Below are 56674 nucleotides of genomic sequence, written 5' to 3' on the forward strand. Positions count from 1 at the left end.
GAAGGCACAAAGCGCTCATGAATAATCTTTCCTGTCATCCTGAGGGGGGCAAGCGCCTTGTAGGGGCCTATGCTGAAATTGAAAAGGGCGTTGCGCGGGATGGCCCTCTCCGAGGATATCAGCATACCCCCGAGGCCCATATCAATCACGGCGCCGTTTCCCTCCTTGCCCTCTGCCTGGCTCTTCAGCACAAGGGGAAGGTTGGCGGGGATCCTCACCCTCTTCCTCTTCTGGGTGGAGACACCCACTGCCACACCGAATTTTCTGAGAAGATAGGCGACCCACGAATCCCTCATATTCTTCTTGGAGTCCTGGTACTGGAGGCCCGCCATATACTCCCGCGTGGTCTTCCTCTTCTTGCACCAGAGGACTTTCATGATCAGGGAACTGACCGTGTACTGCGCACCGGAGAGGCTTCCAATCCCCTTGATTGCAGATATCCTCACGATATCACCATTCTTCAGCTCTTTCCCGATATGAATCCTCAGGCCGAAAAGGCCAATCTCGGAGATTATGACAGAGAACTCCTCCCTCTCGTCTATGATACAGGTCCCCTGGACCTCTGATTTGAGCCGGGGTGAGAACCTCTTTTCCCTGAAGGCCTCCTCGAGGTCAAAGGGCTTCATGCCTGAGAGCAGATTTTTCAGGTTTATCAGAAAATCCACTGGCTGGCTCTATCTCCTTTCGATCATCCCCTCACGAGCGCGCGGTGATGAAGACTTTTCGCCCCTATGAAGGCAAAGCCCTTTTCTGTAAGGCGCCGGGCGGTGCAGTTCACCGCGTCGTGCTTGTCCATATAGTTGCGCAGCAGGCTGTCCATGAGGCCCTGCTCCAGGACCTGGGCCTTGGGCATGAAATAGTCCAGGATGTCCGAAGGATGGTCTCTCCCGCTCTCCACGGCGACTTCCCCGCCCTCATGCTTGGCGCTGATGTTTTTGACCTTGTCTGCCATGTCCAGAAGATCTTCCCTGCGGTCATAGGGCTGCACGACGATGCTCCTGCAGGTCTCCAGGATATGGTGCTCAAACCTCACCATGTCATCAAAACTGAAGGCATGCCTCACCTGGGCGCAGAGCTCTATAGTTCGGTTGTTGACAGAATTGGAGAAATTGAAGCCGATGAGAGGCGTCGTATTTCTGTCGGTGCTGAAAAGCTTGGCGGTGAGAAGGGTCCAGAACACGGAATAAGGGTTGTCATTCCCCATGAAGACCGATATTTTGAACTCGTTATCCAGGCCGAGCTTGTGGAGCAGGTAGCCCAGCAGCACCGTGCCCGGGTTGATGTTCAGCACCTGCTTCACGCCATAGGTGGTATAGTAATGGAGGTACTCGTCAAGCCATTTGAGGGCATGCTGGTTGGGCTGCCCCACGCCGCCGAAGTACCCCGTGATGGTATCGGGCCCGCCCAGGTGAATATTTGATCCGTCTGTCCCTTTGGTGTCAAGCGTCTCGACCCATGATGCCCCGATTATCTGCATCGCCGCCGCGACAGCAAGCAGATCGCCATCATCTTCCTGCTCCTTCATTTTTCTTACACGGATGTAACGGCCTGGCATTATCTCCTGTTTTGCAATGGCCTGCCGGGCCTCATCAATTAGCCAGGGAAAATACTGCAGGGAGCTTATCTCCAGGGTGACGGCGAAAGCGTCGTCACATTTCACCGACTCGTACCGCCCCCCCAGAACCTTCTTCCTGTAATCTTCCAGGGGGATGAAGGCCCCCTTGTCGCGCTGCTCCCTGAGCCACTCAAGATCTTTCAGATAAGAGGGCTCCTTGTGCTCAAGGCGCTTCACAAGGCTTTCAACCGTGCCGTTCTCCGCACCCTTTCTCTTTATCTCTTCAATGGTCCCGTATTTTTTCACCACCTCAAGGAACTCGTTAATGAGTGCATTGCGGGGATCGCAAAGAAAATCATTGATCTCCCTCAGTTTTTCAGCGGAAATTTCAAGGGCTTTTCTGTCCATGGCTCTACCTCCATTCATCAGGTCATCACCTGAGAGCTTTCCACAATGGACAGGATAATCCCTTTCGAGGGCGGACCTAGCGGTCAAAAGCCTCCACGACCCATATCCCGCGGCGTTTCCCCTCCTGTGAAACGGAAAAGACCACCTTTTTCCCGTCGGGGGCGAGGGTGACGTGCTCCCAGGGCACCGATCCCTCCACGGTAACCTCCTCTTTGGTATATATGCCGATTATCCCCATGCCTGTCTCGCGCCTGAAGAAGGCCCACTGGGCGTCGGGGCTGAAAAAAGGCTCAAAGCTGTGGGAGGAAAAGAAATCACCCCTTGAGACCACCACGGTGCGGGCAAAATTCCCCGTATCGACCAGCTCCACACCCTTATAGCTCTCAAAGAGGATCTTCTTCCCTCTCGGGGCCCACTGAAGGCTCTTCTGATAGGAGTTCTGGTCATGGGTCACCTGCTTGGTGGAAAAGGGATTGAGGCTCATCAGGTAGATATTGCAATACCCCGTCGTGCCCTGGGAAAATCCCCGCGAGGAGAGGAACGCAATCTGGCTGCCGTCAGGGCTCCAGATGGGCCGCTGATCGCCGAGCTCGCTGAGGATCCTCATGTCGCTCCCGTCGGGATTGATGAGGGCGATTCCGAAAAGGCCCTTCTTGCCCATGAAATAGTAAAGGATTCTCCCGTCATCCCTGGGGGACCACAGGGGGCCCCTTCCCTGGGCGATTCTTTTTGTCTCGAGGGTCACCAGGTTCGCCACGTAGAGGCCGCCATATTCGGCCCCCTCGGGCACCGAGTAGGCCATGGACATCCGGCTCTGGGAAATCGAGAAATCCTTGACCCTGCCCTTGACCTCTATCACCTTCTCGGGCCTTATGTTGCCGGGCAGCGTCTTGCCCTTGATAATCTTCCATACGTCCTTGATCCGGTAGAGATACGTCGTGTCATTCCCGATGATGGTGAAGTAGAGGTATTTCCCTTCAGGGGACCAGGCGATATGGCTCGCCGGGGTGGCCGTGAGCTGCGAGAAGCCCCAGCGTTTCCCCGAGTACTGGTTCTCTCCATGGCAGGCCGTCGCTGCCCCCCACAGCAGCAGTATACTTACCACGACGGGCAATAATCTCATTCTGGCCATAGTCCCGCTCCTCCCCTGCCTGCTCCGCAAAGGCCGTCGGCCCCGCGCCGGCAGGACTGATTTTGATTCGGGCTGTCACCCGTGCCTCTCTCTCTAAAGGTATTTCATCACGGGATGAAGAACTTCCTACTACGAAAAGCCGAAAGGTACGCTTCTCATATCAGATGCCCGAAGGGCAGGTCACTCCCTTCATGAAATCAGGCTCACGAAGCATACCTTGAAGGTGATGCCTTTATTCCGTGGGGAACAGCAGATTTCAAAGGAGACACTCCATGCTAGACCTGAAATTCATTCTGAAAAACCCCGATCTGGTGGCAGAAAACAGCGAAAAGAGAAACATGCCCGTCAGCATTGACAGGGTCATTGCACTGGCGGCTGAGCGGTCACAGAAGCTCCAGCTCCTCGAGGAGAAACGCCAGGCGCAGAACGAGATTGCGAGGAAAATGAAGGGACCTCTCGCCGATGAAGAGAGAAAATCCCTTGTTTCCGAGGGGGCGCAGCTGAAAAGCACCGTGGCGGAGCTTGAAAAAGAGCTCAAGGACATCGAGCCGGCTCTCAGGGACGAGCAGGCAAGGATTCCCAACCTGACCCACCCTGAAGCTCCCGTGGGGAAAGGCGAGCACGACAACAGGGAGCTCAGGAAATCGGGGCATGTGCCGGAATTCTCCTTCACCCCCCGGGATCATGGGGAGCTTGGGAAGATGCTGGACATCCTTGATTTCGATAACGGCACCAAGGTGAGCGGCCCCAAGTTCTACTTTCTCAAGGGCGCGGGGGCGCTGCTTGAGATCGCCCTGGTGAACTACGCGCTGCAGACCCTCATCAGGGAAGGCTTCACGCCCTACATCACGCCTGATCTGGCGAAATCCTCTGTCCTCTTCGGCACGGGCTTCAACCCCCGGGGCGAGGAAACGCAGATTTACTCGGTGGCAGGCTCGGACCTCTGCCTGATTGCCACATCGGAGATAACGCTCGCGGGGCTCCTCTCCGACACAATACTGGCGGAAAAAGACCTTCCCCTCAGGCTTGCGGGCTATTCACACTGCTTCAGAACAGAGGCCGGCACCTACGGCAGGGCTTCGAAGGGCCTTTACAGGGTCCATCAGTTCACCAAGGTGGAGATGTTTGCCTACACGGTGCCGGAAGAATCAGATGCGATGCTCGAGCAGCTCGTGGGCATCGAAGAAAAGATCTTCACGGGGCTCGGCATCCCTTACAGGGTCGTGGAATGCTGCACGGGCGATCTCGGCGCCGCAGCCTACAGGAAATATGATATAGAGGCCTGGATGCCCGGCAGGGAGGAGGGGGGGACCTGGGGGGAAGTCACGAGCGCCTCCAACTGCTCCGATTATCAGGCCAGGCGTCTCAACATAAGGTACCGTCCCAAGGGAGGCAAGGGCGCCGCCCACATCCACACTCTCAACGGGACGGCAATAGCCGTGAGCCGCGCCCTCATAGCGATAATGGAGAACTATCAGCGCTCCGACGGCTCCGTGGCGGTGCCAGAGGTGCTCAGGCCCATGGTGGGAAAAGATGAGCTCTGCCCACCTTGATTTTGTAGCAATTTTCTGTTAAATTATCACACAGACTCCACGGACAAGGGGTGTGCGGGTGAACTGTCATGGATACGCTTGATTATGTGGAAATGCTCCGGCGGTCTGTCGATGAGTGGAACGCCTGGAGAGCAAAGAATCCCCAGATAACGCCCGATCTCTCCCAGAAGGATCTCTCCAGGATGAACCTGAAGGGAGTGAACTTCAGAAAGGTCTACCTCGTGAAAACCAACTTCCAGGAGGCCTACCTGCGGGAGGCAGACCTGGAGGGAGCTTTTCTGGAGAGGGCTTTCCTGCGCATGGCCGATCTGGGAAGCGCCAATCTCACCAGAGCAAACCTCTACAAGGCAAACATGCGCCGCGCAGACCTCTGGAAGGCCAACCTTCAATCAGTCAGCCTGAAAGCCGCGGACCTGGGCAAGGCCATTCTCCAGGAGGTCAACCTGGAAGGCGCCAACCTTGAACATGCAATACTCGAAAAGGCGAACCTGAAGGGGGCGAACCTGAGAAACGCCATCTTCACGGGGGCTAACCTGCTGGGGGCCTCCCTGGAGGGCATTACTTTCGAGGGGGCAACCTTTGAGAATGCCCAGCTTGACGAAAAAGGGCGCCACATCCTTGCCCCTCTCCTGAATCAGGAAGGGCAGCCACTGCAAGAACAGCCTGCCGCCGAACCGCCGCCTCTTCCCGAAGAGGAGCCCTTCACAGGCGTCGAGGTGAAGATAGACAACGAGCTGGATTATGTCTCCAGGGATGCCGCGAAGGGCGATTATCCTCCCGGCACCAGGTTTGGCACCTACGAGATCAAAAACAAGATCGCCAAGGGCGGCATGGGGGTTATTTACCATGCCATTGACCGCAGCCTTTACCGGGAGGTGGCCATCAAGATCCTCTCCTCATCGCTGAAGGAGAACCAGGAATACCTCCAGAGGTTTCTGCAGGAGGCGCGGATCACCGCCCAGATGGACCATCCCAACATAATCAATATTTACGGGATCGGCGAGGAACAGGGCGAGATCTTCGTGGCAATGCAGTACATCAGGGGGAAGAATATCGCACAGATCCTGAGGGAAAAGGGGATTTTCGAGTTCGCCGACGCGCTTTTCATCACAAGGTGCGTTGCCTCTGCCCTCGCCTATGCCCATGAGCGGGGCTTGATCCACAGGGATATCAAGCCCGACAATATAATGATTGACGAGAACAAGAGGGTCCGCGTCATGGACTTCGGCATCGCCCGGGACCTCCTCACCAAGAAAAGGATCACCCAGGAAGGGCATTTCATGGGCACCATCCATTACAGCGCCCCTGAACAGTGGTCAAGCGACGTTGCGGACCCCCGGTCTGACATATATTCCCTCGGCGTGGTGCTCTATGAGATGCTCACCGGAAAGCTCCCCTTTGAGGCTGACTCGCCCATGCACCTGATGTTCAAGATTACCAGGGAGAGCCCCGAGCCCATAAGGGCCGTAAGGCCCGATATCTCCCCCGAGATAGAGAAAATCGTGGACCTGATGCTTGCGAAAGAGCTTGAAAAGCGCTACTTCAATGCTTCCGACATTGTCCGGGATATTGACAGGGTTTCGGAGCAGAAGGATTTCTCACTCCGGGAGAGGGACCTGAGCGGCTACATCAGCATCACCGAGCTCAACACCATCCTGAAGGAGGAGATAGGCTCCGATGAGTGGATAAATACGCCTACAAGCCTCTTCCATCTCCTCCAGGATCTCCAGTTCGCCACAAAAGGAAAGAAAAAATTCCTGGGCCGGAAAGAAGACGAGACCTTCGCAAAAAAGCTCGGCAGCGGCTGGCATTACATCCTTTTCAGGGAATCGGTGAACCAGAACCTCGAGGAGGGAAAAATCGGCTCCGTCTATCCCATCATTTCCCGCGCCAAGAAGGGAAAGACTATCACCGACAGGGAGGCCATGCTGCTCCTGAAAGAGATCCTGGAAGTGGAGAAATCCCTCGAGAGCCTTCCTCCCACAGAGATATGGACCCTTTCCATTGACAAGCATTCCAGAGAGATTATCTCAAGGAAAATCCAGTCCGGGGAGCTCCAGAAGCTCACCGCGGAGATATTCAGTGACACGTCTGTCTCTGAATTCAAAAACCTCAGGGCCTACTTCGCCCCCATCATTGAAGGGTACAGGGAGATATGCCAGAAGGCCGTCGAGAACAAGGCTGAAGCCTGGTGGGAATAGGGCTCCCCTTACTTGAAGGGAAAGTACCCCGGCTGCACCGGATCCTCGTGCATCTCGCTCAGAAGCCACTTGTTCGCGCTCCTTATGAAAGTCCAGTATATGGACTTGGAAATATCGGGGGGCACTTCGCCCTGGAGCTCCAGCTTCACCGTGAAGGAGTTCCTGTTTTCATCACGGGCTGTCATGATTCTTACAATCTCCGCCCCTTCAAGCGTTGCGTACTTGATGAAGGTAAGCTTGTCTATTTTGGGAATGACGTTGCTGAAGAGGTCGCGGTAGATATTGATGGTCATCACGTCAGTATCGACCTGGGAACGCCTGTTCTCAAAGTTCTTCTTCAGAATCTCGAAGGTGGTCTTCACCGCATCGAGCATAGTCTCCTTTTTCCATACCTGGTGCTTTTTTTCAAGGCTCTGGAAGACAGATTCCGGGATAGCCCTAGGGGAGCCGCCCCCTTTCCTGGACAAAAGAACGGCCACTACTATCACTATGACTACCACTGCGCCGATGATGATAAGAAGCTTCGGGTCGCTCATATTCAGCCCCCTTGTGTTATTTTTTCTTGGGCACCAGCTTGTAGAGAAAAAGCTGGCTGGGATCGGCCTGGGATTTCTTTGTGGTGATAAGAGCCCTTGTCTGATCCCTGCTGATCGTCACCGACTTGGTGGCTATCTTGTCCTGCTTTGTCGCGTCGATGACCTTGAGCCCGCCCTCCTTGGTGATCACCAGGAACTCCATGGCGCTCTTGTAAGGCTCTGATCTCATGTCAGTGGTCGTGAGAAGGTAGCCGTAAAAAGGCTTCCAGAGATAGTAAGCCTGGAAAGCGAGTATGCAGTTCTCCAGGTTGTGGTTGGCAAGGTATTTGCCTGTCGAGGCATTTATCAGGTACGCGCCGGCCTTCACAGTGGGAGGGAATACCGAGTATGCCACAAGCAGGTAGCCCCCCCCGCGCTCAAAGGAGACCCACAGGTTTGTGGTATCGCCGCTCGCCACCTTGTCCCTGGGAATATCATTCAGGACTATCATCGTGGACCCGCTGTCAAGGTTGATGATGCCCGCCACATCTTTGAAGGTCTTCGCCTGCTCCTTCTTGAGCAGCAGGCCATAGGCCATGAGCCTCACGAGCTGGCCTTTCGGCGTGGTGTAATATACGATGTCCACGCCGCTTACCGCCTTGTCCTTCACGTACACTTTCAGCTCAGCGCTCTTTTCGATGTCCCAGAGCTTGATGCCCGTGTTGGTGGCCAGGGCCAGCAGCCTCATGTCAGGGCTGAAGGAGAAATCCCAGACCTTGTTGGGATCGGCATTGATGGGCAGGGTTTTTACTATCTTGCCGTTCATGTAGTCGAGGAACTTGAGAGGCAGGTCCCGGTAGATGAGGAGGAGCATCTTCCCGTCCTTGCTGAAGGCCCAGCCGTCAAGGCCGGGCATGCCGTGGACAGACTGCTCTATCTCCTTGATGACCGTTCCCTTCTCAAGATCCCAGATCACTATCTTCGCCGGCGAGTGCATAAACCCGGCGGCAAGCTTCCCATCAGGGGAGAAAATGGGGCGGTATATCCAGTAGGGATCCTCACCGGGCAGCTGCTTGAGCAGCACGAAATCCGGGGGGGCGGAACCGACCATATCGGCTCCGTAGGAAACTCCCATGCCAAAGAGCCCCATAAGGGCCACACAGGAGAGCAGCAGACACATCTTCTTCATAACAGTCCTCCTTTTCAGGATCCATGTACATGCCCATGAGTAATTCGCCTCATTTCACCGATATTCCCTTTTTCTTCCCCGGATCATTATCCTCCAGGCAGGCACATTCTCCACCCAGGGCAGGTTTTTCATCCCGGGGAGGAGAAATATACACAGCAGGCCCAGAGAGCTCATGCCATAAAAAAAGGGCGCCAGACCTTCATCTTGAGCGGGGATCACTATTCATGCGGCTTGAATTCTATCAGAAGCTTGTTGACGCGATAAAAATGCAGGAGTTTTCCCGCCATTTTGACGAGGCGGACTACGAGAGCTTCAAAGATGCCTTCAAGGACCGGCTTTTCAGGACAGGCCAGAAAATCCTCTGGCGAGGCCAGAAAGGGCTTTTCTTCTTCATAATCGGGGCGGGGAAAGTATCGGTAAGGATTACCGGAGAGGACGGACAGGAAAAAACGATAGCCGTCCTCGAAGCCGGCAGCTTTGTCGGAGAGATATCGGTGCTTTATAGCCGCCCCCGCATCGCTGACTGCTACGCGGAAGAAGATGACACGCTCCTCTTCTTCCTTGACCTGCGGAACTTCAACGAGTTCTTCGCGGTGAAGCCCGAAGTGAGGCAGGCCCTGGAAGCCATCGCAAAGAGCAGGATGCAGCAGACCAGGACCCAGAAGAGCGAGATTGGCGCGGAAGTTGATGAAGACTCTTCGATGGAGAAGGAAAAACAGGCCCTTCTTGATGCCATAGACACGGCGGCCCTCATCGACGACCTCCCTGCCATAGATTTTGACATGTTTACCGGCAAAGCCATGGAACCGCTCCCTGCAGTCCCCGAAGCTGAGACCGCTGCGCCTGCGCCGGAGGTCCCGTCCCTGGAAATACCTGCCGGTGAGATCCCGTCTCTGGAGGCGCTTGCTGCAGAAGCGCCGGCCGCAGAGGCTCCACCTGCAGAGATTCATACCGCGGAAGCGCCGGCCTTCCCGGAACCGGAAGCGCCGGGACCGCAGGAGGAACAGTCAGACGCGGACCTTCTGGGAAAAGCATTGGAACAGTCGGGAATTCTTCACTTCGTCACCCCCGGGGATCATGACTCCCTGAAAGCACTCTTTTCCCGCCAGGAGCTGAAAAAGGGGGAAAGCCGCCGCTACAATGCCAACGGTGCACAGCACTTCATAGTGCTTGCCAGGGGAACCCTCGCGGTGGTGCCTCTGAAGGACTCCCCCCTGGAAATCACTCTGAAGCCCGGACAGTATTTTGGAGAAATCGGGCTGGCATGGAGCCTTCATCATGGCGGGGACCTTCACTCCCGCGAGGACTCAGTCTATTTTTCCGCAGAAAAAGAGCGTCTCTCCTCGTTCCTTTCAGCCCAGGATCCCTTAAGAGAGTTTATCGAAAAAAGGGCTCTCGTGACGATCTTCAAAGGGCCTTTCCGCCACCTCACCTGCCATCCGCACTTCGAGAGCCTGCTGAAAAAATACCTCAAGCGCTTCAAGATAGATTTTTTTCAGAACGCCCCCTCTTAAAAGTCTATCCCCCGGCGGGGCTTCATTTCCTGGCCGAGAGGCCTTTTCACCGGCATGAAATAGGTGACCACATGGGAGAGCTTCACTATTTCATCAGGCGCCCCAGGGCCGGTAAGGATGATTTCCAGGTTCCGGGGCTTGTCTTTGAGAAAGCCGGCGAGCTCGCCGCTTTCAAGCAGCCCGTATTCAATGGCTCTCAGCACCTCGTCGAGGACCAGGACCTGATATTCTCCTGATCTGGCCACGCCCTGGGCCATCTCGAAGGCGAGCTCGGCGAACTCCCTGTCCATCTGCCGGGTGTTCCTGGGGCTCACATAGCACTTCCTGCACTCTTTACAGTTGATGAGGCCGTTGTTGAGAAGGTCCCCAAAGGGGCAGTGCTGGCCGAAACTGTCAATTTTGAAAAGGGGGAGCTGCTTCTCAACCTGCGAGAGAGGCTCGCTGGAGGAGTTGGACTTCAGGAACTGGATTACATGGGACTTCATACCGTACGCCACGGCCCTGAAAGCGAGGCCCAGGGCGGCATGACTCTTCCCCTGCCCGCTTCCGATAAAAATCCTGATAAAGCCGCAGGGGGCATCTTGAGGTTCTATGCTCATGGCGGGGTCCTCACGCTTCTTCTCCGGAAAGGGGATTCCTGTCTCCTGCCAGGGAAATATTATCTCTCCCGGGCACCAATCCCTCCTTGAAAATGTTTTTCTAAGAGGCGCCGGGACAGAGAGGAGTTCTTCCCCGGAGGGAGAATTCCAAGGTTTACTCTGCGAGGATAAAGATATGAAAACCAGGCCTTCCGCCATTTTTATGGTAGTCATCTGCACCTTTCTCATTTCCTATGCGCAGGTGTGCTATAAGATCGCCTCCCAGACGTTTTCGCTTGACCTCGGGGCGCTCATCAGGAATATCCCCCTCTGGGAAGGCCTGAGCCTCTATGGCATCGGGGCAATCCTGCTGGTCTATGCCCTCAAGAAGGGCGAGCTCTCAATCCTCTACCCCTTTCTGGCCCTGAGTTATGTATGGGTCTCGATATTTGCCACCAGGCTTCTTCCCGTGCCAGAGCACATGAACCATTACAAATGGATCGGCGTGGTCATAATCATTCTGGGAGTCACCTTCATAGGCATCGGGAGCAAAGCAGAAAACAGCTGATCACGGAAGAGAGAAGTCATGAGCCTTTGTGCGGCAATCGGACTGGTAATTTTCGGCACCCTGATCGGGGCCTGCGGAGCACTGCTTTTCAAGCTTGCTGCAAAGGACTTTTCCTTGAATCCGCTTAAAATCCTCACAAACTGGAGGCTCCTCCTCGGAGGCTTTCTCTACCTTCTCTCGTCGGTGCCTTTTCTCTTCGCCATCAAGCATGCCGAGGTCTCAGTGCTCTATCCCTTTGTCGCCACAAGTTATATATGGGTCATCATGCTCTCCATAGCCTTTCTCAAGGAAAAGATGAATACCTGGAAATGGATGGGAATCTTTTTCATCATCCTGGGAGTCTGCTTTATCGGCTTCGGGCGCTCCCTCTGAAAAGAGGAAAAGAAAAGCGGGTGGAGAAAGGAGCCATAATCAATGACAGGAGGTGCCACGGTGAGGGTCAGGATAGTAATTATGCTGTTGTTGATGCTTTTTTCCCTTTCCCCCCTGCGTGCCAATGAATATACCAACAAGGACATAGAGGCTCTCAAAGCTGTCCAGAAGAGCGCACCTGCGCCTAGAAAGCCCGTGGCTCCCGCCCGCTCCTCCGGGACAGTCCCCCTTGACGGCACAGGCGGCCCGGTGTATAAAAACGAGAATATCAAAAACCTGAAAACCAATGACGCAAACTCGTCATACCAGAGAAGCGGCTCGCAGGACGCCACGGCCCGGCCGAAAACCACCCAGGAGACTATAAACTACCTGAGCCCCGACGGCTCTTTGAAAATTGAGGTGAAACCAAAGGCCACGGCCGGGAAAAAAGCCGTGCAGAAAGATAAGTACCCGCCTAAAGACAAAAAAGCGACCAAGCCTCCCAGGGCGAAACAGCAAGAAAACCCCGCGTATCTCTCGATCTCCTCGATCAGGCAGAAACTGCTCCCCTATGAACAATGGAAAGATGAATATGAAGAATATTCCGACATTCATTACAATGAGAGAACCATGGTACTCACGCCAAAAATGATAGTGCTGCGCTCCACCTATTCGCCCACCCTGGAGCCGGTGTGGGACATGTTCTACAGGGGCTCCCTTTATGACGAGGGTGATGAGGGCCTCCTTTACGGCCATCTTTCAGCCCATTTCATCATCGACAGGAACGGTATCATCACCCAGACCCTCCCCCTGAACGTGCGCTCGAAAGGGGCCTATGGCGTCAACCATCAGGCCCTCACCATCGAGCTCCTGGGTGCCACAAGCCAGGAGCTTCTGGAGAACTCTCTGCAGAAGAAAGCGCTCCTCGCCCTTCTCTCTGAGCTGATGAAGAAATTTTCCATACCGATCAGCAAGATTTACGGGCATTGCGAAGTGGCCCAGGGAAAATCGGCTGTCCCCGAGTATACGGAATTCGGTGACAGTGATTATCCGGACTTTTATTCACCGGACAAGAGATGCTATGATCCCGGCCCGCATTATGTTCAGAAGCTGAAGGAGCATTTTGCCAGGCAGGCTGCCAGGGGCCAGTAAATCCTCAGCCTTACCGGCTGGTGAAGCGTCTCCGGGAGGCCTCAGGTGAAACTGTATATCGAAACATCAGCGATCCTTTATCTGCTGGCCGACAGCGAGCCGTACAAGAAGGACAGGACCGTCGAGATGTACGAAAAGCTCTCGACTGTCGCTGCCGAGCTGATGATTTCCGCTATTTACGAGGCAGAGATAAAAAAAGCTCCTCCCATGCTCGCGAAATGCCTCCCGTCGATCATGGACAAGAAGAAGATCGTGAAAACCGACCTCAGGGACAGCCATATCACCATGGCGGCACTGCTGGCGGAGCAGGAAATCGTCCCTTCCCTCTCCGTCTTTGAAGCCATTCACCTTGCCTGTGCCCTCTGTGAAAAATGCGATATCTTCGTTACATGGGACTTTGAAGCGATCTATGAGAGCGAGACGCTGGTGCGGCTGAAAAAATTCACCGCCGCCCAGAGCTTGGCACCCCTTATAGTTGCAAGCCCTGAAATGCTTCTGCGCCAGGGGTACGGGGGGCCCAAATCTCTTCATGAGCTCCGGGAGATGAGAAATCTGGCCATTGAGGAAAGCAAGGAAAAATCGTCAAAAGAGATAATTCTCTCTCTTGGAAGCACTTTCGGGAGAAATTGACATGCTTTCCTGTGAGAAGGGTTGCGCTCCCTAGGGGAGAATTACTATAGAGGATCTTTATCACGACGACATGAGGTGCTTTGTGACGGAAGAATCAACAGGGCAGGAATTATGGAATTACGAGGAGCGCCGCACCGAGGCAAGAAAAAAGATAAGCCTCAAGAAGACATTTCCCGCTGAAATTCTCATAGACGACCCTCAGAAATGCTATCTCTACATAGTGGACATCAGCAGGGGAGGCATGAAGGTGATGACGGAGCTTGCCTTCCCCGACCACAGAGCCTTCATCCTGAGGCTTTACCTTGATGAGGAGGCCGTGGAATTCGCCGTGGAGAAAGTGTGGCACCGCCAGGTAGTAGGCTACATGAATGCCATGGGGCTCAAGTTCATCGCCCTTTCGCAGAAAGCGCTGAATATCATAGAGAATTTCGTGGCAAAATACTCCATTGATACCTCAAAAAGAATCATCAAGCCCAACAAGATGATAAATCTCCAGATAATGAGGCACGACGAGTGGGTCCCCTTCTATGCCTACCTGCTCACCCTTGGCCCTCAGGGCTTTGAGTTTACAAGTGATTACGAGTTCCCCGAGGGAGAAGAGTTCCCCCTGCGCTTCTTTATCGCCCAGGGACAGCCCCCCATAGAGGTATCGGCAAAAATTCTCTTTATCAAGGAGATCACCCTGGGAAGGAAAAAAGGGTGGATGGAGTTTGTGGAGATTACAGAGCAGAACCGCCTCAGGCTTCTGGAGCACCTTGACAAGACCCTGCAGGGTGAGCTTCCCTCAAACATCATGGCTCCCATCGAGGGATATGTCATTGATTTCATCGAAGAAGAAACCAAGAAAAAGAAGAAAAAAGATGACCATAAGAAATTCCAGAAAATCATGGATGAATCATCTGAGTCTGACGATCCTTCAAACAGCGACTGGAAGCCTTGAAATCTGAAGTAAAAGCGGGCAACACTATGGGAAAATTGGCAATAGAGACCCATGGGCTCTCAAAGATATACCGGTCAGGCAAAAAGAAGCTGAGCGCCCTGAAAGAGCTCGACCTTCATGTTGAAGAAGGGCATGTCTTCGGGTTTATCGGTCCTAACGGCGCCGGCAAGACCACCACCATCAAGGTGCTTATGGGCCTTATCAGCCCCACTTCAGGCGAGGCCTCCATATTCGAGGAGCCAATCGCTACAGTGGCTTCAAAAGAAAAGATCGGCTACCTTTCTGAGATTGCCTATTATTACAGCTTCATGGAGGCGGAAAACCTTCTTCACTTTTACGGTGCCCTCAGGGGGATCGGGAGAGAAAAAAGAAGGCAGAGAATAAAAGAGTATCTTGAGCTAGTAGGCCTGGCGCAAAGGGGGAGGACACGGCTCAGGGAGTATTCAAAGGGGATGCTGCAGCGCTTCGGCATCGCCCTCGCCCTCATAGGTGATCCGCCCCTTCTCATCCTGGACGAGCCCACGTCGGGACTCGATCCCATCGGGAGAAAAGAGGTCAAGGATGTCATCATGCGCCTCAAAGCGAGGGGCATCACCATTTTCCTGAGCTCCCACCATCTTTCCGAAGTGGAGAGAATCTGCGACATGATAGGTATCATCCACCGGGGGACCATGCTTCAATGCGCCCCCCTCTCGCACTTCCTGGAACAGGGGAGGAAAGTGTATACCATCAGATACACGGGTGGGGAGCCCGCCTTTGAAGAAGCCCTCGCTTCGCGGAAGATCACCGTGGAAAAAACGGAAAACCACACGAAAAAAATGGTCGTGGAAGAGAAGGACGTTCCTGAGCTGCTCAAGCTCCTCCTTGAGAGGGGAGGGCAGCTTGTGGAAGTGATACCGGGGCCGGGAAGCCTTGAGGAGATCTTCTTTGACATCATCACCAAGGGAGGAAAAGAGGAGTGAGCATCCTGAAAACTCTCTCGATTGCCTCAATGACCATTGAGGAGAGCCTCAGGAAAAAGATATTCTATATCCTTCTTTTTCTTTCGCTCATACTTGTGGCCTTTTCATCGTTCTTCACCTCTTTCGGCCTTGGCGCGCAGGTCACCATCATGAAGGATCTTTCCCTCTTCGGAATAAGCTTTTTCGGCCTTCTCTTCACCATAAGCCTCTTCATGAACGCCGTCCCCGGGGAGATAGAAAACAGGACCATCTATCCCATACTGGCCCAGCCTATCACCAGGGCCACCTATCTCTGGGGGAAGTTCCTGGGAATCTACTCCCTCATCGCGGTGAACCTTTTCGTGCTGGGGCTTGAGCTCATGGTGGTCCTCTTTCCCCATGAGAACTCATGGAACTTCGAGGTGCTGAAGGCAGTGGTGCTGATTATCCTGCAGTGCGGGCTCATTGGAGCCTTCATGATGCTCTTCTCTCTCATCTCATCATATCCGCTTGCCATCTCGGCAACCCTTTTCCTGTTCATGGTGGGAAACATCTCCTATGCCTACATGGGATACCTTCAGGCCAAGCTCCCTCCCCTCTTCTGGAGCTTCCTGAGATATTTCAAGATACTCCTTCCCAAATTTGACGTATTCAATATCAAAAACGCCGTCGTCCATGGCCATGCCCTCATTCCAGGGTACATGCTCACTGCCATCGCTTATGGCGTTGCCTACCTTGTGGCGGTCATGATGATTACTCTCATCATATTCGAGAAAAAGGACCTGTGAGGCGCGCCATGGGAAGACAGGCTCTGCACCCACTTTTCATACTGGCCGCCGTAGTTTTTTTCCTCGCCGCGGCGCCTGCGGGGGCACAGACCATCGACGAGCTGAAAGCCTATAAGGAGCGCACCTCCCACCATCACCATGAGACCGCCCCTTCTCCCGGCGATTCGGGAAAGGTCACCGACGACGACGCCACTCTTTCCCAGGTGTACAAGACCCACGGCCACGGTGAAGAGGAAGAGGAGTGCGACGTATGCGGGGAATACTTTGCCGAGCCATGGCGGTTCAATGAGGTGCTCCCCCTCCTCTGGAAAAAAACGCTCTGGCCTCTCCTCTTTGCCGGCCTGTGCTATCTTTACCTCTCTTTTCCCGCTCTTAAAAGAGCCTTTAAGAAAAAGAAAGAGCACCCGCAATGAATAAAAAGATAGCTGCCCTTATCGTCCTGCTGGTCTTCTGCGCCGTAATCGGGGCCCGCCTTGAATCCATGCAGCTTGTGCAGAACAGAATCCAGGCCGGGAGCAGCTCAACACAGATGCTCCTCTCCCTCCTTGGCGAGCTCCGTTACACCCTGGCGGCTTTTATCTGGCTCAAGACGGAGTTTTATCATCATGAGTACGAATTCACGCAGAAGGACTGGAGGCAGAACGAGCCCCTCATGCCTCTCATCAGGCTCGTGACGCTGCTGGACCCCCACTTCGTCCAGGCCTATGACTTCGGGGGCTATCACCTGGCGGTGAACCTGAAAAAGCCTGACGAAGCCCTCAATTTCCTCCATGAGGGCATCGAGCACAATCCCCAGAGCTTTGAGCTCCTCTGGGAGACAGGGTATATCCTCTACCAGGAGAAAAAATACCGTGAAGCCATCCCCTACCTGCTCCAGGCCCTTCCCCTCTGGAGGCAGAGCTCCTCGATGGACAACGTGGCCCTCAAGGAGATCTGGGTCGTGAGCAGGATTGCCCACAGCTACTGGGAGCTGGGAGAATATCAAAATGCCGAAAAATACCTCCGCGAGTGGCTCACCCTCGCTCCCATGGCCAACTGGCCCGTTGAAAAGCTAAAAGAGATTGAAGCCATGAAGAAATCCCCAAAAAAATGATCCATGTGTTAATAAATTGTTAATTGATTTTTTACGCTCTTCATGACATAATGAAGATGAGATTATTATGGGAGGAACTATATATGGACAACACCATCCCTGTCACAAGAACCTACACGCCGCCTCAATCTTCTCCAGCTCCCGCAAAGCCTTCAGGAGATGAAGCCAAGGAAAGTCCTCCAGGCGTAGACATGGCCAAGCTTGCCCAGCCCATCCTCGGCGTCGGCAACAACCTCAAGGCCGGTGAAAAAGTCACCATCAGCATGGATGGCGACAAGGTCATCATATCCAAGGAAGGTCCCGACGGCTGGGACAAGTTCAAGCAGGTCTCGGCCGATGCGACGCGCGCCGTGTTCAGGACGGGAAGAGCCCTCGTGGAGCAGGATCCCTCTTTCGCCTTCAGGGAATCGCTTGAGATATCAAAGAACTCCGTGGAGAGGATGCTCCCGGAGGAGATAAGACCTGTGCTCGGCGCAGGCCTCTACCCCGTGGTGAGAACGGTCCTCACTGCCATCGATGTCCATAAGGCCATCAAGACCAAAAGGGATGGGGCAGCCACGACAGCCGACAAGCTGGTGGACTACGGCCATATCGCCACCGATGTGGCAGGACTCCTCGCCATAGCAAGCCCGATTGTGGCAAGAACACCTCTCCCGGGCGCCTCCTATTTCGCGGTCGCCGCAGTCATAGGCGACATCATAGCGGGCGCGTGGCATGCCCTCCGCTTTGCAGGCCAGGGCCTCTCGAAGCTGAGCCTCGACAAGGAGGACAAGCCGGCTGGCCAGAACAACGGAGGAGATCAGAAGCCTCCCGCAGAAAAGCCCGATGCGCAGGCCCCTAAAGAAGTGAAAGCTGCAGGGGCTCCCGTGGCGCTCAAGATGGAGGAGCCTGGAAGGCGCGACTACTCGATATAGTAAGGATTTTGATCGGAACCAAGGAGGAGAAAGCTATTTCTCCTCCTTTTTATATCCCCTCCACACCCATGGGGCCATAGACATTCTCCTTGAGCCTCTTCACCCCGTGCATGTTCAGGGTGTGCATGAGCCGCTGGAAGTGGACCACGTATTCAATGAACTTCTTTCTCTCGATGGCTTCACTGTTCAGATAGAGGTAATTCCTGGGGTTGAACTGCATGAGCGGCATGGAGGCGAGCCTGCGCCAGTTCATCTCCTCTTTCACGAGCCCCCTCTGCATGGTCTCCCGGAAAAGGGCGCTCCCGGGGAAAGGCACGAGAAGAAAAAGATTGACAAGATCAAGCTTCCCTTCGTCGTAGTTGTCCCTGATGAAATTAAAGGTCTCCTTGAGCTCTGCCTCGCTTTCACAGGGAGAGCCGAGGATAAAGGATCCTTCGACCTGCATGTCCCTCGCCACGCAGAGATCGATGGCCCGCTGCACCTGCTTTACACTGATTCTGCCATTCTTGAGATAATCCAGCACCTTCCGGGATCCCGACTCGATTCCGATATAGACCAGCCTGACGTTCATGGCCTTGAGAAGGTCCGCCATCTCCTCGTCGATGAGATCGGCTCTCAGGTTGATGAAGGAGGAGAGCTCCCGGTGAAGGCCCGCCTCCGTGAAGGCTGAGACGAACTCCCGTACCCACCCCTTGTGCATGGTGAAGGAATCATCCTGGAACACAATGCCGCCCGTGTGGTAAAGGTGCTTGAGCTCAAAGATCTCCTTGATGGTGTAGGGAACCGGGAATTTCCTGTAGTGGCTGTCGGGGGTGGCACAGAAATGGCAGCGGCAGGGGCACCCGCGGCCGCTGAAGAGCTGCTTCATCTTGCCGGAGAGGTCAAAAAGCTCTCTCTGCGGGAAGGGGATGCGCTCAAGGGGCGAAATCAAGGGGGGGCGCGGGGTCATCTTTACGGTTCCCCCCTCATGGTAGGCAATACCGGCAATCCCGTCAAGTTTCCCCGCAGGAAGGCTTCCCGCTTCCCTGAAAAGCTTCACCAGCGCCAGGAACGGCTCCTCGCCCTCACCGACGACACCGGCATCAAAGCATGAGGGAAGGCGGTGAGGAAGGGCTGTCACATGGGGCCCCCCCACGATGACGGGAGCCTGGCTTTCCCGCTTCACCTTCTCTGCGAGCTGGCAGGCCCTCTGGAAATGAAAGGTATTCGAGGAAATCCCCACAATATCATAGTCAGAGGCATTGAAAGGCTCATCGCCCTTGACAATCCTGAACTCTGCAGGGCTTTCGAGATAAGCCCCCGTGTACGAGGCAAGGTAACAGAGCCCCATGGGCACGGCCATCTCGCTGAAGTAAGTCTCGGAATCTATATCATTGGCAACAAGGAGAATTTTCAATGGACACCTGCCGTTAAAAGGGAGATTCTCCACTCTCCCCGCTATTCCTTGGTGGGGTGAGCTCCCTTTTTTTCCTCCATCGGAAAAAGGTAAAAGAACCCCTGCTGTAAAAGTGATATCTACCATCCTGTTCAAGGCCGGGAGGAAGTCGGTGCCATGAAGAGACTCAAAGGGAAAAAAACCAGGAAGCTCATGGGTGCCAAAGAGGCACAGAAATCACCGCAGGGCACTGAAGCCTCCTCCCCGCTTAAAATCACCATAATAGACTACGATGAGCAGCACCTGGAAATCAGGGAGACCCATGCTATCGAGGATGCGTTCCCCTACAGCGACACCTCAACGGTGACATGGATCAACGTAGATGCCATCAACAACGCCGAGGTGCTGGAAAAACTGGGAAAGCACTTTGCCATCCACCCCCTTATCATTGAGGATATCTCGAATCCCACGGAGCGGGCCAAGGTCGAGGATTTTGATGAGTACCTCTACCTTGTGCTCAAGATGCTCTCACCGGGAAGCGAAGGGGAGATAGTGCAGGAGCAGGTGAGCATCGTGGTGGGCTCAAAGTTCGTCATCACTTTCCAGGAAGAGGAAAAATCGGGAGATGTCTTCCAGCCCATAAGGGAGAAGATAAAGGCCTGCAAAGGGCGCATCAGGAAGATGGGCCCCGATTACCTGGCCTACAGCCTTGTTGACGCTATCGTGGACAACTACTTCGTCATCCTTGAGAAAACAGGCGATCACATAGAGGACCTCGAGGAAAAACTGATGCTCAAGCCTTCACCGGCGACGCTCCAGGGGATCCACATACTGAAAAGGGAGATGATATTCCTCCACCGCTCCGTGTGGCCCCTCAGAGAAGTGATAAGCCGCCTCCAGAGAGGCGAATCGGCCCTCATCCAGGAAACTACCCGCACCTATCTGCGCGATGTGTATGATCACACCATCCAGGTCATTGAGACCGTGGAGACGTACAGGGACATGATCTCGGGGATGCTGGACACCTATCTCTCAAGCATCAGCTACAAGACCAATGAAATCATGAAAGTCCTCACCATCATGTCCACCATTTTCATCCCTCTCACCTTTTTTGCCGGTGTGTATGGCATGAACTTCAGGCATTTTCCCGAGCTCGAGTGGCACCATGGCCTGCTGCTGTTCTGGATTGTGAACTGCATCGTGGCAGGCTCCATGCTGATCTATTTCAGGAGAAAACGCTGGATTTAAGCATCCAGGGCAGACTCAAGTGCCACAAGCGCCATGGTGTGGGCCATGGGAGCCTCGCTGATACGCCGGGAGAAAGTTTTTGCCACGGACCATGCCTCGCCCTCAAGGGATGAATCGCCGGTGAGGCGGGCAAGCTTCACAAGCGCAAGCATCGCCATCGAATTTCCCGAAGGCACGGCACCGTCATAGATCTCTTTTTTCCTGGCAGGAAGCTCATCGCTCTCCCCGGCGGTGAAGAAAAAGCCGCCCTTTTCGTCGTCTTTGAAGAACTCCTTCATCAAGCGCGAGAGCCTCGTGGCCTCTTCAAGATAAGAGGGCTTTGAGGTTGCCTCATAAAGCTCCACGAGGGCCCAGGTCATGAATGCGTAATCATCGAGAAAGGCGGGGATTGCCGATTCACCGCCGCAGTGCCGGTGAAGAAGAAGGCCGCCGGGCTCTCTCAGGCGGCTCAGGCTAAAGGCCATGGCTTTCTCTGCGGCGGCGGCATAACGCTCGTCGGAGAAGCTCCTCCCCGCCCTGGCCAGGGCGCCCGTCATCAGGGCATTCCAGTCGGTGAGTATCTTTTCGTCCCTGTGAGGGGCAGTTCTCCCCCTGCGGTGAAGAAAAAGCTTCCGCCGCAGCTCCTCCATCCGCTCCGTGAGCTCCCTTTCTTCGATTCCAAGAGTTCGGGCATATTCGCCTATTGGCTTTGCGAGATAGAGGATGTTGGCTCCCCTCTCCCCGTCTTCGCCGTGAAAGTTGCCACCCTCATGAAGGGAAAAGACTTTTGTTGCCAGGTCTGCCTCGTCACTGTCAAGCGCTTTCTTTATTTCGCCGAGGCTCCAGAGGTAATATTTCCCTTCCCGGCCCTCGCTGTCGGCATCCTCGGCGGAGTAAAAGCCTCCCCCGGGGGCCGACAGGTCTCTTGAGACATACTGGAGCACCTCGTCACAGACCCTCCTGTATTCCTCTCTTCCCGTGACGGCAAAAGCCTCCGTGAAAGCCAGCAGCAGCATTGCCTGGTCATAGAGCATCTTCTCAAAATGGGGCACCAGCCAGCGCTCGTCGGTGGAATAGCGGTGGAAGCCGAAGCCCAGGTGGTCAAAGATGCCTCCGCGGCGCATTGCCTCCAGGGTTCCGCAGGCCATGGAGAGGGCTTCCGGCACCCCTTTTCTCTTGTGATAACGGAGGAGAAACAGTATATTATGGGGGGAAGGGAATTTTGGCGCCCGGCCGAAACCGCCGTGGACGGCGTCATAGGATCTTCTGAGCTGCTCATAAGCCTTATCGAGGGCTTCTTCCCCGATATCGCCGGGCTGATAATTTTCGGAATCCCTTTGAAGGGCCGAGGCCACCTCCCGTGCCGTCTGAAGGGTCCGGGGGCGCTCCAGGACCCAGAGCTGCCTGAGCCTCGGGATAAGGGAGAGGAGGCCCATCCTGCCGAAACGGTTCTCCCTGGGGATATAGGTGGCGGCAAAAAAGGGCAGCCTGTCGGGGGTCATCACGATGGTGAGAGGCCACCCGCCGCTTCCCGTCATCATCTGGCAGGCTTCCATGTAAACGCCGTCTATGTCGGGGCGCTCCTCCCTGTCCACCTTGATGCACACGAAGGCGTCGTTGAGGAGCTCTGCCACTTCCCTGTCCTCGAAGGACTCGTGGGCCATCACGTGGCACCAGTGGCACGTAGAGTAGCCGATTGAGAGAAAGACGGCCTTCCCTTCCCGCTCTGCCTTGGTGAAGGCCTCGGCGCCCCATGGATACCAGTCCACGGGGTTATGGGCATGCTGGAGAAGATAGGGGCTCTTCTCTCCGGCAAGCCTGTTGGTGTAGTGGACTTCTTCAATACCCGGCACTGCGGCAGCTCCTCTCTGGAAAGCTCATCGGCTGTCAGATATTGAGATGAAAAAGGCCTGACGGGGATTCACCGGGAACGCCGGGGCGCCGCCCATCACTCTTCCCCGATGGATATTCCTGCACTAGGCGTACTGGCGCTCCGCCACCTTGGTGATGCAGTTTATGGCTCCCTGCAGTGAGCTGATGGCTGTCATGTCCATAGGGACAGGATTATAGCCATATTTTTTGTACACCTTGTTGGCGGGATCATCAAGCTCAGGGATGGCGAAGTTGGGAACAAAGACATTATCGCCGTCAATGACGGCATTGTTATAAGTGATCCAGGGAGTGCTGCGAAGCGACGAGCTGCCGAGATAGGGCACCCTCTCAATCTTGTAGCCGTCTTTCTGAAGCCCCTTGGCTATGGCATCGAAGTTCTGCTGCAGATCGCGATCATCGCCGAGGGTCTCCACAAGGCTGTCGAGGGGAGTGCTGCCGCCGTAGCCCACTTTCTCTCCCATCATCTGCTGATAGGACTCGTATTTTGCCGGTGACTTGGCCTTGAGATCCTTGAGGGTCCTGAGGGCCATCGAAGGATCGCCCACGAGAATGACGGGCTTTCCCGTGGCGGGATCAGGCTTGCCAAGGGGGGTCATGGCCATGTCGATATGAAAGGCCGGCTGCTGCCCCTTGTGGCCGATGATGATTACTTTCTGGTGGGGGAAGGTGCGGTCCATGAAGGATTTGCACCATTCCTCCTGGTCCATCGTGGGAGGCGGGGGCACTCTTTTTTCGGCGGAGATCTCCTGGTATTTGGCGGGGTAGGTTCCCATGTCCCTCATCATGAAGGCGATGGCGTCGGAGCCTACAAATATGGCGTCCCTTGTGGCCACCTGGTTGCCGCCGTCTATGAAGATGCCCTCCATCCGCTCGTATTTGAGCTCGGGGTTTGCCTTGGCGAGCTCACCGGCCACCTTGCCGTCTCCCCAGCCGGGGAACCATGCCCTGTCCTGCTCGATGACCTTGTTGCCCACCACCAGCGTCGAATCCTGTGCCCATATGGAAAGGGACTGCCCCGAGTCGATGATGTGGACCCTGGCGGGGTCGCCAATGGCGCCCTCGCGGGCCCACTTCTTTACCAATCCCTGGAGCTCTTTACGCCCGCCCTCGCCGGAGGTGAGGACCGTGAACTTTGCGTCGGGCATATGGGAGAGAAAGGTCTTGAAGGCATCTATGTAACCATCCCTCGCGGTGCCTGTCATGCCGTAAGTGAGGGTCATGTGGGTGATCTTCCCTTCATTGGCGGGGATCATATAGCCCTCCATCGAGAGGCTGCTTGCCGGCAGGGGCTCTTTGCCTTTTTTCGCCGGGGAGTCGGCAAAAATCTCCAGGAGCTTTTTCCCCAGCTTCTGCGACTTCCCCATGACCCTGGTATTCTCTGAAGGGGGCGAATGGGTGAAGGAATCCACCTTCTCCCCGTTCATGCCTGACTCTTTCAGGGCCTTTTCCCTCTCTCCGGCAAACCTGCCTAGTGACATCCCCTCGTAAAGGCTTTTCCTGTCATTGATCTCCATGGTGCACCCCGCTTCTTGAGAAGTTTCTTCCTCGCAATCGTAGCACAGGTGCCTGTAAAATGCAAGAAAAGAGCGGCAAGTGGTAGCAGCGGTAATGTAACATTTTGTTAATTCCCTCCGCGGGCTCTCCCGGTTATAATGGAATATACCTTAAGAGCGATATTTTGGAAAGGTTGTGAACACAATGACAATAAGACCGGCAGCAGGATCACCTCTCTATGAGCAGCAGGCCGCCCCTTCACAGGCGCCTGTTAATAAAGAGGAAGGCGCACAGGCACAGAGCGACAGCATCTCACTTGGCCAGGAGCCGCAAAATCCCGTGGGGGACAAGAAAAAATGGGGAGTAATGCTTTACTCCGGTGCGGATAACAACCTGGAGAGCGACATGGTGCAGGATGTCATCGATCTCGAATCGGTGGGCTCGGATAAGAACACCCATGTCCTCGTGCAGCTTGACAGGGGCGAATCACCCTCGTCAATCAGCGGTGAATGGGCGGGGTGCCGCAGGTTATATCTCAACAAAGGAACAGACTCCAGCAACCTCACCTCCCCTGTTATCCAGGACATGGGGCAGGTCAACATGGGCGACGCGAAAACACTTACCGACTTCATCGTGTGGGGAGTGCAGAACTACCCTGCAGAACATTACATGCTCATTCTTTCCGACCACGGCGGAGGCTGGCCGGGAGCCATAAGCGATGACTCCCACGGCGGGTGGATCAAGACTCCTGACCTCAACAAGGCTCTCGAGGAAGCGGAGAAGATCACGGGAAAGAAGATCGACCTGCTGGGCTTTGACGCCTGCCTCATGGCATCTACCGAGGTAGGCTATGAGCTGAAGGATTCCGCCGGCTACATGGTGGCATCTGAAAATACCGAGGGCGCGGACGGGTGGCCGTACCCCCAGATTTTCACCTCAAAGATCATGAAGAACCTGCAGAGGGCCCTCAGGGAGAAGCTCGACATCACTCCTGAAGAGGTCGCCAAGAAGGTGGTGGAAGAGGCACAGGGCTTTCAGGGCACACTTCCCACCCTCTCAGCCATGGATCTGTCGAAGATGAAGGATCTTGCCGCGGCCACCGATGCCTTTGCCCAGAAGCTTATCGCCACCGATACACCCAAGTATGCAATCCAGGAGGCGGCGAGAGCCTCGCAGAGCTTCAGCGGCTTCAAGGACCAGTTTGATTTTGCCGAGATGCTCGTAAACAGCAAGGATGTGAAGGATGAAGAGCTCAAGGCCGCCGCGAAGACGATGATGAGCGCGATAAAAGGCGCTGTGATTGCCGAGGAGCACTCAAGCTCCAAGCCTGGCGCGCACGGCCTCACGATAGAGCTCCCGAGCTACCCCTCGGATCCCTCGGAGGACTACAAAGAGCTCAAGTTCGCGAAGGACACCGCCTGGGACGAGGCGCTGGGGAAAATGAAATAATTAAATTCCCTCCTGCCTCTCGTCGGAAGCTGTTGAGGGCCTGCCGCTAAAGGCTCACGCTCCCGAGGACCTGAGCGCCCTGGATGACCTCGAAGGTCTTCGGGCTGTCGCCGTCGGGAAGGTCAAAAATCAGGTTCAGCTGGTGCGGCTGCCCCGGGTCGAGCATGACGGCGTCAGGTGTGTCATTCTGGCTGTACACCACGCTGTAGGACATGTCCTTGACGCTTACGAACCTGTTGCCGCTCTCGCTCAGCACAATGAAGTTGTAGTGGTTGAGGACAATCATTTTTGACGTGATATTCGTGAGGCTCACCGTATAGACCCAGGACATGTTGTTCACGGGGTCCTGGTTATTGCCGTTCGTGCTCGTCACTATGGCGACTCTCACTTTGGGCTCCTGGGGGGCGGAGTACTGCGACGGCGGCGGGGCAATCGAGAGGAAGATGACGCTCCGCATGTCGTTGGTGAAGGAGGCCCTCAGTCCCAGAGCTTCGCACAAATCATTGACGTCAAGGTAAAGGTTGTTCCCGTAATAGTAAGTGTTGACGCCCCTCCCGTTCACCATGTACTCACCCGTGTCTCCCTGATTGGAATCACTGAAAGAGAAGAGGGTCCTTGCCGCATCTGACGAGATGAAGGCGTCGCCTCCGGACCAGAACATGTAGCCGAATGCGCGGCGGTTATTGTAGAAGAGATTCATGGATATGGGCTTTGCGAGGACCGAGCCGTTGTTGTCCAGGATGCTCTGGGAGCCGGAGTCCCTGTTGTCGATTACCTGCGAGAACAGGGGGGCGCTCGATATGATGACCGCGAGCCCGATAATCAGCAGCATGGTGAGAGTTCTCATCGCCGTTCCTCCTTAAGTGTTCTACGGAAGAATTCCCCCCGGCCCAGTCAATCCCCTGCCCTCCGGCACAGGGAAATGCGCCCCTGAAGGCGAAGCTTCATTGAAAAGAAGAATCCTGAAGGAGGAACTCATGAGCAAATCAATTATCTCCCTGTTAGGCAAAGATGGACCATACCTTCTGGAGCACCGGTGCGCGACAGTGCCGAAAGAGCTGCTCCACCTGCCGGGCCCCGATTTTGTGGACAGGATTTTTCTCGCCTCTGACAGGCATATCAGGGTTCTGAGGGCCCTCGGGACTATATTCTCCCATGGAAGGCTTGCCGGGACCGGATATCTCTCCATACTGCCCGTTGACCAGGGGATCGAGCACTCCGCTGGAGCCTCCTTTGCCCCCAATCCCCTCTATTTCGACCCCGAAAACATTGTGAAGCTCGCCGTGGAATCGGGCTGCAACGCCGTGGCCTCAACGCTCGGCGTGCTCGGGGCCGTGGCGAGAAAATATGCCCACAGGATCCCCTTTATCCTCAAGATCAACCACAACGAGCTCTTGTCCTTTCCCAATACCTATGACCAGAGGCTCTTCGCCTCAGTGGATCAGGGATACGACATGGGCGCCCTGGGGATAGGCGCCACCATCTATTTCGGCTCCGAGGAGTCAAGACGGCAGATCGAGGAAATCTCAGAAGCTTTTGCCCACGCCCATGAGCTCGGGATGTTCACGGTGCTCTGGTGCTATGTGAGAAATGACGCCTTCAAGAAAAATGCCATCAACTACGAGGAGTCGGCCGATCTCACCGGCCAGGCGAACCACCTGGGGGTGACCATAGAGGCCGATATCATCAAGCAGAAGCTCCCGGTGAACAACGGCGGCTATAACGAGGTGAAATTCGGCAAGACAAGCCCTCTTGTCTATGAAAAGCTCACCTCGGCCCACCCCATAGACCTCACACGCTACCAGGTGGCGAACTGCTATATGGGCCGAATGGGATTAATCAATTCCGGAGGGGCTTCCGGAGCGAATGATAAGCTTGATGCCGTAAGGACAGCCGTCATAAACAAGCGTGCCGGAGGCATGGGCCTCATCATGGGGAGGAAAGCCTTCCAGAAGCCGATGGAAGAGGGCATCAAGCTGATCCAGGCCGTTCAGGATGTCTATCTCGCAAAAGAAATCACCATCGCGTAAAGGAGGCGCCTCATGCTCACGCTTGTCATGCTTCGCCATGGCGAAAGCACCTGGAACATGGAAAACAGGTTCACCGGCTGGACCGATGTCGATCTCTCCTCAAAAGGCATCCAGGAGGCTCACCAGGCAGGGATAGCACTGAGAGAGAAGGGCTTCTCCTTCGACTGCGCCTATTGCTCTGTCCTGAAGCGCGCCATCAGGACCCTCTGGATTGTCCTTGATGAGATGGACCTCATGTGGCTCCCCGTAGAAAACTCCTGGAGACTGAACGAGCGCTACTACGGGGCTCTTCAGGGCCTTAACAAGAAGGAATCTTCTGAGAAGATGGGCGAGGAACAGGTGCATCTCTGGAGAAGAAGCTACGACGTGCCGCCGCCGGCCGTAACCGCTGATGATCCCCGTTACCCCGGCAATGACAGGCGCTATCATGGCATCGAAGGCCTTCCCCTCACTGAAAGCCTCAAGAATACCATTGACCGCATGCTCCCCTACTGGCACGAAGTGATAGCGCCGACAGTGAAAGAAGGGAAAAAGGTCCTCATCGCCGCCCACGGGAACAGCCTCAGGGGCCTCGTGAAATATCTCGACGGCCTCACACCGGAGGAAGTGGCGGGGCTCAACATTCCCACGGGCATTCCCCTTGTCTACGAGCTTAATGATGATCTCAGCAAGATAAGGCACTATTACCTTGCCGACGAGGAGGTCCTCAAGGCTGCCACTGAGCGCGTGGCATCGCAGGCAAAGGTTGCTCCCTAGGGGTGTTCCGCCCTGCTTACTCGCGGCCGCCGTGAGCCTTGAGAAACTCCACGACCGCTTTCTGCTCTTCCATCTGGGCATAGGAGAGGGGGGTGGAGCCGTACTTAGTGCGGGCGTTCACCTGAGCTCTTTTCCCCAGAAGAAACTCCACGACTTCCAGCTTCCCTTCGCGGGCGGCGAGATGAAGAGGCGTCTCGCCCTTCCTGTCAAGAATGTCCACGTTCACTCCCTTTGAGATCAGAAGCTCCGCGAGCTTCCTGTGCCCCCCCTGGGCGGCGTAGTGAAGGGAGTTTTCCCCCTTCTTGTCGGAGGCGAAGAGGCCTGCCCCCCTCAGGATGAGCAGCTCCGCCACCTCCTGATGGCCGTTCGCCGAGGCGATGTGCAGAGGAGTGGCACCTCCGTCATCCTTGGCGTTCACCTTGGCCCCTTCGGAGATGAGCAGCTCGGTGATATTCTTGTTTCCCGCCTTTGCCGCGGCATGGAGGGTTGTCGTGCCGCCCGTGGTCTTCGCGTTGGCGAGCTTTGCGTTCCCCGAGAGGAGCGCCTTGAGCTTTTTTATGTCGCCTTTTTCCACCGCCTCAAAGAAGTCCTTTTTGGCGGGATCATCCTTCTTCAGAAAATCCCACGAGAGCCCGGGGGGACAGGACTCCCTCCCGTAGCATCTCCCTCCCTCATCGGGGGGGAAGAAAAAAAGGGCGGAAAGTGCCGATATGAACGCCAGGTGTCTTATGAAGCGCATGGATGCTGCCTCCCTATGGGTAATGCTCTCAAGAGAGTATTCTCCCTTTCTTCACCATGAGCCTTTTATGTGATATAATACTCTCATTGAAGGAAGGTGAAGTGCCCTGAGCTCCTCTCACGAACTGCAGACCGACACGGCGGACAAGATTGCGAAGGCTCTCCTTCTTGACATGCTCAAGCTTGGAGCGTCGGACATGCACCTGGAGCCCGATTTTTTCGGCCTCAGGATCCGTTACAGGATAGACGGCGTGATGACAGACATCCTCGAGCTGCCCGGAGAGCACAGCACTGCACTGGTGCATATCCTGAAAGGCATGGCCGGCATTAATCCTGAGCTCAGGGAGCGCCCCGGCGAGGGAAAAATCTCCCTCCTCGTAAAGGGCAGCACTCATCGTTACCTGGTGAGCTCAATGCCGGTCATCAAAGGAGAGAGACTTACCATCCATTCCGTGATGGACCATTTCATCGAGAGGACCCTCACGGAGCTGGGGTTCTCCGCCGGCGTCGATCACTTCGTCACCTCATTCCTCGGTGAGGAGCGGGGGCTTTTTGTCATCACGGGGTCCCTCGGCGATGGGCGCAGCACCACAGCCCTCTCCCTCGCGAGAAGACAGGCCCATATCCAGCCTTCTTGCACCGCCGTCGAGCTTTCTCCCACTTATGAGGTCCCCGAGGTAAGGCAGATAAAGTGCGGCAGCCTCATGGAATTCCTGAGGGCGCTCTCGGAGCTTGCCCTGTCGCCCGCAGAGCTTGTGGTTATTGACGAGGTGACAAGCCCCCCCGCGATGCAGTGCGCCGCAAGGCTTACTGAATCATCCCGGAAGGTCATTGTCCTCACGAGGTCCCGGAATGCCTTCACGGCCCTGAGGGATCTTGTGGACATGGGCATCACCCGCGATTATATCGCCTCGTCGCTCAGGGGCGTGCTGGCCCAGAAGCTTGTCAAAACCATATGCCCCCACTGCAGGGCACCCTATAACCCCCACCCCTGGGAGTTGAGACTCTTTGAGAGCCAGAGGGAATTCCCCCCGGGGTCATTCTCCCGCGGAGAGGGCTGCGAGCAGTGCCGCCACACGGGATACCTCGGGAGGACCCCTCTCGAGCACCTCGTGATCCCCAGCGGAAAGGCAGGGCTCTCTGAGGCCCTGCTTGCTGAGAGGGAGGTAAAGGAAGGGCTTTACTGCAAGGAGAAAGTGAGCCTTCTCTCCTCGGCGGGGGATAAGTGCCTCAGGGGCGTCACGACGCTCCAGGAGATTGCCAGGGTGCTGGAACTCTAGGTCCTCATTTCTTTCTGCGGCCTCCCGGCGGCATGGCAGCTCCAAGCTCCTTATACCTGAAGCATCCCACGATATGATCATTCACCAGGCCGATAGCCTGCATATGGGCATAAATGACCGTTGACCCCACGAATGAAAAGCCCCTTTTCTTGAGATCGGCGCTTACCCTGTCAGAGAGAGGGGTAGTTGCGGGGATCTCTTTCAAAGTCTTCCAGGCGTTTATCACGGGCTGATGCTCCACAAAGCTCCAGATATAGCGGTCGAAGCTCCCCCACTGCTGCTGGATCTCGAGGAAAAGCCGCGCGTTTTTCACCGAGGCTTCTATTTTTTTCCTGTTCCTTATAATACCGGGATTCACGAGGAGCTTCTCAATATCCTCACCGGTAAACTGCGCCACTTTGAGGGGATCGAACCCCCCGTAGGCCCCGCGGTAATTCTCGCGCTTGCGGAGCACCGTGAGCCAGCTCAAACCCGCCTGGGCGCACTCAAGGGTGAGGAATTCAAAATGCCTGCAGTCGTCATGGACCGGCACGCCCCATTCCTCGTCGTGGTACTTTACATAAAGGGGATCATTTCCTGGCCAGGGGCAGCGCTCCATGGCACCTCACTTTCCCGGGGTATTCCCGTCAGGGCTTTTCGCCGTCAGACTGTCATTCTCAGGAGGCCCCGCGGGCCAGGAGCACGGCAAAGAGCTTGATCCGTTCGAAGAAGGTCACTTGAACTCCGTCTTCCCCTTCTGCCCGTCCCGTCCCGACCTTCCGGGGTACCCGCTCTGGCCGCCGGGATTTCCGCCGGGGCCTCCCGAACCTCCCCTGCCGCCCTGGCCTCCTGCGGCATCTATTGTGACAAAGCTTTTCAGGTCGACCCCCGACGAGGTGACCGTCACGTCTCCTCCGTCGCCGCCGTCACCGCCATCACCGCCGGGGCCTCCCGAGCCTCCCGCGGCATACCCGCGGCGCGTGGTATAGGGATCAGTATAGCCGTCCTGGTACTGCTGAACGGTGCCCCCCGCTCCGCCGGCGCCACCGGTGCCTCCATCGCCTCCCCTTGCTGATATGACGAGGGGGCTCGATGATTTCGCGAGGAAGAACTGGGTGATGAAGCTGCCTGACGCAATCTGTACGGCGATATAGTCACCGGCATCCCTGAGGCCGACAGCGACATCGCCGCCATTCTCGCCATTGCTTCCGCTCTCTCCCGCCCTGCCGGAGCCGGCGCCCTGCATCCCACCCTCGTTGTTCACCCAGCCTCCGGATCCGCTTCCCCCGCTCCCGCCGGGGGCTCCCCGCTTCCCGTCAAAGGAATATTTCAGGTCGCTGCGCACGGAAAAGCTTATAAAATCCATTACCTCCACATACCTGCCCTGGTAAAACTTCCTCACCTGCCATTTGTAATCGCTCGGAGGGAGGGACATCGCGAAGGTGGAGCCGCTTATGGGTTTCGAATAGACTGGCTTTCCCATTCCGTAGACCTCAAGGTAGTACTGCGAGCCGTCACCGGGCCAATGAAAATTGACAATGGCGGGCTGCCCTACGATGACCATGGCCTGCGACGGCACGCAGGACTGCCCATGGGCTGCCATGGCGGAAATAATGAGAAGCAAGGCGGCCAAGAGAAAATATCTGCCCATCGCTCTCCCCCTTTCCTTGATAAGACTGCCTTTTCTCAGCGCGCTCCTGTCAGTGAGGCTTCAATGCCTTCTGTACCGCCCTTTTCATCACTTTCATGTCAAGCGGGAGCGGTATGATGTCAAAGAACTTGTCTTTCCATTCAGAAAGCCTCACCGAAGAGAGAAGGATAAGGGGCACATCCCTGCTGGTAGGGGTATTCCTGAAGATATAGTGAAAGGTTTCAACCTCCATGTCGGGAAGAGTACGGTCAAGGAGCACCACGTGAGGCTTTATCTCGATGGTCTTCATGATTCCCTCCTTGCCGCCTGCCACGAACTCCGCCCGGTGCCCCTCTTCCTGGAGGGAGAGGGCCGCAAGCCTCCCGCTCTCTATGTCGCCGCCCACTATCAATACCGAGCCCTTCTTGAGGACCTCCTTCGCGGGAGGATGGCCCTGGGGAAGGGTGAAGCGGAAAAGAGTCCCCGCTCCCGGCTCGCTCTCAACAGTGATATCAGAGCCATGGCCCTCAACAAACTTCTTTACATTGAAAAGTCCAAGCCCTGTGCCGCGGCGGCTCCCGCTTATCCTGGCGAATTTCTTGAAAAGCTTGGGCAGCTCATTGCCGGGAATTCCTTTTCCCGTATCCTTCACTTCTACGGCAATCCGCTCGTTCCCGCAAAGAGCGACATTGATGCTTATGGTGCCTCCCTGGGGTGTGGCACGGATAGCGTTGGAGAGAAGGTTATGGAATACCTGCCTTGTGAGCTGCCTGTCGGCATTGACCCAGAGGGAGCTGTCACATTGGAAATCAAGGGCAATCTTCATCTCAATGGCAAGGGGCTCGAAAGTGTCATAGAGCTCCTTGATAAGAGAGCAGAGCGTAAAATCCTCAAACAGGAAATGAAGCATGCCCGATTCTATCCTTGAAAGCTCTACTATGTTGTTGATTATGCCGAGAAGGATGTCGCCGCAATGGTGGATCCTGTTCACGAACTCATTCTTTTTCGCCGAGATCTCTCCAAAATCACTGTCGCCAAGGAGCTGGCAGAACCCCATTATCGATGAGAGAGGGGTCCTGAGGTCGTGGGTCATCGAGGCGATGAACTCCTCCTTCAGCCTTTCAAGCTCCTTGTGGCGCGTCCTGTCCCTGAAGGCGGCGACGGTGCCGAGGATCTCACCGGCAGAGGTGCATATCAGCGATATATTTATCTCCACCGGCCTTCTCAGGCCTGATTTCGTCAGAATCCAGGCCTCATCAACAAAAATCCCCTTTTTTTCCCTGAGGGATATCCTGATGGGATCACGGGCATCCCTGAGCACATTATCCGAAGCATCCCTGAAGTCAAGCACCGAGGTGAGGGGATGCCCGGCAATTTCATCGGGGGGCCATTCCGTGATGCTCTGAGCGGCAGCGTTGAAAAGGATCACTTTCCCTTCCGTGTCGGTAGTCACCACACCGTCGCCGATACTGGCAAGGGTAGTGTGAAGGCGTTCCTTTTCGACCTGAAGCTGTGCGTTGAGGCGGTCCTGCTCGGCATGGTGGATCTCAAGCTCCGCCAGGAGCTCGGCGGCATTAACGTTTGCCATGGAGAGGGCCTTGTTGAGCTCCGTGATCTGCTCATCGCGGAGCTCAATGAGCGCCATAAGCTCTGCGGCATGGGCATTGGCCCGGGCAATCTGCACATTGGTGTCCTCGAGATTCCTGTTCTTCTCCTCGAGCTCTGCCAGCAGCTCCGCCGATTCGGCATTTGCGCGGGCAAGTGCCTGATTGAGCCTCCCTTCGCACTCCTTCTGATCTTTGCTGTCGGCCAGGAGCCTGTCAATCTTCTCCTTCTCTTTGAGGAGGGCCTTGTTGGCTGCCATGAGGCTGCGGACTTTCTCCTGGAGGGCCTGCACCTTCTCGTCTTTCAAACTATGCCTCTCTTCCCGGGAAAAGTATCATCTCATCCCCATATAATCAATTTGGGAAGCATCCTAGAAGGTAATCACCTTGGTGGAGGGTCCGGTCTTTCCCACAATTGTCGTCAATCCCACAAGCTTCGCCTCGGGAATAAGCTTTTCCGTCATGGTATCCCTGTCAAAGGAGCAATAATACTCACTGCAGGGCGCACAGACAAGCAGCTCCCCTCCAAGGGCGCAGTACTGTTCGAGATAGGCCGACAGGGGCTCAAAGCCGCCCACCTCCACATCGCGCATCGCCCCCCTGAGGGCCCACATCGTGCCTTCCATGGTAAGGTACATTGAGACCTGCTTGCCCATGGCAAGGGCGGCACATCCCCAGGCGAAGGCCAGGGTAGCCCGGGTGCCCCTGTCCTGTTTTCCCGTCGTAAGCACCATAATAAGATCATTGTTTTCCGTCACGGCAGCACTCCTTTCGTCGTCGGTGGGCACGGTTTACTGCGCCCGTCACTCAGATGAATAATACAATCCTGCTCTTCAGGGCCAGGGAGAGAAATGTGGCGACACCGCAGGTGTTAAGGGTATCGCTGTCTACAAGCTCTTTGCAGTCAAGGCCGAAAAGACCGCTTGAAGTCTCACAGAGATGGAAGTGGGCCCCCATCTCCTTGGCCTGCTTCATGAGGGTGCCGAGATCATCGACGCCCTTCTCTTTCATCAGCATTCCCAGCATGGCCTTGCCCATCCCGCCAAAATGCATCTTTGAGAGAGGGACGGTCCCCACGTGGCCAGGGAGCATCATGGAGAGCATCTGCTGGATAAGGGATTTCCCGGCCGGGGCGGTGGCCCCTTCTTTCCTGAGGGCGCTTACGGCCCAGAAGGTAAAAAATATGTGGACCTCCTGGCCAAGGGCGAGCGCGCCGTTCGCAATGGTAAAGGCGGCAAAAAGCCTGTCCCATTCTCCGCTGAAGCAGACCAGGGAGACCCTGTCCTCCGGAGCTCCCCCTTTCTGCAGATGTGCCACCTGCTCTTCAAGCCTTTTTATGCGCTCTTCAAGAGCGCCGGCGCTGCCATCCATAAGGCCACCTCCCGGTATTACCCTGTCTTGATAGTTGCAATGCTGACGGACCCTTCCCTGACAAGGCTTACCAGCGTGTTATGGGTCGTCTCGCACCATGCTTTGACATCGCTCTCAAAGGCAAGATCATCGGCCTTGATGACGATAATTGAGCCGGGAGGCGCCTTTCTGAAAGCTTTTGCAAGCTCCACAATGGGCCTCGGGCACTTTGTTCCGATGGCATCGATCTCTATATGCTCTGACATAGACACCTCTTTTGCAGTACTTCTGCCCTTACAGCAGGCTCGCCCTTCTTTTCACTTTCCTAAAACATTCAGTGACACGGTGCCTTTTTCCTTTCTCCTTCAGAGAGGTCCCCCGCCGGCAATTGCAGCGCCCGGTGAGGAGGAATTTTTACGGTGACAGGGAATGTCTGTTAAGAGAAAGACAAGATATTTCAAGCAAGTCTGGGTTTCAACCAAGCCTTCTCCCTCATCTTGCGGCCAAGCGTTTTTTTCTTTAAACAGATCCTTTCAACAGGAACAAAAATCAAACAAATGGAGGAATGCCACATGTCCGGTAACACTGAAACTCTCAATTCAGTCTCTCCTGCCTCAACGACCACGCGCTCAAAGAAAAGCGGCAACACCATGGTAACCATCACGGGCAACCAGGCGGCGACCCATGTCGCCTATGCTTACAGTGAGGTGGCTGCCATCTATCCCATCACTCCCTCGTCAGACATGGGGGAGATGGCCGACACCTGGGCGAGCGAGAAAAGGAAAAACATTTTCGGCCAGGTTGTTGACGTCATAGAGATGCAGTCAGAGGCGGGCGCCGCAGGGGCCGTCCATGGCTCCCTGAGTGCCGGCGCTCTGACGACAACCTTTACGGCCTCCCAGGGACTTCTTCTCATGATACCCAACATGCATAAGATCGCCGGCGAGATGATCCCGGCAGTATTCCACGTGTCGGCACGCTCCCTGGCCTGCCAGTCCCTCTCAATCTTCGGTGACCATTCAGACGTGATGAGCGTGAGAAACACCGGCTTCGGCCTGATATGCTCCAGCTCGCCCCAGGAGGTCATGGACCTTGCAGCGGTGGCCCATCTTTCAACCCTGAAAAGCCAGGTCCCCTTCCTCCATTTCTTTGACGGCTTCCGCACCTCCGCAGAGATAATGAAGGTTGAGGAGATAAGCTACGATATCCTGAAAGAGCTCTATGAGCCTGAGTATCTGAGAAGGTTCCGCAACAGGGCGATGCGCCCTGAAAAGCCCTATGCGAAGGTAGGCGCCCAGAACCCCGATGTGTATTTCCAGGGGCGCGAGACGATTAATAAAGATTACGACGCAGTTCCCGGCATTGTCCAGGAATATATGGACAAGGTAGCGGCAAAAACGGGGAGACAGTACCACCTCTTTGATTACTACGGCCATCCCCAGGCCACCAATATCATTGTGGCCATGGGAAGTGGCTGTGAGACCATTGAGGAATCCATTGACTGCATGCTGAAGCGCGGAGACAAGGTGGGCATGGTGCGCGTGCGCCTTTACAGGCCTTTCTCAGCCGAGGCCCTTGTGAAGGTGATCCCCACCTCTGTCGAGAGAATAGCGGTGCTGGACAGGACCAAGGAGCCCGGATCTCTTGGCGAGCCGCTTTACATGGACATCGTGACGGCCCTTGCAGGAAAAAATATCAAGATTATCGGGGGAAGATACGGCCTCTCGAGCAAGGAGTTCACCCCCTCGATGGTGCAGGCTGTCTACCGCCATCTTGCGGGGAAATGCACCCACAACTTCACGGTGGGAATCAATGACGACGTGACGCACCTGTCGCTCCCCATCGACGAGGAGCTCTGCTCGGAGCCCGCCGACATGAAGAGCTGCATGTTCTGGGGACTGGGCTCCGACGGCACCGTCGGCGCCAATAAGGACTCCATCAAGATCATAGGTGATAACACTGATCTGAACGCTCAAGGCTACTTTGTCTATGATTCAAAGAAATCATACGGCATCACCATCTCCCACCTGCGGTTCGGCAAGAGCCCCATCAAGTCGCCTTACCTGGTCTATCACCCCAATTTTGTGGCGTGCCACAATCCCGCCTATATCGGCCGGTATGACATGCTCAAGGGGATCAAGGAGGGAGGCGTGTTCCTCCTCAACTCCGACTGGGACCGCACCGAGGTCTTCAGCCATCTCACCGAGGAGATGCAGAAAACCATCATGGAGAAGAAGATCAGGTTCTACACCATCGACGCCCTCAAGATCTCCGAGGCGGCCGGCCTGGGAGCCAGGATCAACACCGTGATGATGACCGCCTTTTTCCTCGTGTCGGGAGTGCTGGAGCATGATGAGGCTATCAAGCTCATCAAGAGCGCCATCAAGAAAACCTACTCCAAAAAAGGCGAGGAAGTGGTGAAGAAGAACTGGGAATGCGTTGACCGCACCGCCGAGGCGCTGGTGCAGGTCGATATCCCTGAGAAGATCACCGCCTCGTACAAACCGCCCAGGCTTATCCCCGACGATGCACCGATCTTTGCCAGGGAAATAATTGAGCGTTCCATGCACCTCCTCGGAGATGAGGTGCCTGTCTCAAAGATGTCCTTTGACGGCGTGCTTCCCACGGCCACATCTAGGCTGGAAAAGCGCGGCATCGCTCCCCGCGTGCCGGTATGGGTCCCTGAGCACTGCATCCAGTGCAACCAGTGCGTCAACGCCTGTCCCCATGCCGTTGTGAGGGCAAAGCAGATAGCGCCTGATGACCTGAAAAATGCTCCTTCAAGCTTCCATGTGGAGGATTCAAAGACCAAGAATGACAAGAGCTGGAAATTCAGGCTCCAGATATATGTGGACGACTGCACGGGCTGCGGCGTCTGCGTGGAAACCTGCCCGGCAAAGACCAAGGCCCTGGAATTCTCGGTGCTTGAAAAAGAGCGCCAGAGCGGACAGGCCGAGAACTATCGCTTCTTTGACGCTCTGCCCGACAATGTGGGAGCCGACACCAAGAACCTGAAGAGCAGCGGCTTCATCAAGCCCCTTTTCGAGTTCTCAGGCGCCTGCGGGGGCTGCGGCGAGACACCCTACATCAGGCTCATCACCCAGCTCTTCGGCGAAAGGATGATAGTTGCCAATGCCACGGGCTGCTCATCAATCTATGGCGGCACCTTCCCCACCATACCCTACTGCACTACCAAGGAGGGCAGGGGGCCTGCCTGGGGCAACTCCCTTTTCGAGGACAATGCCGAATACGGCTTTGGCATGCGCCTCGCCGTTGAAAGCAACCGCAGGACCCTCAGGGCAGCCGTCGAGCAGTACATTGCCCTCCAGGGAGCAACCGAAGCGCTCAAGGCAGCCCTTACCGCCTGCCTGGGCGCCTGGGACAAGACCGACAGCGAAGCGGTGGCAGCCCAGCAGGCGGTGCAGCCCCTCATCCAGGAAGCCCTCAAGGGAAGTGATGGCGAGAAAAAGGCCCTCCTTGAGAAAATTCAGGAGCTTCAGGATTACTTCGTGGAGAAGAGCATCTGGTGCATCGGCGGCGACGGGTGGGCCTATGACATCGGCTACGGCGGCCTGGACCACGTGGTGGCCTCGGGGAGAAATGTGAACATCCTGGTGCTTGACACCGAGGTGTATTCAAACACCGGCGGCCAGGCATCAAAGTCAACGCCCCTCGCCGCAGTGGCGAAATTCGCCAACGCGGGAAAAAGAGTGGGCAAGAAAAACCTGGGACTGATGTGCATGAGCTATGGCTATGTCTATGTGGCCTCAATTGCCCTTGGCGCCAACAGGAACCAGGCCCTCAAGGCGCTCCTTGAGGCCGAGGCCTATCCCGGGCCCTCAATCGTCATCGCCTACTCTCCCTGTATCGCCCACGGTTTCAACATGATGAAGACCCAGACTGAGCAGAAGCGGGCCGTCGAGAGCGGCTACTGGCCCCTTTACCGTTACAACCCCTCATCCGAGAAGCCCTTTACGTGGGATAACCCTGAGGTGACAGGCAGTTTCCAGGACTTCATCCGCGGGGAAACGCGCTACAACTCCCTTAAGCTCACGGCACCGCAGGATGCCGAGCGCCTTTTTGCCGAGGCGGAGAAGGACGCGAAGCGGCGTATCGACTTCTTTAAAAAGATAGGCGAGATACTCTAGGAATTAAAAAAAGAGGGCCCTCACTCGAGGGCCTTCTTTTTTTTCACCTGTGAGAGACATTCAGAGAAACCTCTCAAAGCGCTCCTTCTTGACTTTACAGACGGGGCATGTCTCGGGAGGCTCCTCGCGGGCGCAGAGGTATCCGCAAACCTTGCAGCGCCAGACAGGGTAGGCAAGCTTCCCGGGAAGGAGGGCGCCTCCAGGGATCTGCTTATCCCTTTTTCCCCCGGGAGGCCGGCGCTCAGGGATGGAGCCCTCGAGGACCACCTCTTTTCTTATCACCTTTTCTGAAACGTAGAGAGCGCAATAGCACATGTGAAATGCGCCGAGATCGGGATCCCTGTAATCGCAGGGGCAGATTATATCAAGGTCTTCCTCTTTTTTCCCTGAGGCGAGCCTGCAGGGGCATGCCCAGTAACCGTAACGGTCCTCGTTCACAAGGAGGCCTGCAATGAGGTCCTTGGTGAACTCCCTGTCAGGATTGAGATGGTAGCCTCCTGACTGGGCATCCCTGGAAAGCTTCTGCAATGCCTTTTCGATTCTTTCTTCAGCAGGGGCTTCTTCGCTCATTTCCCTAGGGCCTCCCTTATGGCAATCTCCTTGAAGCCCACAATGCACTGATCGTTAATCACTATGGTGGGAAAGGAGCACTGGGGGTTGTGCTTCTTGACCTCGTCCATGACCTCGTCCTTTTCCGGTCCCTTGAGCTTGTCCACATCGACATACTCAAAGGCCACCTTGAGCTCGCTGAGAAGATTTTTCACCTTGCTGCACCACCCGCATGTGCTCAGGGCAAAGAGAAGCACAGAGCCTCTCTTCTCGCCGTCCATATATTTTTTATCCATATCGAGCCTCCTTAAAGGGATCCCAATTATTTCTTTCATCCCTTCAAAATCCCTCTTTGCGTGGAAGGAATCTTTGCCGGCACAATGAATCTTTCCTTATATTAATTTATCTATATATTCAGAAATAAAAATTGAAAGGATGTGCCGCGATGGCTCTCAAGATTTTCAAGTGCACAAGGTGCGGAAACGTATTTGAGAGGCTCATAAGGTCCAGCGAAGAGAAAAAAAAGGAGCCATGCCCCCACTGCGGAAGCGAAGAGACGAAACATACCTTCCTGGGACAGTTTCTGGGCAAGGTGGGATGCTTCGAGGGCGGCTGAAGGAGATAGCAAGGGGGGAGTTCCCCTCTCACCACGGCCCTTTCATTTCGCCTTGGAGGCATTTCTCATGAGGGCCCGGTAATATTCTCCGCGCAGCTCCCACTCCCTGATCCTGCTCTTCTGCAGGGTCGCATTCTTCTCTGCCAGGGACCTGTCAATGGAAGGAAGGAGCGCCTGAAAAGCCTCGTCGCGCTGACGGGCCTGGCTTTCAATGGTATCCAGCGCCGAGGCCATTCCGTCGCGTTCTGATGAGAGCTGGGCGAGCCATACCTTGAGGTCTTTACAGTCCGTTTCCAGATCGCTTTCCTTCTGGCGGCCATCCCTCATCTGCTGCACTATACCGTCACGCTCGGCAGAGAGCACGGCAAGTCTGGCATCTATTTCGCCGATAAGGTGCTCATAGCTTTCCGCATGCTCGCGGTAGTGCTCTTTGAGCTCAATATAGGCCTCGCGGTGCTCCTTGGCGAGCTTCTTTTCTGAAGGCCATTCGGGCAGAATCTCGCGGATCTTCCCCTCGAGGGTCATGCGGAGCTTTTCCCACTGAGCCTGGTGCTTCTCGTGAAGGGCCGTCTCGCTCTTTATGCGGCCCTCGCACTTCCCGAGGGAGTCATTGAGAGCCTTGAGAGCGGCCATGGTCTCCTCTCTGGTCCTCTCGGCCTCATTGAGACGCACCCTGTCCCTGGCCAGGGTGTGCTCCACCATTTCAAGCTCCTGGCGCTTCCCCTCGATGTCCTTGGTGAGAGTGCGCAGCGCCAGGGTTTCGCCGAAACCGCACTCTTCAAGAACCGCCCTTGCCCGCTCACCCGCTTTTTGAAACTCGGCGCTGTCTATGAGGGTGAGAAGGGGCTCTACTATCGATGAATGGCCCATGTATTTCAGGCCCTCCAGCACGGTTTCCTTAAATACCGATGAATAACGCGGGTTATGAAGTATCTCGAGGAAGAACTCCCTGGCCGAGGGATTCTTCAGGGCATTAAGGCCCTGGAGTGCCAGGAGCCGCATGTCGTGCCGCTCATTATCATTGCGGGCACGGTCAAGGAAAAAGGCGAAGCAGTCGTCGATCCCGATATGCACAAGAGCCTGCATGGCACTGAGCCGGTAATTCGGTGCAAGCCCTGCGTCAGAGGCCATATGCTTGAGCTCATTGATGATGAGGGTCTCCTCTTCTGAAAAAGGCGGGTACACAAGATAGGCTAGGGATTCAAGGGCTCTCTCCCTCACCGTGTCGCCGAACTGCTCCTGCTTGAAAGAGAAAAGCGTGGCAGCGTGTGAACGGGCTCCCTCAATCCTCCTTAAAACGGAGAGCACAAGCGATATGACGTCATGATCAGTGGAGCCGCCCCCCAGCAGCTTCAGGAGCTGCGGCAGGAGGGTGGTGATGAGCATTATTTCCCATTTCACGTACTCCACAAGCTCACTATTCTTCCCCATCTTCATCGCCTGCATCTTCTCCTCGGCGGAATAGCGCGGAAGCTGGGCAAACCCTCCCGCCATTATTTCAAGCGTCACCTTCTGTACATAGGAATCATCGATGGAAAGAAGCTGGAGCAGCTTGGGGAAATACTTCAGGAGCTTCCCTTCTTTGACCACAAGCAGCTGGAGCACATGGAGGTGCACAACCGGCGCCACCTGGGGGCTCCTGAGAAGGTTCTCCATTATCCACTGGGCCTGAAGACGGGCCTGGGAATTCTGCCCGCCTATGGCGTTGTCCAGGATCTCGCAGAGAATTTTTTTCTGGAATGTTGAGAGGTCGGAGCTGAGGCCCTTCTGGAGGGCGAGGAACACATCCTGGCCCTTTCTTTCATAGAGGGAAGCCTTGGTCACAAGGCTGTCGCTTATGGTGCCCGCTGCCTTTTTATAAATCTCATCATGGGGAAACTCGGGAAAGAGAAGGATATCCAGAAAATCCTGGAGCACCTCCTCTTCCTCGCGGGAGTCGCGGGTGCTTGAGAACCATGAGAAAAAGAGATCAAAGGTGAGATTTCTCACCTCTCTCGAGTCTGAGAGGAAAAGAGCTCTCACCCTTCTTCTGAGCTCGTCGCTCCTCATCGGATTGGTTTTAAGAAGCTCAAGGGCAAGGATCTTTATGTCGTCGGGGGCTGGAGCCATTTCATCAAAAAGGGACGTGAGAAACGCCAGCACCTCGTCGTCGGTAAACTTTCCGCTCTTTATCAGGTCCACATAGGAAGAGAATGCGCCCTTGCGCACCTCGTCCCTCCCGTCACAGATCCCCTGCCTGAGAAACCTTATATTCTCTTCCAGGGGCATCTCCCTGATCTCCCTGAACATGCTCCTGGTGATTTCTCCCGGCACATCCTCTTCGGGAAGGCGCCTGATACAGGCCGCAACCTTTTGATAAAAAGGGAAGTCCGGGCTGTGGTAGTGCACAAGGACCTTCCCGGCTCTTTTCCTCACCGAAGAAGGGAACTTCCCTTCACCAGAAGCCATCTCTACCAGCAGGTCAATGACTTCCTCAGTGGGACAGGTTCCCAGAATTCTGGTGACAAGCTCCTGGGCCACTTTCTCGGGGTACTCGCCTTTCCTCACCGCGGGAAGAATCTGGAAGACCACCCTGGCCGAAATTGCTTTATGGGTCTCACAGAGAGAGGCAAGCTCATCAATCAGGTGGGGCAGTTCCTCCGGTGCAATGTCCTTGAGGAGGGAGAGGAGCATCTCAAGGGCGTCACGGTCTCTGGTCGCGAGGGCTGCCATGAGCCCCAGAAGGTTCTGCACGGTATCGGAGTATGCTTTTTCTTCTCCAAGAATAAGGGAGCGGTAAAAATTGAAAGCCACGGGAGAGGCGATATCTGAGAGCTCTTTGATGGCAAGAAGCCTTACGCCCGGCCTTGTGTCAAGAACACACTGAAGAAGGGGTGCCAGGGTTCTTTCAACCTTGCACATCTGATGATAACTGTAATTCAGGGACGGGTATGCGATGAGGGTCACGAGCCTCTCACCCTTTTCATTTCCCTCCAGGAGCTTCCTGAACTCGGAGCGAACATTCTCCGTATGTGCCAGCACGCGCCTGTTGAGATAGGCCAGCTGCTCCACTTTCTGGCGGTCCTTATCCTTGTGGCGCGGCAGCTTTTTCATCTCCTCCCTGGTGGTGGCCATTGCCTCGGGGTAGTGGTACTCAAAGCAGAGGCTGAGGGCCCTCGCAAGGACCTCCCAGGACTGGGCGCTTATATCGGTCTCAATGTTGAACTTCACCTGGAGGGTTTTCACCATAATCTTGTAGATAGGAAGATTCTTTTCCATCAGAAAGAGTTGGTGGAGCTTCTCATAGAGCTTTGGATCAAGGGTATTGAGATAGATCTCCATAAGGTCAAGGATCAGCGCTGACGGCACATCAAGGGAATAAATCTCGCCTATCTGCACGAGGGAGCTGGCGGCGGCAAGCCTCAGACGGCGCGGCAGACTCTCAGGAGCCTTCACCACCTCTATGAGGGTGTTCCTGAGGGATTTGTGCTTTCTTGTGCCCGCCTCCCAGATGGCCAGGTATTTCTGGTACTCAGGCACATCGGGAGAGGTGATGAGCTCCTGGAGCACTATATCGGCGTCTTTTCTGAAAAGGAGAGACATGGTGCCCATGAGGCGGTGGGGCAGCGATTTACCCGTAAGCAGTGAGCGGGTCTTCTCGTCCATACTCCAAACTTCTCCTCCCGCAGGAACTCTCCTTTTCAGGGAGGAAAGGAATTTCTTTACTTAGAATATAGTAAAATACGCCTTTGCCTTTGTACGCCAAGAAATGCTTAATCCCTGAAAGAGGAAAGACCGTGGTATCCCTATCCCTGGCGCAGAAAAACGTAATCCGCAAGCAGGAGAGAAGCCTTCTCACCATTATCGGAGTCATCCTCGCGGTGGGATCTTTCGTGGCCCTCCTTTCGGTGGCTGAAGGACTCTACCAGAAATTATACCGCGAGGTCTACGGGAGAAACATCGACATCTACATCCTCCCCCCCTCGACGCTTCCCCTGCCCACGGGCCCCATCGGCGCGCTGGGGTACTCGGCCGACGAGATCCGCATCATGGAATCACTTCCCGTAAAGCCCCTCACGGCACCCCTCCCCCCCGACAAGATGAAAAGCCTTGAGAGAAAAGTTGAAAACATCATCACGTACCTCACCCCTTCTGACACCGCAGAATCCAGCACCAAGATCCAGAACATAAAAAAAGCCATAGGGGTCACGAGATTCCAGCAGACCATCAACGGCAAGTCAGTGATCCTCTGGGGCATCCCCTATGACCAGAACGATATTGGCGAAGAAAATTTCCTTAAGACCTTTTTCCCCAACGTGACAGTTGCCGACGGGCTCCTTCCCACACCGGAGGGCCCCCCTGACGATCCCTACTGCCTTGAGGGAGTGAGGAAACTGGAAGAGCTCACCGAAGACGAGAAAAAGATAATCATCGGCACAAAGCTCTCACAGGATCTCAGGCTCCCCTGCGACAGGGAGTTTTCCATAAAACGGGGACAGAACACGGTAAACCTCAAGGTGGGAACGGTGGCCCGCTTCCAGGTGGGGTTTCAGGACTACTTCTGCTTCATGCCCGTTGAGACGGCCCTCACCCTCGAGGACTCGCCAGGGAAGGTGAAGGAGATATGGATCCAGGTCCAGGACAAAAAGCTTGTCAAGGAGACAAAGAGGCAGCTTCAGCTTAACCTTCCCGACCTCTCCGTCAAGACAAGCGAAGAATATCTCGGCGCTTCGAGCGAGCTGGTAAGATATGCATGGCTGCTGCAGTTCGCCATAGCCCTCATAGGCATTCTCATCGCGACCACAGCTTCAATGAACACCATGCTGATGTCAACCTTTGAGAGAATCAAGGAGTTCGGGGCGCTGCGGGCTATCGGCACCTCGCGCTTCACGATAATCATGATGATCCTCATTGAATCGCTCATCCTGTCCATTACGGGGGGGATCTTCGGAATTGTCGTAGGGCTCCTGGGCTCAAAATTCCTCGACGGCGCCGTAATGTCCATTTTCCAGACCTCCTTTCCGCTGGCCCATATCACCGTGAACCTGATTATCTATGCCCTGGTGCTCTCGCTTTCAATCGGTATCGTGGGAGCCCTGATCCCTGCCATCATTGTCTACCGCATGGATGTGATTCAAGCCCTCCGCGGGGAATAGCAACGACAGGAGCGCGCCATGAGAGTACGACTGATTAGCATCCACAAATACTGGGAGACCCAGGCAGGGAAGCTCCGGGTCCTGGAGAACGTGAACGTAGAATTCAAATCCGGGGACTTTATTGCCATCATGGGGCCTTCGGGCTCGGGCAAGTCCACGCTCCTCTTCCTGCTGGGATGCATCGATCTCCCCAACTTCGGCCATATCTTCCTTGATGAAACTGATGTGACGGCCCAGTCAGAGACCGTGAGGGAAAAAATAAGGCTCAATCACATCGGCTTCATCTTCCAGAATTACTATCTTATTCCCACCCTCTCGGTCATGGAAAACGTCATGCTCCCCATGCAGCTCGCCGGGTCCTATGGGAGCGAGAGGGACCAGCGGGCGGCATCTCTGCTGCGCCTCGTGGGCATGGAGAAAAAAGCATTTGAGAAGACCACCAGGCTCTCGGGAGGACAGGTGCAGCGCGTGGCGACGGCGAGGGCCCTGGCCAATCTCCCGGGGCTCCTCCTTGCCGATGAGCCGACAGGAAACCTGGATACGCGGGGAAGCAAGGAGATCATGGAGGTGCTTCGCTCGGTGAACGAGAACCAGAAGCTCACCACCATCGTAGTGACCCACGATCCCAAAGTGGCGAGCTACGCGAACAGGACCTACTACCTTGATGAAGGGAGACTGACGGCAACGGCGATCTAACAAAATGATGGGATACCTGGCCGGCCTCTCAGCCACACTCGCGATCTGTTTTCTCACCTCTCTTTACGGGGGGCTTCTCCTCTGTGAATATCTCAGGATCCCCCTCACACTGGCATCTTGCGCCCCCCTCTTCATTTTCGGCCTGCAGTATGCCCTTTTCCCCGCAGTCATCGAGAGGCTCTTCTCACCGATTACCTGGCACGGCGGGGAGGGCAGCTTCCATGAAATGATAAAGGAGCTTGCGCCGCCTGGAAAGTCCGGCAAAGTGACGACCGGGACCTTCCCCTGTCCCCTCCCGCTCATCTTCACCTTCGGCTCCCATGGGAACAAGGCGAGGATTCTTGCAAGCAAAGGGCTCCTGGACCTCCTGGACAGAAAGGAGATGAAAGCCGTCGCGGCCCATGAGCTCTCCCATGCCCTCTCGGGAGATTACCTTGTCATGATGTGCACGGGCCTCATCCCCTTCTTTCTTTATCACTGCGCCAAGAGTACCTTTCTCATAGGGGCTCACGTCAGCACCCTCAGGAACACAAGGAGCATTTCGCTCTTTTCAGCACTTCTCAGATGGCTCTGGGCGCTGTGCTCCTTCCCCCTCCTTTTCGCCTCAAGGGCAAGGGAGAGGAAAGCCGACAGCTCCGTGGAAGGCGGGCTCCAGGCCCCTCTCAGAAGGGCCCTTGCGAAAATCACCGCTTCTTTCCGGTCTTGCCCCGGGACAGAGACCAGGGACCTGCACAGGGCCCTCTCCCTCAGCTTCATTGGAATCATCGATCCCCGGTGCGCCATAGGCACGGTGAAATACGGAGAAACGGGCAGGAGGGGAAAGAGGTTCCTGCGGGAGGCCATTCTTAACCCCTGGCTTTCCTGGTTTGAATTGTTCTCATCCCACCCGGCGCTGCGCCTCAGAAAGGCTCCGGAAATACCAGAGGCCCAGGAAAGAGCGTTGAAGCATCATATCGGCCATGCGTACATTGAGATGGTCATCTTCTTCCTGCCCGCCCTGTCATTCATTGCGGGACTATTCAGCGTGCTCCGGGGAGGCTACCTGGGCCTTCCCCTGGTGCTGGGGGGCCTTACCGGCATCTTTACACTCTCTTTTCTATTCCCCCGCCCTCCCTCAAAGGCGGCCACCCTGCCGGAGCTGCTGGAGGGATGCCCCCTCTCGCCCCTCAGGAGCATCGCCTTCACCATGAAGGGCTCCCTGGCCCAGGCCGGCCACTTCGGCGCCATCCCCTGGTACCTTCTTTTCAGAGCCGGCGAAGGGACTGTCCCCCTTAAGTTCCTTACGGTCATTCCCCCTGAGGTCCTCTTTCTTCCGGAGCTTCTCGAGAAAGAGACCGAGCTCGCAGGGTGGATAAGAAAAAGCCCCTTTCCCCATGTGACGGTCTCCCGGCTCACCAGGGGGAGATGCCTCTATTTCGCCTGGCAGCCCCTCCTTCTCTTCGCCGCGGCATGGGGATCGCTCATCCTGGGATTGTTTTTAATCGGCTATCAGCTCTGCTCCGGAGCATGACCCGCATCAAGCGAAGATTCTTGATTCCACCTGCAGAAGATCATAATTATTTGCACGGATTACACACCCTTTCGGGAATCCAGAATCCGGGAGTCAGGGGGGGTGCACTCCCGAAAAGATGCAACAAGCGCTTGAATTGGTGCAAGGGAGGGGATAAGTGAGAAAGGGGCTTGTGAGGTGAAAAAGAACTACACGGTGCAGGTGCTGATTGAGCAGGATGAGGACGGCAGGTATGTCTCCTCCTGTCCCAGCCTTGAGGGGTGCTCCACCCAGGGCGACACGTTTGAGGAGGCGATGGAGAACATCAGGGATGTCATAATGATGTGCATGAAAGAGCTTGCGGAGGAGAAAAAGACTTTTGACCTAAAGTATCCCGAGATCATAGGGGTGAAGCACCTGGAGATAGCGATATGAGCGAGAGGCTGCCGGTGCTCTCGCTGGAGGAGCTTGGAAAGCTGCGGTGAGGGGCTGCGGCGGGGGAGGCCGGAAAATTTTGTCACTGAAAGAGTGCTTGCAATCAATGAGTGGGAATATGTCACCCTTTTTCCGGGTGAGGTTTAGAAGAAATATTCGGTTGGAATCGATGGTTCTGTGATGAAAAGTGCCAAGGGGACATGGGAAAGGTCAAATGACGACTACCGCGTGAGGATCACTCACCAGAGCGTGACAGACAGCTTCATGGTGAGGTTCAGTCCTGATGGGAGGAGTTTCACCGCTTATAAAGGAGGCCAGATATACAGAAAAGGCAGCCGTGTCAAATGAGACCGGGTTCTCTAAGTGGAGAGAAAATTTTCAGTAGCATAGGACAATGGGGAAATTGCCATGAAAAACGAGAAGAAGAACAAGCCGGATTGCATTCGGTGGAGTACGACTTTTCTTGCGCTCACATGATCTTCCTTATTTCGCTTTCTCAGTAATCAAGTGGGGGAAGCAACGGGAAAAAATATTCTGACATCTTCAAAGCAGTGGGGTAGTTGATAGGAAGCTTGATTTCGGTGCCCCCCGTCCTCCGAAGAGAGTATACAAGAAATTTCGGGAAAAGTCTAGAAATTTTCCGGCGAAGGGTGACGAAAAGGGGGCAAAGAGAGAAGAATTCCGGGAAGCGGTGTGTCGATGCGAGGAAAAAGGCGGGATATCAGGCTGAAAGCCCTGATTCTGTAAGCGCCGAACCAGAGCCCTTACTGCCCCTTATATCTTCAGTTGCACCCGAGAACCACTCGATGAAATAGTAATCGGCATAGGGGTATTTGGTGCGCATATGTAATGGGGTGGGGCGGCCTCGATACGGAGGAGAAGCACCTGAAGGCCCAGTCGCTGAGAGCGCTCCTGCAGGAGGTGGGCACGCACCCCGCGATGCTGATGGGCGGGCTTGCGGGCCTCGAGGATCGCCTTTCGTCCTTCAGTTGGGTGCAGATGAAGGACGAGGAGAAGAAGGCCCTCATTGAGAAAGCGGAGGAGCTCCGGGCGCTTTCGGCAGAGATGGGCAGGCTTCCGGAGGTGAGAGAGGCTGCCAGGGGAGAGCTTGAGAGGCGCTCCGAGAAGGGCGGGGGATAGGCTTCTGTGTATGAAGCAGCGGTCTGAATCGTATGTTCATAGAATGCTACCGCGGGGTGTGGAGGTTTTGTCTACAGAATATCGTTTTGAATCGATGTGTGCTTCATGGTAGTCATTTCGGTTTTAAGCTAGCGGTAAAAAGCATCTATTGGGAGGCCCGAATTGCTCCAGAGTGCTTTGGCTGACAATTCATTTTATGATTGGAAAGTATCGCACTCAACGGGGCGTTGTCTTTGGTGCAGGGCTTTTTTGAAAGCACAAGTTTGCTTACCAATTCTGTTTTGGGGATTTTCATTTTATCTTTTCTCTCCGTGGTTATTCCAGTGATACTTTCGACAACTGATTGAGCGAGATTTTCAGCGATTTTGCGGGATTTGGAAAGCTGGGATTGAAGGGTGTCGCAGAGAACCAGAAGGGATTTGGTTTTGGTAACGATACGGTGTGGTTCGGGAAGAGGAGGATACTTGATAACCTGGAGAAGCTTGCGGGAAGAAGGGATGTATCCCTCATGGTCCGCCTTCCCCTCATACCGGGAATCGATGACAGCGACGGCAACATAAAGGCAACCGCGCAGTTCTGCAGAAAAACCGGTATCAAGGAGATTCACGTGCTTTCCTATCACCCTCTCGGCATCCCGAAGTATCAGCAGCTCGGCAGGGAATATACGCTTCACGGAACGCCGGGCCCCTCTCAGACAAGCCTCCAGGAGCTCAAGGAGATAATTGAAGCAGAGGGCATGGAAGGTATCATCGAGTGACGGGGTGAATTTTTTCCTGGGAAAAGGTTCTTATTCATCCGTTGCACCTGGGAGGGCCTGCTCCCCCTTCAGGTATCTCTGGAAATATAAGGGTAAACCGGCGTCCTGCTGTTGCCCGGAGAGGAGATTATTCAAGTATGGCAGCGTTACCTTTCAAATCTGTCATTGCAGTCATTGTCATCTTTGCATGTATATCCTGCGGCTGTTCAACAAACAGCGAGTCCGCCAGGTTAAAAAGTGACCAGGAGCGACTCCGGAGGGAAAACGGGGAATTGCGAAAGAAGGCGCTTCTGGTCGAAAGCGAGAACAGGAGACTCTCCTCTGAAATCAAAGATAATGAGCTGAGACTTGAAGCGCTTAAGAGAAGGATCAATACTACTGACATTCCGATGGAAATCTCCAATAGAAATCTAGAGGAGTGTAAAAGCAACCTCATGGAAATATCTGTTGCCATCAAGGAATATGCAAATACTCACAAGGGAATACTGCCGAAGAAACTTGACATGCTCCTGGAAGGAAACAAGTATCTGATATCAAGACCAGTCTGTCCTTCCGCAGGTAAAGACACCTATTCAGCAGGCTATTCAATGTCGAAAGATGGAAAATCGTTTATCGTCCGCTGCGCGGGACATAACCATAAGGATAAGGGTATCGCTCAAAATCTGCCGCAGTACAGCTCAAAATCCGGAATGGCTGATTCTGTAAAACAGCTGGCGCTCACCAGCCCGAAGCCCGCCATAGAGATAAAGGATCATATTACCGATAAATGGTATAAAGTGGTGATAAGAATTGGCAAAGTCGATAAGGATATGATGCCTCTGAGGGGAGATATCGAGGGGGCCATAAAAAAGAATGATGCCGTGAATTTTCTCTTCTACAGCGATAATTACAGAAGCGGGCTCGATGAAGAAAAAGCCGAGCGCAGGCTCTATGAAAAGCTTAAAAAGCTGCTTGCCGATGATGGCCGGCTTAAAGCGGGAGAATGTGAAGTTGAGCTGGAGCTGAAGCTGCGTTTTATCCCTGACGGAACAAGAAAATATCATAAGGTGAGCGGAGGTTATGTCGATTACTGGCATGTTGCCAAGGAATTGCCTGCGTGGAGGGTAATTATCAAAGATATTACGAAATATAAAAAAAGATCGGGAAATATCATTGATGTCTGAAATTGACGGGCTGATCCTCACATGGCATTCTCGTCACTCAATGCCCGCCTCTTTTCTTATTCGATAATGACCGGTGTGGGTGTGAGCTCAATGATGAGCTCCTTCCCGCCTCCCTCAAGTTTTGCCGGGGAGGCCTCCTGCGATGTCGTGGGGATTTCCCAGAGCTCCCGCGCGTTTCTTACCCCCTTGAGGAGCACTTTTTTTGCAGGAAGGGGGTCCGAGAGCGGGCGGACTTTTTCTTCCCGAAGCCAGGCCGCGTACACAACCCTGGAAGAGCCCGGGAAGGTGAACCGGTAAAGGTCGGCACCGCCTTCTCCGGGCAGTTTTTCCGCGGTCTTGAAGCCGTCCAGCTTTTCCGCAAGCAGTTTCAATGCGTAAAAGGCTGCCCAGGGCTTCCCCTCCCTGTCCATAAGGCCCATGTAAGGGTTGCGCACAGTGAGGGCCGCCGGTGTGCCGTCCCAGTCATGGGGCATGCCCATGAAGACCTTCTCAAAGCCCGCCGCGAACCTCGTGACGAAGACCCGGGCGAGAAGGCGCGCCTGTTCAGCCCTGTACCACTCCTGCGCTTTTGCGTGGCCGGGATTATTCTTCTTCTTGACGGCCTCCAGGATCTCTTTCCCTCCCGGCACAGAAAGAGAGGGGTGAAAAACCCCGCTCTCTATGGGCGCGATCTGCGGCTCGCACCGCGCCTCCATATCCCATATGGCCCTCTTCAGCCCGGTCTTCGCCATCTCTTTCCTTACCCAGCTCATATAGCCCGCCGAGGCCGAGGGGTGAGGGCCGTTCCCCCCGGCGTCCAGGATATCATAGAAGGGGGCAAGGGCGATTGTCTTCTCGGTGAAAGCCCGCGCCCGTTTCCAGATGGCTGCCGTCCTGGCATTTGACGGCTTTTCCAGGAAGGCGGCAAAGCGCTTCTCAAAGAGAAGACCTTCCGGATCCTCATGGAAAAGGTCATTCCACCTGATGCCGTTTGAGATTATCTTCACCTCGGGGCAGGCCTTTTTTGCCGACTGCCAGGTTTCCCTGAGAAGGGTCTCATAGTCCTCCACGGTGCCGGTCCAGAACATGGGGTTGGCATACTCGTTCCCCACCTGGTAGTGGAGGATGGGGAATCTGAGGCCTGGCATGTCGTCTCTGCCGTCGCCGTCGTAACGCTCCACCATGGCCTCCACCCAGGCGCGGTAAGCGGGCATCGCCGAGGGCTCGGGGAGCCTGTCGGTGCTCTTCCAGAGGATCTCCGGCAATGTGAAGCCCATATCGGGGCGGTACTTTATGGGACCGGCAAACCATCCACTCATGGTTCTCAAGGTGAAAGAGATGCTCCATCCATGCTTCTGCCACTGCGCCACGGCCCTGTCAACCGCTGCCCACTGGTACCTGTGGACAACCCCCCTGGGCTTCTGCGGCTCAATGGATGCCCATGACACGGGGGCAAAGTTCACCCAGCGGGCCCCGGTCCCGCTGAACTTCCGGGGCCACTCCTCTCTCTGGTAGAAGGGCTCGCTGTAGAAGACATAATCTATCCCGAACCTGGAATCACGCCTTTCCTCCCCGCTGCGCGGCGGCGCACCGGCCTTGCTGCTCGCGGGGCTTTTCCCGCAGGCAGTGAGAAACAGTATCCCCAGAAGCGCAAGAATTCTGAAAGCGATGGTTTTCATGGCCCGGTGCTCCTTCTCCTGAAAATGAACTCCCCCTGTGTTCCCGGATTCAGGGGGTGTCGCCCTCTCTCCTGTGTATTCCTGCCCCGGAGGGATGAACCCTGCCGCCATAATGAGCGTGAGTATAGAGTGGGGGGATGCGGAGTTTCATGACTTTTCCCGGATAAAATCGCTTTGCATCATGGCTTTGGATGCGCAAGGCTTGATGTTTTCCCCAGAGAGAAATAGCGCAGTAAGATTCCTGGGCCATAAGAAAAATTGAAGAGGGCAGGGTAGATTTGCATGTAACAGGCGAGCGTGGGAGCACTCCACTATTCATGCAACGGCGGGCAAGGCCCCTCAAGAGGCTTAAGAACACGTGAAAATATGCCTTTCCTGCACATCTGCATCTTTTTACATGAGAAGGCCAGATCTGTCAAGACCAACGTGGTGGTCGTTACTATGGCACTGCTCCTCTCCCTGCTGAAGACCTGCCATCATCATTAAGCCCGGCAATAGACTTAAGACTATTGAGGTTGAATTCTTTTTTCTTCGTTGTTTTTTATATAAAACAACTTCTTTTTCTCTTCCCCCTGGGAAGAATGGACTCACTCCATACCTGCCTCCTCTTGCCAGGCTCTCAAAATCCACTTGCCACGTTTACATCCGCACTCTTTGAGGATCTATTCTTTGAGATCCGGTGCATGGTAGGGTCCGTCAAGCACAGGTGCTGCAATTTTGGGACCGCCATCATTTGTGGCGACAGATGCACCGCAGTCACCTGGACTGAGCAAATGGATTCTTGCCTGGTAATCCCGTTATGCGATCATATTTTCAATGCTGTTCTTGCTATTCTCCCTTCCCTTGTGCCTTTTGTCTGAAAGGCTCATAGACCTCCCCTGTCACCCACAGGCGGTGCAGGAGCACCGAGAGCTTACGTGCCACCGCTATGATCGCCCGTTTTTTCGCTGCCTTTCCTCCACGCTGGACCATGTGTAATCCCCAGCGCCTCAGATCGCAATCTTTTCCAAAAGGGCCAAGGATGTAATTCGCGCTGCTTACCAGCAAGCGTCTCATATAGCTGTTCCCTGCCTTGGCGATGCGCATCTGAGTTTTTCTCTCTCCTGAATCATCACGCCTGGGACGCAGATCGAAGTATGATCCAAGAATTCTGCTTTTCTTGAAACGATATGGATCACCTATGGTAAGGACATAGGCCAGGCCAGTCAGCGCTCCTACACCATTCACCTGGCAGAGCAGCCCGGTAACGGGATAGGTATCTTTTGCCAAAATCTCAATCTGCTTTTCATAGTCTCTGATCTTTGCGGTCATGATGCCTATCATGTCAAGCAATGGCGATAGGCTTGGCAGCTCCTCTTACGTGGTTTATCAGTGCAGTTCGGGTGCTGACCAGCGTATCACGGGTTTTTTTGATCTCCAGACACACACCTAGCGGTATTTGTCACCTACCTCCACTCCCATTGTCAACCTCGAAATTATTAGACTTTTTCTTATAGAAAGCGAGCCATTGATCTTGTAATATATTAAAGGTATAGAGATAAGGCAGGTTGAGGGCGGGAAAATGGCGGACCAGGAATCAGTAAATGGAGAAATGATGCTTGTCACAAGAGAGCAAGACAGGGTAATCATACTGGAAATCCGGGGTGATGTGGATATACATCATGTAAAATCTCTGGGCAGGGAGCTTGAAAAAATATTATGCGCGGGAAAACATATTCTCTTTAATTTATCCAGGACTTATTATTTGGATAGTATAGGTCTTTCTCTGCTTATTGCTTTTCAGAAAAAGCTGAGGAAAGCAGGTAAATTCTTTGACTATGCTCTCCTCGAAGCCATATGAAAAGAATTCTTCACCTTGTGAAGCTCTATGGGTTCTTTACAATTTTCGAGAATGAAGCTGATGCGATTGGGGCATTCTGGAAAAGCCCTGAATCTGTTACCATTTAAAAGTTTTTGAGTGATGAATATACAACCATGCTGCCAATTAATTTCTGTAACGGTGATAATAGAAAGTAATATGGGGCAAAGGTTTTATAATTATGGCATTAGTATTTAATACCGACAGTGAGGGTGATATCATGGCGACTGATGATACTCTTGTTACCCTTGCACAGAAAATGGAGGGACAAGCATTCTACGAGCTGGTGAAGCGTTACCAGAAAAAGATATATCATATTGCAATGGGCATTACCAGAAATCACCACAATGCAGAGGAGGTCTCCCAGGAAACCTTTTTAAGTGTATATAGAAAGATAGGCGGGCTAAAGAATGTATCCAGCTTCAATACCTGGATACACAGGATTACCACGAATTTTGGCCTGATGAATTTAAGAAATATAGACAACTCGGCAAAGATATCCTTTGATGAGCCATTACAGCTTAACAATGAGCAGGTGAAAAGAGAAGTTGTTGATTGGAGAATGAATCCGGCGCTATTATACGAAAAAAAGGAATTCTGGAGATTAGTTGGCAGGTTAATAGAATTACTGCCCGCAATTTATAAGACTGCGTTTATCATTAGAGTTATTAACGGCTTTTCCAATCAACAGGCGGCAGATGCCCTGGGAATTTCCCTTCCGGCAGTAAAGTCCAGGACTCTAAGAGCAAGATCTTTACTTCGTAAAGGTTTAAATTTACAATGGAAGTTCCAGCCTGATAATTGCCAGAATCACGTTAATAGCCACAATTAGAATTGACGCACACAGCACTCAATTCCCGGGCAAATTGTCTGGAGAAGAAGGGAGATTAGATATGCAAAAATATGTATGCGATGTATGCGGCTATATTTATGATCCTGCCGCTGGTGATCCCGATGCGGGTATTCCCCCCGGCACCCCTTTTGAGAAACTGCCTGATGAGTGGGTATGTCCCGTATGCGGCGTTGGCAAGTCGGAATTCTCTCCAACGGAGTGAACAATTTTTTTTGAAAATTTTCAGCAATGTGCTTAAAAGAAAGGAGTTATGAAATGACACCGCAACAAATTGCTCAAAAAGCAATCAGTATTATGAATAAACGAATTACCAATGAGATTTTTTTAATTATTCAAAACAATCAAAATCTTATGTACGAATACTTGAAAGCTGTAGAAGATAAGGGGATTGACAATATTAACCAAAGCATTGGAAAAGAAGTGAAGTCGGCCTATTACCTGAAAAACATAAATGATAGAGAAGAAAACCCCTCTTGCACATTGATACAGAGCCATCAAAAATTCGAATAGCTTTTTTTGTAGCGTTTTAGCCACATGAAGATACCCTCCTGTAGAATCTGGAGCATCCTGCGGAGGATCCACAGGAGGGTATCATCTCATATTATTCATGCCACTAAATACTTACTGTATTTTTATTACACTGAGAAAATTCTGGAGAAGATGACCTACATGCCACAGGAGGGGAAGGTACTGTACGGCGACGCACGTGATATGAAGGTCTATGATGCGCTTGATTTTCCTGCGCTGCTTTCCTGCCACATCACCGGCAGGTGGGAACGCAGAGTTGTTGCATATGGCTATTGCCTGCCCCCGATCTTCCAGGGGAGCCTGCTCCCCCCAGGGGGGTCAAACAAATCCAGGGGGATGAGGAAGAAGCAGGAGATTGCCGGAGAGCCGCAGGTGATAGAGCCGGTGCTTTACCCAAAGGGCATCACTAATGCACAAATCATAGATTTGGCATTAGTACATCCTCAAAGGCTTACAGGAAAAGATGGGCGCAATGGATTCAGAAAATCTGGGGTACGGATCCGCTTTTGTGTCCAAAGTGCGGAGAAAAAATGGGGCACAAAATTTTTGCCAGGAGAGTTCTTTTCTGGTAAAATTAGTGAGTGACGGAAATCGAAAATCCTATCCTTTATCCTTCACAGAAGGAGGAAAAAATGATGTTTCCAGTGAGAAGGACAATCTTTCTCGCAGCGCTTGTGCTTCTGCTTGCGGCATCTTCGCTGAATGCATCCGCCGTTGAGAAGATCCGTCCCGATCAGAGGGCCGTTGAGCTTATCGACAGGCTTCTTGCGGCATTATCAATTCAGGATCCCGATGAGCGCCTCAGGGCAGTGATACCTCTTG

General features: G+C 54.5%; 56 protein-coding genes (2 of these 56 cut by a window edge). 33 read left to right on the top strand and 23 right to left on the bottom strand.

The features are described 5' to 3' along the window. The 3 genes from RDV48_11425 to RDV48_11435 all read right to left on the bottom strand — a co-directional run. A protein-coding gene (locus tag RDV48_11425; protein ID MDQ7823397.1) for a PilZ domain-containing protein crosses the window boundary here: on the bottom strand, positions 1 to 665 show its 5' portion. The gene continues 106 nt to the left of window position 1, outside the view; only the first 665 of its 771 coding nucleotides appear in the window; its start codon is at positions 663 to 665; its stop codon lies beyond the left edge, outside the window. 23 nt (positions 666 to 688) lie between these two features. Continuing rightward, positions 689 to 1963 (bottom strand): hypothetical protein, encoded by a 1275-nt coding sequence (locus tag RDV48_11430; GenBank protein MDQ7823398.1) that lies wholly within the window; start codon positions 1961 to 1963, stop codon positions 689 to 691. Between the two features lie 76 nt (positions 1964 to 2039). Continuing rightward, entirely contained in the window at positions 2040 to 3095 is a 1056-nt protein-coding gene (locus tag RDV48_11435) for a hypothetical protein (GenBank protein ID MDQ7823399.1), read from the bottom strand. Positions 3096 to 3367: 272 nt separating this feature from the next. Between RDV48_11435 and serS the strand changes: the two genes are divergently transcribed. Both serS and RDV48_11445 read left to right on the top strand, forming a co-directional pair. Then, on the top strand, positions 3368 to 4648 hold the full coding sequence (gene serS, locus RDV48_11440; protein MDQ7823400.1) for a serine--tRNA ligase: 1281 nt from the start codon (positions 3368 to 3370) through the stop codon (positions 4646 to 4648). 68 nt (positions 4649 to 4716) lie between these two features. Continuing rightward, the gene (locus RDV48_11445) at positions 4717 to 6849 is read left to right on the top strand and encodes a protein kinase (GenBank protein MDQ7823401.1); all 2133 of its coding nucleotides are present in this window, start codon (positions 4717 to 4719) and stop codon (positions 6847 to 6849) included. An 8-nt stretch (positions 6850 to 6857) separates the two neighbouring features. Here the strand turns inward: RDV48_11445 and RDV48_11450 are convergent, their stop codons facing one another. Both RDV48_11450 and RDV48_11455 read right to left on the bottom strand, forming a co-directional pair. Further along, positions 6858 to 7385 carry a hypothetical protein gene (locus tag RDV48_11450; GenBank protein ID MDQ7823402.1) on the bottom strand — a complete coding sequence of 176 codons (528 nt, stop codon included), beginning with the start codon at positions 7383 to 7385 and terminating at the stop codon, positions 6858 to 6860. A gap of 16 nt (positions 7386 to 7401) precedes the next feature. Next, on the bottom strand, positions 7402 to 8553 hold the full coding sequence (locus RDV48_11455; GenBank protein MDQ7823403.1) for a WD40 repeat domain-containing protein: 1152 nt from the start codon (positions 8551 to 8553) through the stop codon (positions 7402 to 7404). A 224-nt stretch (positions 8554 to 8777) separates the two neighbouring features. On the opposite strand from RDV48_11455, the gene RDV48_11460 reads away from it, so the two are divergent. Continuing rightward, positions 8778 to 10067: a cyclic nucleotide-binding domain-containing protein gene (locus RDV48_11460; protein MDQ7823404.1), complete on the top strand. Its 1290-nt coding sequence runs from the start codon at positions 8778 to 8780 to the stop codon at positions 10065 to 10067. Here the strand turns inward: RDV48_11460 and RDV48_11465 are convergent. Beyond that, entirely contained in the window at positions 10064 to 10666 is a 603-nt protein-coding gene (locus RDV48_11465) for a cob(I)yrinic acid a,c-diamide adenosyltransferase (GenBank protein ID MDQ7823405.1), read from the bottom strand. The genes RDV48_11460 and RDV48_11465 overlap by 4 nt on opposite strands. A gap of 175 nt (positions 10667 to 10841) precedes the next feature. Between RDV48_11465 and RDV48_11470 the strand changes: the two genes are divergently transcribed. From RDV48_11470 to RDV48_11515, 10 genes are all read left to right on the top strand, one after another. Further along, entirely contained in the window at positions 10842 to 11213 is a 372-nt protein-coding gene (locus RDV48_11470; GenBank protein MDQ7823406.1) for a hypothetical protein, read from the top strand. 18 nt (positions 11214 to 11231) lie between these two features. Next, entirely contained in the window at positions 11232 to 11585 is a 354-nt protein-coding gene (locus tag RDV48_11475) for an EamA family transporter (GenBank protein MDQ7823407.1), read from the top strand. Positions 11586 to 11627: 42 nt separating this feature from the next. Then, the gene (locus RDV48_11480; GenBank protein ID MDQ7823408.1) at positions 11628 to 12716 is read left to right on the top strand and encodes a peptidoglycan recognition family protein; all 1089 of its coding nucleotides are present in this window, start codon (positions 11628 to 11630) and stop codon (positions 12714 to 12716) included. Positions 12717 to 12761: 45 nt separating this feature from the next. Continuing rightward, a complete protein-coding gene (locus RDV48_11485) occupies positions 12762 to 13346 on the top strand; it encodes a hypothetical protein (GenBank protein ID MDQ7823409.1) in 585 nt (194 codons plus the stop codon). Between the two features lie 82 nt (positions 13347 to 13428). Next, entirely contained in the window at positions 13429 to 14286 is an 858-nt protein-coding gene (locus RDV48_11490; GenBank protein MDQ7823410.1) for a PilZ domain-containing protein, read from the top strand. Between the two features lie 26 nt (positions 14287 to 14312). After that, positions 14313 to 15248: an ABC transporter ATP-binding protein gene (locus RDV48_11495; protein ID MDQ7823411.1), complete on the top strand. Its 936-nt coding sequence runs from the start codon at positions 14313 to 14315 to the stop codon at positions 15246 to 15248. Then, the gene (locus RDV48_11500; protein ID MDQ7823412.1) at positions 15245 to 16015 is read left to right on the top strand and encodes an ABC transporter permease; all 771 of its coding nucleotides are present in this window, start codon (positions 15245 to 15247) and stop codon (positions 16013 to 16015) included. Before RDV48_11495 ends, RDV48_11500 begins: the two co-directional genes overlap by 4 nt. Before the next feature lie 8 nt (positions 16016 to 16023). After that, on the top strand, positions 16024 to 16428 hold the full coding sequence (locus RDV48_11505; protein ID MDQ7823413.1) for a hypothetical protein: 405 nt from the start codon (positions 16024 to 16026) through the stop codon (positions 16426 to 16428). Further along, entirely contained in the window at positions 16425 to 17108 is a 684-nt protein-coding gene (locus RDV48_11510; GenBank protein MDQ7823414.1) for a tetratricopeptide repeat protein, read from the top strand. Before RDV48_11505 ends, RDV48_11510 begins: the two co-directional genes overlap by 4 nt. 83 nt (positions 17109 to 17191) lie before the next feature. Next, the gene (locus RDV48_11515; GenBank protein MDQ7823415.1) at positions 17192 to 18022 is read left to right on the top strand and encodes a hypothetical protein; all 831 of its coding nucleotides are present in this window, start codon (positions 17192 to 17194) and stop codon (positions 18020 to 18022) included. 49 nt (positions 18023 to 18071) lie between these two features. Here RDV48_11515 and RDV48_11520 read toward each other — a convergent pair whose 3' ends face one another. Further along, entirely contained in the window at positions 18072 to 19451 is a 1380-nt protein-coding gene (locus RDV48_11520) for a radical SAM protein (protein MDQ7823416.1), read from the bottom strand. A 123-nt stretch (positions 19452 to 19574) separates the two neighbouring features. Between RDV48_11520 and corA the strand changes: the two genes are divergently transcribed. After that, on the top strand, positions 19575 to 20645 hold the full coding sequence (gene corA, locus RDV48_11525; protein ID MDQ7823417.1) for a magnesium/cobalt transporter CorA: 1071 nt from the start codon (positions 19575 to 19577) through the stop codon (positions 20643 to 20645). On the opposite strand, the gene RDV48_11530 is transcribed toward corA, so the two are convergent. Further along, entirely contained in the window at positions 20642 to 22477 is a 1836-nt protein-coding gene (locus RDV48_11530) for a thioredoxin domain-containing protein (protein ID MDQ7823418.1), read from the bottom strand. The two genes, corA and RDV48_11530, sit on opposite strands and share 4 nt — an antisense overlap. A gap of 123 nt (positions 22478 to 22600) precedes the next feature. Then, positions 22601 to 24031, bottom strand: a complete 1431-nt coding sequence (locus RDV48_11535; protein ID MDQ7823419.1) for a hypothetical protein — start codon at positions 24029 to 24031, stop codon at positions 22601 to 22603. Between the two features lie 184 nt (positions 24032 to 24215). On the opposite strand from RDV48_11535, the gene RDV48_11540 reads away from it, so the two are divergent. Next, a complete protein-coding gene (locus RDV48_11540) occupies positions 24216 to 25460 on the top strand; it encodes a clostripain-related cysteine peptidase (protein MDQ7823420.1) in 1245 nt (414 codons plus the stop codon). Positions 25461 to 25506: 46 nt separating this feature from the next. On the opposite strand, the gene RDV48_11545 is transcribed toward RDV48_11540, so the two are convergent. Then, the gene (locus RDV48_11545; GenBank protein ID MDQ7823421.1) at positions 25507 to 26307 is read right to left on the bottom strand and encodes a hypothetical protein; all 801 of its coding nucleotides are present in this window, start codon (positions 26305 to 26307) and stop codon (positions 25507 to 25509) included. A gap of 130 nt (positions 26308 to 26437) precedes the next feature. On the opposite strand from RDV48_11545, the gene RDV48_11550 reads away from it, so the two are divergent. Next, entirely contained in the window at positions 26438 to 27490 is a 1053-nt protein-coding gene (locus RDV48_11550; GenBank protein MDQ7823422.1) for a class I fructose-bisphosphate aldolase, read from the top strand. Positions 27491 to 27502: 12 nt separating this feature from the next. Continuing rightward, positions 27503 to 28246: a 2,3-diphosphoglycerate-dependent phosphoglycerate mutase gene (gpmA, locus tag RDV48_11555; protein ID MDQ7823423.1), complete on the top strand. Its 744-nt coding sequence runs from the start codon at positions 27503 to 27505 to the stop codon at positions 28244 to 28246. Positions 28247 to 28262: 16 nt separating this feature from the next. Here gpmA and RDV48_11560 read toward each other — a convergent pair whose 3' ends face one another. After that, a complete protein-coding gene (locus tag RDV48_11560) occupies positions 28263 to 28985 on the bottom strand; it encodes an ankyrin repeat domain-containing protein (protein ID MDQ7823424.1) in 723 nt (240 codons plus the stop codon). A gap of 172 nt (positions 28986 to 29157) precedes the next feature. Here RDV48_11560 and RDV48_11565 point away from each other — a divergent pair, with 172 nt between their 5' ends. Next, positions 29158 to 30264 (top strand): ATPase, T2SS/T4P/T4SS family, encoded by a 1107-nt coding sequence (locus RDV48_11565; protein ID MDQ7823425.1) that lies wholly within the window; start codon positions 29158 to 29160, stop codon positions 30262 to 30264. A gap of 4 nt (positions 30265 to 30268) precedes the next feature. Here RDV48_11565 and RDV48_11570 read toward each other — a convergent pair whose 3' ends face one another. The 6 genes from RDV48_11570 to RDV48_11595 all read right to left on the bottom strand — a co-directional run bounded on the left by RDV48_11570 (position 30269) and on the right by RDV48_11595 (position 35093). Continuing rightward, complete coding sequence (locus RDV48_11570; protein MDQ7823426.1) at positions 30269 to 30862, bottom strand: DNA-3-methyladenine glycosylase I; 594 nt, start codon at positions 30860 to 30862, stop codon at positions 30269 to 30271. Between the two features lie 114 nt (positions 30863 to 30976). Beyond that, complete coding sequence (locus RDV48_11575) at positions 30977 to 31894, bottom strand: hypothetical protein (GenBank protein ID MDQ7823427.1); 918 nt, start codon at positions 31892 to 31894, stop codon at positions 30977 to 30979. 49 nt (positions 31895 to 31943) lie between these two features. Continuing rightward, complete coding sequence (locus tag RDV48_11580; GenBank protein MDQ7823428.1) at positions 31944 to 33785, bottom strand: ATP-binding protein; 1842 nt, start codon at positions 33783 to 33785, stop codon at positions 31944 to 31946. Positions 33786 to 33848: 63 nt separating this feature from the next. Beyond that, positions 33849 to 34235, bottom strand: a complete 387-nt coding sequence (locus RDV48_11585) for a DsrE family protein (GenBank protein MDQ7823429.1) — start codon at positions 34233 to 34235, stop codon at positions 33849 to 33851. A 49-nt stretch (positions 34236 to 34284) separates the two neighbouring features. Then, the gene (locus RDV48_11590) at positions 34285 to 34848 is read right to left on the bottom strand and encodes a DsrE/DsrF/DrsH-like family protein (protein MDQ7823430.1); all 564 of its coding nucleotides are present in this window, start codon (positions 34846 to 34848) and stop codon (positions 34285 to 34287) included. Between the two features lie 17 nt (positions 34849 to 34865). Next, positions 34866 to 35093 (bottom strand): sulfurtransferase TusA family protein, encoded by a 228-nt coding sequence (locus tag RDV48_11595; GenBank protein MDQ7823431.1) that lies wholly within the window; start codon positions 35091 to 35093, stop codon positions 34866 to 34868. A 384-nt stretch (positions 35094 to 35477) separates the two neighbouring features. Between RDV48_11595 and nifJ the strand changes: the two genes are divergently transcribed. Beyond that, entirely contained in the window at positions 35478 to 38975 is a 3498-nt protein-coding gene (gene nifJ, locus RDV48_11600; GenBank protein MDQ7823432.1) for a pyruvate:ferredoxin (flavodoxin) oxidoreductase, read from the top strand. 60 nt (positions 38976 to 39035) lie between these two features. Here the strand turns inward: nifJ and RDV48_11605 are convergent, their stop codons facing one another. Together RDV48_11605 and RDV48_11610 are read right to left on the bottom strand one after the other, a co-directional pair. Then, positions 39036 to 39545 carry a ferredoxin-thioredoxin reductase catalytic domain-containing protein gene (locus RDV48_11605; protein ID MDQ7823433.1) on the bottom strand — a complete coding sequence of 170 codons (510 nt, stop codon included), beginning with the start codon at positions 39543 to 39545 and terminating at the stop codon, positions 39036 to 39038. Beyond that, complete coding sequence (locus tag RDV48_11610; protein ID MDQ7823434.1) at positions 39542 to 39820, bottom strand: glutaredoxin family protein; 279 nt, start codon at positions 39818 to 39820, stop codon at positions 39542 to 39544. Before RDV48_11610 ends, RDV48_11605 begins: the two co-directional genes overlap by 4 nt. A gap of 149 nt (positions 39821 to 39969) precedes the next feature. Between RDV48_11610 and RDV48_11615 the strand changes: the two genes are divergently transcribed. After that, positions 39970 to 40140 (top strand): zinc ribbon domain-containing protein, encoded by a 171-nt coding sequence (locus RDV48_11615; GenBank protein MDQ7823435.1) that lies wholly within the window; start codon positions 39970 to 39972, stop codon positions 40138 to 40140. A 42-nt stretch (positions 40141 to 40182) separates the two neighbouring features. Here the strand turns inward: RDV48_11615 and RDV48_11620 are convergent, their stop codons facing one another. Then, on the bottom strand, positions 40183 to 43785 hold the full coding sequence (locus RDV48_11620) for a hypothetical protein (GenBank protein MDQ7823436.1): 3603 nt from the start codon (positions 43783 to 43785) through the stop codon (positions 40183 to 40185). Between the two features lie 131 nt (positions 43786 to 43916). Here RDV48_11620 and RDV48_11625 point away from each other — a divergent pair, with 131 nt between their 5' ends. From RDV48_11625 to RDV48_11655, 7 genes are all read left to right on the top strand, one after another. Next, positions 43917 to 45275 (top strand): ABC transporter permease, encoded by a 1359-nt coding sequence (locus RDV48_11625; protein ID MDQ7823437.1) that lies wholly within the window; start codon positions 43917 to 43919, stop codon positions 45273 to 45275. 18 nt (positions 45276 to 45293) lie between these two features. Continuing rightward, entirely contained in the window at positions 45294 to 45971 is a 678-nt protein-coding gene (locus tag RDV48_11630; protein MDQ7823438.1) for an ABC transporter ATP-binding protein, read from the top strand. 4 nt (positions 45972 to 45975) lie between these two features. Next, positions 45976 to 47481, top strand: a complete 1506-nt coding sequence (locus RDV48_11635) for a M48 family metalloprotease (protein ID MDQ7823439.1) — start codon at positions 45976 to 45978, stop codon at positions 47479 to 47481. 177 nt (positions 47482 to 47658) lie between these two features. After that, positions 47659 to 47895 carry a type II toxin-antitoxin system HicB family antitoxin gene (locus tag RDV48_11640; protein MDQ7823440.1) on the top strand — a complete coding sequence of 79 codons (237 nt, stop codon included), beginning with the start codon at positions 47659 to 47661 and terminating at the stop codon, positions 47893 to 47895. Positions 47896 to 48744: 849 nt separating this feature from the next. After that, positions 48745 to 49035: a hypothetical protein gene (locus tag RDV48_11645; GenBank protein MDQ7823441.1), complete on the top strand. Its 291-nt coding sequence runs from the start codon at positions 48745 to 48747 to the stop codon at positions 49033 to 49035. Between the two features lie 343 nt (positions 49036 to 49378). Further along, positions 49379 to 49792 carry a hypothetical protein gene (locus RDV48_11650; protein MDQ7823442.1) on the top strand — a complete coding sequence of 138 codons (414 nt, stop codon included), beginning with the start codon at positions 49379 to 49381 and terminating at the stop codon, positions 49790 to 49792. Positions 49793 to 49929: 137 nt separating this feature from the next. Further along, positions 49930 to 50955 (top strand): hypothetical protein, encoded by a 1026-nt coding sequence (locus tag RDV48_11655; GenBank protein MDQ7823443.1) that lies wholly within the window; start codon positions 49930 to 49932, stop codon positions 50953 to 50955. A gap of 56 nt (positions 50956 to 51011) precedes the next feature. Here the strand turns inward: RDV48_11655 and RDV48_11660 are convergent, their stop codons facing one another. The 3 genes from RDV48_11660 to RDV48_11670 form a co-directional block, all read right to left on the bottom strand. Next, the gene (locus RDV48_11660; GenBank protein MDQ7823444.1) at positions 51012 to 52613 is read right to left on the bottom strand and encodes a hypothetical protein; all 1602 of its coding nucleotides are present in this window, start codon (positions 52611 to 52613) and stop codon (positions 51012 to 51014) included. Between the two features lie 393 nt (positions 52614 to 53006). Continuing rightward, complete coding sequence (locus tag RDV48_11665) at positions 53007 to 53204, bottom strand: hypothetical protein (GenBank protein ID MDQ7823445.1); 198 nt, start codon at positions 53202 to 53204, stop codon at positions 53007 to 53009. 237 nt (positions 53205 to 53441) lie between these two features. Next, the gene (locus RDV48_11670; protein ID MDQ7823446.1) at positions 53442 to 53924 is read right to left on the bottom strand and encodes a transposase; all 483 of its coding nucleotides are present in this window, start codon (positions 53922 to 53924) and stop codon (positions 53442 to 53444) included. 250 nt (positions 53925 to 54174) lie between these two features. Here RDV48_11670 and RDV48_11675 point away from each other — a divergent pair, with 250 nt between their 5' ends. The 6 genes from RDV48_11675 to RDV48_11700 all read left to right on the top strand — a co-directional run. Continuing rightward, positions 54175 to 54453, top strand: a complete 279-nt coding sequence (locus RDV48_11675; protein ID MDQ7823447.1) for an STAS domain-containing protein — start codon at positions 54175 to 54177, stop codon at positions 54451 to 54453. A gap of 199 nt (positions 54454 to 54652) precedes the next feature. Continuing rightward, positions 54653 to 55303: a sigma-70 family RNA polymerase sigma factor gene (locus RDV48_11680; GenBank protein MDQ7823448.1), complete on the top strand. Its 651-nt coding sequence runs from the start codon at positions 54653 to 54655 to the stop codon at positions 55301 to 55303. 61 nt (positions 55304 to 55364) lie between these two features. Next, positions 55365 to 55526 (top strand): rubredoxin, encoded by a 162-nt coding sequence (locus RDV48_11685; GenBank protein ID MDQ7823449.1) that lies wholly within the window; start codon positions 55365 to 55367, stop codon positions 55524 to 55526. Positions 55527 to 55579: 53 nt separating this feature from the next. Continuing rightward, positions 55580 to 55834, top strand: a complete 255-nt coding sequence (locus RDV48_11690) for a hypothetical protein (protein MDQ7823450.1) — start codon at positions 55580 to 55582, stop codon at positions 55832 to 55834. A 24-nt stretch (positions 55835 to 55858) separates the two neighbouring features. Further along, complete coding sequence (locus tag RDV48_11695) at positions 55859 to 56437, top strand: hypothetical protein (protein ID MDQ7823451.1); 579 nt, start codon at positions 55859 to 55861, stop codon at positions 56435 to 56437. 47 nt (positions 56438 to 56484) lie between these two features. Continuing rightward, positions 56485 to 56674, top strand: partial view of a hypothetical protein gene (locus tag RDV48_11700; GenBank protein MDQ7823452.1) — the start only. It continues 293 nt past the right edge of the window; 190 of the gene's 483 nt are visible here — the first part of the coding sequence; it begins with the start codon at positions 56485 to 56487; its stop codon lies beyond the right edge, outside the window.

Source organism: Candidatus Eremiobacterota bacterium, from assembly GCA_031082125.1.
GTDB lineage: Bacteria > Vulcanimicrobiota > CADAWZ01 > CADAWZ01 > Ess09-12 > Ess09-12.

Bases quoted from the DNA above. Each gene is read 5' to 3' on its own strand.
- RDV48_11690 (MDQ7823450.1), top strand. From the start codon at position 55,580: ATGACACCGCAACAAATTGCTCAAAAAGCAATCAGTATTATGAATAAA.
- RDV48_11550 (MDQ7823422.1), top strand. From the start codon at position 26,438: ATGAGCAAATCAATTATCTCCCTGTTAGGCAAAGATGGACCATACCTT.
- RDV48_11475 (MDQ7823407.1), top strand. From the start codon at position 11,232: ATGAGCCTTTGTGCGGCAATCGGACTGGTAATTTTCGGCACCCTGATC.
- RDV48_11595 (MDQ7823431.1), bottom strand. From the start codon at position 35,093: ATGTCAGAGCATATAGAGATCGATGCCATCGGAACAAAGTGCCCGAGG.
- RDV48_11450 (MDQ7823402.1), bottom strand. From the start codon at position 7,385: ATGAGCGACCCGAAGCTTCTTATCATCATCGGCGCAGTGGTAGTCATA.
- RDV48_11565 (MDQ7823425.1), top strand. From the start codon at position 29,158: ATGCTCAAGCTTGGAGCGTCGGACATGCACCTGGAGCCCGATTTTTTC.
- RDV48_11685 (MDQ7823449.1), top strand. From the start codon at position 55,365: ATGCAAAAATATGTATGCGATGTATGCGGCTATATTTATGATCCTGCC.
- RDV48_11480 (MDQ7823408.1), top strand. From the start codon at position 11,628: ATGACAGGAGGTGCCACGGTGAGGGTCAGGATAGTAATTATGCTGTTG.
- RDV48_11570 (MDQ7823426.1), bottom strand. From the start codon at position 30,862: ATGGAGCGCTGCCCCTGGCCAGGAAATGATCCCCTTTATGTAAAGTAC.
- RDV48_11510 (MDQ7823414.1), top strand. From the start codon at position 16,425: ATGAATAAAAAGATAGCTGCCCTTATCGTCCTGCTGGTCTTCTGCGCC.
- RDV48_11590 (MDQ7823430.1), bottom strand. From the start codon at position 34,848: ATGGATGGCAGCGCCGGCGCTCTTGAAGAGCGCATAAAAAGGCTTGAA.
- RDV48_11655 (MDQ7823443.1), top strand. From the start codon at position 49,930: ATGGCAGCGTTACCTTTCAAATCTGTCATTGCAGTCATTGTCATCTTT.
- RDV48_11630 (MDQ7823438.1), top strand. From the start codon at position 45,294: ATGAGAGTACGACTGATTAGCATCCACAAATACTGGGAGACCCAGGCA.
- RDV48_11675 (MDQ7823447.1), top strand. From the start codon at position 54,175: ATGGCGGACCAGGAATCAGTAAATGGAGAAATGATGCTTGTCACAAGA.
- corA (MDQ7823417.1), top strand. From the start codon at position 19,575: ATGAAGAGACTCAAAGGGAAAAAAACCAGGAAGCTCATGGGTGCCAAA.
- RDV48_11620 (MDQ7823436.1), bottom strand. From the start codon at position 43,785: ATGGACGAGAAGACCCGCTCACTGCTTACGGGTAAATCGCTGCCCCAC.
- RDV48_11660 (MDQ7823444.1), bottom strand. From the start codon at position 52,613: ATGAAAACCATCGCTTTCAGAATTCTTGCGCTTCTGGGGATACTGTTT.
- RDV48_11445 (MDQ7823401.1), top strand. From the start codon at position 4,717: ATGGATACGCTTGATTATGTGGAAATGCTCCGGCGGTCTGTCGATGAG.
- RDV48_11430 (MDQ7823398.1), bottom strand. From the start codon at position 1,963: ATGGACAGAAAAGCCCTTGAAATTTCCGCTGAAAAACTGAGGGAGATC.
- RDV48_11635 (MDQ7823439.1), top strand. From the start codon at position 45,976: ATGATGGGATACCTGGCCGGCCTCTCAGCCACACTCGCGATCTGTTTT.
- RDV48_11610 (MDQ7823434.1), bottom strand. From the start codon at position 39,820: ATGGATAAAAAATATATGGACGGCGAGAAGAGAGGCTCTGTGCTTCTC.
- RDV48_11680 (MDQ7823448.1), top strand. From the start codon at position 54,653: ATGGCATTAGTATTTAATACCGACAGTGAGGGTGATATCATGGCGACT.
- serS (MDQ7823400.1), top strand. From the start codon at position 3,368: ATGCTAGACCTGAAATTCATTCTGAAAAACCCCGATCTGGTGGCAGAA.
- RDV48_11535 (MDQ7823419.1), bottom strand. From the start codon at position 24,031: ATGGAGATCAATGACAGGAAAAGCCTTTACGAGGGGATGTCACTAGGC.
- RDV48_11455 (MDQ7823403.1), bottom strand. From the start codon at position 8,553: ATGAAGAAGATGTGTCTGCTGCTCTCCTGTGTGGCCCTTATGGGGCTC.
- RDV48_11460 (MDQ7823404.1), top strand. From the start codon at position 8,778: ATGCGGCTTGAATTCTATCAGAAGCTTGTTGACGCGATAAAAATGCAG.
- RDV48_11670 (MDQ7823446.1), bottom strand. From the start codon at position 53,924: ATGACCGCAAAGATCAGAGACTATGAAAAGCAGATTGAGATTTTGGCA.
- RDV48_11470 (MDQ7823406.1), top strand. From the start codon at position 10,842: ATGAAAACCAGGCCTTCCGCCATTTTTATGGTAGTCATCTGCACCTTT.
- gpmA (MDQ7823423.1), top strand. From the start codon at position 27,503: ATGCTCACGCTTGTCATGCTTCGCCATGGCGAAAGCACCTGGAACATG.
- RDV48_11505 (MDQ7823413.1), top strand. From the start codon at position 16,024: ATGGGAAGACAGGCTCTGCACCCACTTTTCATACTGGCCGCCGTAGTT.
- RDV48_11515 (MDQ7823415.1), top strand. From the start codon at position 17,192: ATGGACAACACCATCCCTGTCACAAGAACCTACACGCCGCCTCAATCT.
- RDV48_11435 (MDQ7823399.1), bottom strand. From the start codon at position 3,095: ATGGCCAGAATGAGATTATTGCCCGTCGTGGTAAGTATACTGCTGCTG.
- RDV48_11695 (MDQ7823451.1), top strand. From the start codon at position 55,859: ATGAAGATACCCTCCTGTAGAATCTGGAGCATCCTGCGGAGGATCCAC.
- RDV48_11545 (MDQ7823421.1), bottom strand. From the start codon at position 26,307: ATGAGAACTCTCACCATGCTGCTGATTATCGGGCTCGCGGTCATCATA.
- RDV48_11465 (MDQ7823405.1), bottom strand. From the start codon at position 10,666: ATGAGCATAGAACCTCAAGATGCCCCCTGCGGCTTTATCAGGATTTTT.
- RDV48_11645 (MDQ7823441.1), top strand. From the start codon at position 48,745: ATGGGGTGGGGCGGCCTCGATACGGAGGAGAAGCACCTGAAGGCCCAG.
- RDV48_11560 (MDQ7823424.1), bottom strand. From the start codon at position 28,985: ATGCGCTTCATAAGACACCTGGCGTTCATATCGGCACTTTCCGCCCTT.
- RDV48_11605 (MDQ7823433.1), bottom strand. From the start codon at position 39,545: ATGAGCGAAGAAGCCCCTGCTGAAGAAAGAATCGAAAAGGCATTGCAG.
- nifJ (MDQ7823432.1), top strand. From the start codon at position 35,478: ATGGTAACCATCACGGGCAACCAGGCGGCGACCCATGTCGCCTATGCT.
- RDV48_11495 (MDQ7823411.1), top strand. From the start codon at position 14,313: ATGGGAAAATTGGCAATAGAGACCCATGGGCTCTCAAAGATATACCGG.
- RDV48_11540 (MDQ7823420.1), top strand. From the start codon at position 24,216: ATGACAATAAGACCGGCAGCAGGATCACCTCTCTATGAGCAGCAGGCC.
- RDV48_11575 (MDQ7823427.1), bottom strand. From the start codon at position 31,894: ATGGGCAGATATTTTCTCTTGGCCGCCTTGCTTCTCATTATTTCCGCC.
- RDV48_11615 (MDQ7823435.1), top strand. From the start codon at position 39,970: ATGGCTCTCAAGATTTTCAAGTGCACAAGGTGCGGAAACGTATTTGAG.